The organism is Kitasatospora sp. NPDC056446 (assembly GCF_042796115.1).
In the GTDB taxonomy this organism is placed as follows: Bacteria; Actinomycetota; Actinomycetes; order Streptomycetales; family Streptomycetaceae; genus Kitasatospora.
This window is the reverse complement of the sequence record NZ_JBHTRF010000002.1, coordinates 1-56031: the sequence shown is the minus strand read 5'-3', so window position 1 is coordinate 56031 and position 56031 is coordinate 1. Positions and strand designations below refer to the sequence as shown.

Annotated in this window: 51 protein-coding genes and 1 pseudogene (1 of these 52 only partly in view); 24 read left to right on the top strand and 28 right to left on the bottom strand. The window is 74.3% G+C overall.

Annotation, left to right across the window (positions count from 1 at the left end; genetic code table 11):
• The 3 genes in view from ACFQ6N_RS01880 to ACFQ6N_RS01870 are tightly spaced (at most 16 nt apart) and all read right to left on the bottom strand, a layout consistent with a single transcriptional unit that may run on beyond the window.
• Positions 1-151, bottom strand: the start of a protein-coding gene (locus ACFQ6N_RS01880) for a hypothetical protein (RefSeq protein WP_380646209.1). Its footprint begins 350 nt before the window's first position; only the first 151 of its 501 coding nucleotides appear in the window; it begins with the start codon at positions 149-151; its stop codon lies beyond the left edge, outside the window.
• Positions 148-591, bottom strand: coding sequence for a hypothetical protein (locus ACFQ6N_RS01875; RefSeq protein ID WP_380646208.1), 444 nt, complete (start codon positions 589-591; stop codon positions 148-150). The genes ACFQ6N_RS01880 and ACFQ6N_RS01875 overlap by 4 nt, the downstream gene beginning before the upstream one ends.
• A gap of 16 nt (positions 592-607) precedes the next feature.
• Positions 608-877, bottom strand: a complete 270-nt coding sequence (locus ACFQ6N_RS01870) for a hypothetical protein (protein ID WP_380646207.1) — start codon at positions 875-877, stop codon at positions 608-610.
• A gap of 149 nt (positions 878-1026) precedes the next feature.
• Between ACFQ6N_RS01870 and ACFQ6N_RS01865 the strand changes: the two genes are divergently transcribed.
• Both ACFQ6N_RS01865 and ACFQ6N_RS01860 read left to right on the top strand, forming a co-directional pair.
• On the top strand, positions 1027-1560 hold the full coding sequence (locus ACFQ6N_RS01865; RefSeq protein ID WP_380646206.1) for a helix-turn-helix domain-containing protein: 534 nt from the start codon (positions 1027-1029) through the stop codon (positions 1558-1560).
• Positions 1557-2108, top strand: a complete 552-nt coding sequence (locus ACFQ6N_RS01860) for an ImmA/IrrE family metallo-endopeptidase (RefSeq protein ID WP_380646205.1) — start codon at positions 1557-1559, stop codon at positions 2106-2108. The genes ACFQ6N_RS01865 and ACFQ6N_RS01860 overlap by 4 nt, the downstream gene beginning before the upstream one ends.
• Positions 2109-2343: 235 nt before the next feature.
• On the opposite strand, the pseudogene ACFQ6N_RS01855 reads toward ACFQ6N_RS01860, so the two are convergent.
• Both ACFQ6N_RS01855 and ACFQ6N_RS01850 read right to left on the bottom strand, forming a co-directional pair.
• Positions 2344-2886 (bottom strand): annotated as a pseudogene (locus ACFQ6N_RS01855) (site-specific integrase); the annotation flags it as partial.
• Between the two features lie 486 nt (positions 2887-3372).
• Positions 3373-3759 (bottom strand): hypothetical protein, encoded by a 387-nt coding sequence (locus ACFQ6N_RS01850; RefSeq protein WP_380646204.1) that lies wholly within the window; start codon positions 3757-3759, stop codon positions 3373-3375.
• A gap of 854 nt (positions 3760-4613) precedes the next feature.
• Between ACFQ6N_RS01850 and ACFQ6N_RS01845 the strand changes: the two genes are divergently transcribed.
• Both ACFQ6N_RS01845 and ACFQ6N_RS01840 read left to right on the top strand, forming a co-directional pair.
• Positions 4614-5609 carry a hypothetical protein gene (locus ACFQ6N_RS01845; protein ID WP_380646203.1) on the top strand — a complete coding sequence of 332 codons (996 nt, stop codon included), beginning with the start codon at positions 4614-4616 and terminating at the stop codon, positions 5607-5609.
• A 308-nt stretch (positions 5610-5917) separates the two neighbouring features.
• On the top strand, positions 5918-6040 hold the full coding sequence (locus tag ACFQ6N_RS01840; RefSeq protein WP_380646202.1) for a hypothetical protein: 123 nt from the start codon (positions 5918-5920) through the stop codon (positions 6038-6040).
• A gap of 66 nt (positions 6041-6106) precedes the next feature.
• On the opposite strand, the gene ACFQ6N_RS01835 is transcribed toward ACFQ6N_RS01840, so the two are convergent.
• Positions 6107-7126 carry a ketoacyl-ACP synthase III family protein gene (locus ACFQ6N_RS01835; protein WP_380646201.1) on the bottom strand — a complete coding sequence of 340 codons (1020 nt, stop codon included), beginning with the start codon at positions 7124-7126 and terminating at the stop codon, positions 6107-6109.
• Between the two features lie 181 nt (positions 7127-7307).
• On the opposite strand from ACFQ6N_RS01835, the gene ACFQ6N_RS01830 reads away from it, so the two are divergent.
• From ACFQ6N_RS01830 to ACFQ6N_RS01810, 5 genes are all read left to right on the top strand, one after another.
• The gene (locus ACFQ6N_RS01830; protein WP_380646200.1) at positions 7308-8606 is read left to right on the top strand and encodes a nucleotide disphospho-sugar-binding domain-containing protein; all 1299 of its coding nucleotides are present in this window, start codon (positions 7308-7310) and stop codon (positions 8604-8606) included.
• A gap of 314 nt (positions 8607-8920) precedes the next feature.
• On the top strand, positions 8921-10012 hold the full coding sequence (locus ACFQ6N_RS01825) for a glucose-1-phosphate thymidylyltransferase (protein WP_380646198.1): 1092 nt from the start codon (positions 8921-8923) through the stop codon (positions 10010-10012).
• Positions 10009-11010 (top strand): dTDP-glucose 4,6-dehydratase, encoded by a 1002-nt coding sequence (rfbB, locus tag ACFQ6N_RS01820; RefSeq protein ID WP_380646197.1) that lies wholly within the window; start codon positions 10009-10011, stop codon positions 11008-11010. The genes ACFQ6N_RS01825 and rfbB overlap by 4 nt, the downstream gene beginning before the upstream one ends.
• Entirely contained in the window at positions 11007-11408 is a 402-nt protein-coding gene (locus ACFQ6N_RS01815) for a cupin domain-containing protein (RefSeq protein WP_380646195.1), read from the top strand. Before rfbB ends, ACFQ6N_RS01815 begins: the two co-directional genes overlap by 4 nt.
• Entirely contained in the window at positions 11405-13522 is a 2118-nt protein-coding gene (locus ACFQ6N_RS01810; protein WP_380646194.1) for an aminotransferase class I/II-fold pyridoxal phosphate-dependent enzyme, read from the top strand. Before ACFQ6N_RS01815 ends, ACFQ6N_RS01810 begins: the two co-directional genes overlap by 4 nt.
• Positions 13523-13607: 85 nt before the next feature.
• Here ACFQ6N_RS01810 and ACFQ6N_RS01805 read toward each other — a convergent pair whose 3' ends face one another.
• The 4 genes from ACFQ6N_RS01805 to ACFQ6N_RS01790 form a co-directional block, all read right to left on the bottom strand.
• Positions 13608-16682 carry an amino acid adenylation domain-containing protein gene (locus ACFQ6N_RS01805; RefSeq protein WP_380646193.1) on the bottom strand — a complete coding sequence of 1025 codons (3075 nt, stop codon included), beginning with the start codon at positions 16680-16682 and terminating at the stop codon, positions 13608-13610.
• A 36-nt stretch (positions 16683-16718) separates the two neighbouring features.
• Positions 16719-17450, bottom strand: coding sequence for an ABC transporter permease (locus ACFQ6N_RS01800; protein WP_380646191.1), 732 nt, complete (start codon positions 17448-17450; stop codon positions 16719-16721).
• Positions 17447-18439: a hypothetical protein gene (locus tag ACFQ6N_RS01795; RefSeq protein ID WP_380646190.1), complete on the bottom strand. Its 993-nt coding sequence runs from the start codon at positions 18437-18439 to the stop codon at positions 17447-17449. Before ACFQ6N_RS01795 ends, ACFQ6N_RS01800 begins: the two co-directional genes overlap by 4 nt.
• An 83-nt stretch (positions 18440-18522) precedes the next feature.
• The gene (locus tag ACFQ6N_RS01790) at positions 18523-19458 is read right to left on the bottom strand and encodes an aldo/keto reductase (RefSeq protein WP_380646189.1); all 936 of its coding nucleotides are present in this window, start codon (positions 19456-19458) and stop codon (positions 18523-18525) included.
• Between the two features lie 244 nt (positions 19459-19702).
• On the opposite strand from ACFQ6N_RS01790, the gene ACFQ6N_RS01785 reads away from it, so the two are divergent.
• The 11 genes from ACFQ6N_RS01785 (at position 19703) to ACFQ6N_RS01735 (ending at position 30686) form a co-directional block, all read left to right on the top strand.
• The gene (locus ACFQ6N_RS01785) at positions 19703-20656 is read left to right on the top strand and encodes an aromatase/cyclase (RefSeq protein WP_380646188.1); all 954 of its coding nucleotides are present in this window, start codon (positions 19703-19705) and stop codon (positions 20654-20656) included.
• On the top strand, positions 20649-22226 hold the full coding sequence (locus ACFQ6N_RS01780) for a class I adenylate-forming enzyme family protein (protein WP_380646187.1): 1578 nt from the start codon (positions 20649-20651) through the stop codon (positions 22224-22226). Before ACFQ6N_RS01785 ends, ACFQ6N_RS01780 begins: the two co-directional genes overlap by 8 nt.
• An 82-nt stretch (positions 22227-22308) precedes the next feature.
• Complete coding sequence (locus tag ACFQ6N_RS01775) at positions 22309-22602, top strand: antibiotic biosynthesis monooxygenase family protein (protein ID WP_380646186.1); 294 nt, start codon at positions 22309-22311, stop codon at positions 22600-22602.
• 29 nt (positions 22603-22631) lie between these two features.
• Positions 22632-24335 (top strand): FAD-dependent oxidoreductase, encoded by a 1704-nt coding sequence (locus ACFQ6N_RS01770; RefSeq protein ID WP_380646185.1) that lies wholly within the window; start codon positions 22632-22634, stop codon positions 24333-24335.
• Positions 24332-25600: a beta-ketoacyl-[acyl-carrier-protein] synthase family protein gene (locus tag ACFQ6N_RS01765; RefSeq protein ID WP_380646184.1), complete on the top strand. Its 1269-nt coding sequence runs from the start codon at positions 24332-24334 to the stop codon at positions 25598-25600. The genes ACFQ6N_RS01770 and ACFQ6N_RS01765 overlap by 4 nt, the downstream gene beginning before the upstream one ends.
• Positions 25597-26814 (top strand): ketosynthase chain-length factor, encoded by a 1218-nt coding sequence (locus ACFQ6N_RS01760; RefSeq protein ID WP_380646183.1) that lies wholly within the window; start codon positions 25597-25599, stop codon positions 26812-26814. The genes ACFQ6N_RS01765 and ACFQ6N_RS01760 overlap by 4 nt, the downstream gene beginning before the upstream one ends.
• A gap of 143 nt (positions 26815-26957) precedes the next feature.
• The gene (locus tag ACFQ6N_RS01755) at positions 26958-27215 is read left to right on the top strand and encodes an acyl carrier protein (protein WP_380646182.1); all 258 of its coding nucleotides are present in this window, start codon (positions 26958-26960) and stop codon (positions 27213-27215) included.
• Between the two features lie 147 nt (positions 27216-27362).
• Positions 27363-28121 (top strand): SDR family oxidoreductase, encoded by a 759-nt coding sequence (locus ACFQ6N_RS01750; protein WP_380646181.1) that lies wholly within the window; start codon positions 27363-27365, stop codon positions 28119-28121.
• Positions 28122-28158: 37 nt separating this feature from the next.
• Positions 28159-29406, top strand: coding sequence for an FAD-dependent monooxygenase (locus ACFQ6N_RS01745; RefSeq protein ID WP_380646180.1), 1248 nt, complete (start codon positions 28159-28161; stop codon positions 29404-29406).
• Between the two features lie 54 nt (positions 29407-29460).
• Complete coding sequence (locus tag ACFQ6N_RS01740; RefSeq protein WP_380646179.1) at positions 29461-30243, top strand: cyclase family protein; 783 nt, start codon at positions 29461-29463, stop codon at positions 30241-30243.
• Positions 30244-30245: 2 nt separating this feature from the next.
• On the top strand, positions 30246-30686 hold the full coding sequence (locus tag ACFQ6N_RS01735; protein WP_380646178.1) for a nuclear transport factor 2 family protein: 441 nt from the start codon (positions 30246-30248) through the stop codon (positions 30684-30686).
• 109 nt (positions 30687-30795) lie between these two features.
• Here the strand turns inward: ACFQ6N_RS01735 and ACFQ6N_RS01730 are convergent, their stop codons facing one another.
• From ACFQ6N_RS01730 to ACFQ6N_RS01715, 4 genes are all read right to left on the bottom strand, one after another.
• Entirely contained in the window at positions 30796-32028 is a 1233-nt protein-coding gene (locus ACFQ6N_RS01730; protein ID WP_380646177.1) for a nucleotide disphospho-sugar-binding domain-containing protein, read from the bottom strand.
• Between the two features lie 17 nt (positions 32029-32045).
• Positions 32046-33284, bottom strand: a complete 1239-nt coding sequence (locus ACFQ6N_RS01725) for a glycosyltransferase (protein WP_380646176.1) — start codon at positions 33282-33284, stop codon at positions 32046-32048.
• Positions 33281-34522 (bottom strand): nucleotide disphospho-sugar-binding domain-containing protein, encoded by a 1242-nt coding sequence (locus ACFQ6N_RS01720; protein WP_380646175.1) that lies wholly within the window; start codon positions 34520-34522, stop codon positions 33281-33283. The genes ACFQ6N_RS01725 and ACFQ6N_RS01720 overlap by 4 nt, the downstream gene beginning before the upstream one ends.
• 100 nt (positions 34523-34622) lie before the next feature.
• Positions 34623-35864 carry a nucleotide disphospho-sugar-binding domain-containing protein gene (locus tag ACFQ6N_RS01715; protein WP_380646174.1) on the bottom strand — a complete coding sequence of 414 codons (1242 nt, stop codon included), beginning with the start codon at positions 35862-35864 and terminating at the stop codon, positions 34623-34625.
• A 239-nt stretch (positions 35865-36103) separates the two neighbouring features.
• On the opposite strand from ACFQ6N_RS01715, the gene ACFQ6N_RS01710 reads away from it, so the two are divergent.
• Positions 36104-36859 carry an NAD-dependent epimerase/dehydratase family protein gene (locus ACFQ6N_RS01710; protein WP_380646173.1) on the top strand — a complete coding sequence of 252 codons (756 nt, stop codon included), beginning with the start codon at positions 36104-36106 and terminating at the stop codon, positions 36857-36859.
• A gap of 49 nt (positions 36860-36908) precedes the next feature.
• Here the strand turns inward: ACFQ6N_RS01710 and ACFQ6N_RS01705 are convergent, their stop codons facing one another.
• The 4 genes from ACFQ6N_RS01705 to ACFQ6N_RS01690 all read right to left on the bottom strand — a co-directional run bounded on the left by ACFQ6N_RS01705 (position 36909) and on the right by ACFQ6N_RS01690 (position 41799).
• Entirely contained in the window at positions 36909-38063 is a 1155-nt protein-coding gene (locus tag ACFQ6N_RS01705) for a nucleotide disphospho-sugar-binding domain-containing protein (protein WP_380646172.1), read from the bottom strand.
• 30 nt (positions 38064-38093) lie between these two features.
• Positions 38094-39077, bottom strand: coding sequence for a Gfo/Idh/MocA family protein (locus tag ACFQ6N_RS01700; protein ID WP_380646171.1), 984 nt, complete (start codon positions 39075-39077; stop codon positions 38094-38096).
• Positions 39074-40492 (bottom strand): NDP-hexose 2,3-dehydratase family protein, encoded by a 1419-nt coding sequence (locus ACFQ6N_RS01695; RefSeq protein WP_380646169.1) that lies wholly within the window; start codon positions 40490-40492, stop codon positions 39074-39076. Before ACFQ6N_RS01695 ends, ACFQ6N_RS01700 begins: the two co-directional genes overlap by 4 nt.
• Before the next feature lie 155 nt (positions 40493-40647).
• On the bottom strand, positions 40648-41799 hold the full coding sequence (locus ACFQ6N_RS01690; RefSeq protein ID WP_380646168.1) for a nucleotide disphospho-sugar-binding domain-containing protein: 1152 nt from the start codon (positions 41797-41799) through the stop codon (positions 40648-40650).
• Between the two features lie 237 nt (positions 41800-42036).
• Here ACFQ6N_RS01690 and ACFQ6N_RS01685 point away from each other — a divergent pair, with 237 nt between their 5' ends.
• On the top strand, positions 42037-42783 hold the full coding sequence (locus ACFQ6N_RS01685; protein ID WP_380646167.1) for an SDR family NAD(P)-dependent oxidoreductase: 747 nt from the start codon (positions 42037-42039) through the stop codon (positions 42781-42783).
• A gap of 100 nt (positions 42784-42883) precedes the next feature.
• On the opposite strand, the gene ACFQ6N_RS01680 is transcribed toward ACFQ6N_RS01685, so the two are convergent.
• The 8 genes from ACFQ6N_RS01680 to ACFQ6N_RS01645 all read right to left on the bottom strand — a co-directional run bounded on the left by ACFQ6N_RS01680 (position 42884) and on the right by ACFQ6N_RS01645 (position 51821).
• On the bottom strand, positions 42884-43612 hold the full coding sequence (locus tag ACFQ6N_RS01680) for an ABC transporter permease (protein ID WP_380646166.1): 729 nt from the start codon (positions 43610-43612) through the stop codon (positions 42884-42886).
• Position 43613: 1 nt separating this feature from the next.
• Entirely contained in the window at positions 43614-44531 is a 918-nt protein-coding gene (locus ACFQ6N_RS01675) for an ATP-binding cassette domain-containing protein (protein WP_380646165.1), read from the bottom strand.
• 119 nt (positions 44532-44650) lie between these two features.
• Positions 44651-45865 (bottom strand): hypothetical protein, encoded by a 1215-nt coding sequence (locus tag ACFQ6N_RS01670; RefSeq protein ID WP_380646164.1) that lies wholly within the window; start codon positions 45863-45865, stop codon positions 44651-44653.
• Between the two features lie 232 nt (positions 45866-46097).
• Complete coding sequence (locus ACFQ6N_RS01665) at positions 46098-47708, bottom strand: PH domain-containing protein (protein WP_380646163.1); 1611 nt, start codon at positions 47706-47708, stop codon at positions 46098-46100.
• Positions 47705-48196, bottom strand: coding sequence for a PH domain-containing protein (locus ACFQ6N_RS01660; RefSeq protein WP_380646162.1), 492 nt, complete (start codon positions 48194-48196; stop codon positions 47705-47707). The genes ACFQ6N_RS01665 and ACFQ6N_RS01660 overlap by 4 nt, the downstream gene beginning before the upstream one ends.
• Before the next feature lie 50 nt (positions 48197-48246).
• Positions 48247-49554, bottom strand: coding sequence for a lipopolysaccharide biosynthesis protein RfbH (gene rfbH, locus ACFQ6N_RS01655; protein ID WP_380646161.1), 1308 nt, complete (start codon positions 49552-49554; stop codon positions 48247-48249).
• A gap of 60 nt (positions 49555-49614) precedes the next feature.
• On the bottom strand, positions 49615-50586 hold the full coding sequence (locus tag ACFQ6N_RS01650) for an NAD-dependent epimerase/dehydratase family protein (protein WP_380646160.1): 972 nt from the start codon (positions 50584-50586) through the stop codon (positions 49615-49617).
• Positions 50583-51821: a nucleotide disphospho-sugar-binding domain-containing protein gene (locus ACFQ6N_RS01645; RefSeq protein ID WP_380646159.1), complete on the bottom strand. Its 1239-nt coding sequence runs from the start codon at positions 51819-51821 to the stop codon at positions 50583-50585. Before ACFQ6N_RS01645 ends, ACFQ6N_RS01650 begins: the two co-directional genes overlap by 4 nt.
• Positions 51822-51980: 159 nt before the next feature.
• On the opposite strand from ACFQ6N_RS01645, the gene ACFQ6N_RS01640 reads away from it, so the two are divergent.
• Entirely contained in the window at positions 51981-53030 is a 1050-nt protein-coding gene (locus ACFQ6N_RS01640) for a methyltransferase (RefSeq protein WP_380646158.1), read from the top strand.
• Between the two features lie 130 nt (positions 53031-53160).
• Here the strand turns inward: ACFQ6N_RS01640 and ACFQ6N_RS01635 are convergent, their stop codons facing one another.
• Entirely contained in the window at positions 53161-53766 is a 606-nt protein-coding gene (locus ACFQ6N_RS01635; RefSeq protein ID WP_380646157.1) for a response regulator, read from the bottom strand.
• Positions 53763-54977 carry a sensor histidine kinase gene (locus ACFQ6N_RS01630; RefSeq protein ID WP_380646156.1) on the bottom strand — a complete coding sequence of 405 codons (1215 nt, stop codon included), beginning with the start codon at positions 54975-54977 and terminating at the stop codon, positions 53763-53765. Before ACFQ6N_RS01630 ends, ACFQ6N_RS01635 begins: the two co-directional genes overlap by 4 nt.
• 203 nt (positions 54978-55180) lie before the next feature.
• On the opposite strand from ACFQ6N_RS01630, the gene ACFQ6N_RS01625 reads away from it, so the two are divergent.
• A complete protein-coding gene (locus tag ACFQ6N_RS01625) occupies positions 55181-55948 on the top strand; it encodes an NAD-dependent epimerase/dehydratase family protein (RefSeq protein ID WP_380646155.1) in 768 nt (255 codons plus the stop codon).
• Positions 55949-56031 lie beyond the last annotated feature (83 nt).

Here is a 56031-nt window from a genome sequence, read left to right as displayed (position 1 = left end):
CCACCGCCACGACCAGGACGTCCATCTCCGACGGCCCGGTCAGCAGCAGTGCACCGGTCTCTTGGTCGGCCAGTCCGTGGCGCCGGATCTCCCGGAGCACCGGGTCGACCGCGCCGGTCGGCAGGACCAGGCTCCTCGCATCGGCGCTCATCCGGCACGCCTCCCGTCAACGCGGTCGATGTCGCCCTGCACGTTCTCCATCACGTACAGGAAGGGGTTGCCGGTGCTGCGCCAAGCGTGCGGTCCGGTGCCCCACTCGGGGTGGAGCTGCTGTCCCTCGGCGGTGAACGGCTTGCACACGTCGTTGGCGCCGCAGCGGTAGCCGTTCGCCCCCGGCCAGACGCTGGGCTCCCCGGGGGCGTAGGCGCCGACCGACTCGACGAAGACGAGGGAGGGCGGCCGGTGCGGGTAGACCGTCCACTCGATCCGGGCGACGAACGCCGCACGCTCGCTGTTGCTCGGCTGAATCTCGGCCCAGAACAGGCTGTCAGGGTCCTGGTCGCGGTGGTGGAGGCGGCCGGCGGCCGAGGCGAGGAACTCCTCGACCGCCTGGACATCGTCTGCCAGCCGCAGACTGCTTTCGAGATCCACGACTGACTCCCGGGCCTCAGCCGTTGGTGGTCTCGGTGCGCAGGCCCAGGTGCAGGGCCTTGGCGTGCCCGGCCAGCTCGCCCACCGTCGTCTCGGGCGGGACCTCGTGCCCGTCGTGGAACAGGTAGTAGCGGGTGGTGCCGTCGCTGGTGAAGCCGAAGGAGGCCATGGCGTCGGACAGGACACTCGCGGCGGTCGCCCGCGGGGCGTAGTCGTGCTGGTACGGGTGCCCGGCGAGGGAGGAGGTCACCGTGGTCTTGATCTCGTGCGGCTGGGGCTGGGGCATGCCGGTCTCCTTGGACGTTCGAGGGTTGTCGGAGAAGCGCTCTGCTGATTCAGTAAAGCGTCACTGTTGCTGTAGTGATTTCAGTAGTAGCACCCCGGACTGATGCAGTCAAGCTTCAATGCCGTACCGCTGCGCGCTACGCTGCCCGTATGAGCCCCGACCGGAGCCAGCTCCCTCTTCCAGACCTTGAAACAAGCGGGCCGGACGCCGTCGAACAGTTCGACATCGCCGAACTCGGGCGTCTCCTTAAGGAGCGCCGCGGTCCCCTGTCCCTTCGGCAGGCCGCCGCCGAGGCGGGCGTCAGCTTCAGCACCCTCACCCGGGTCGAAGCCGGAGCCCAGCCCGACCTCGCCACCTTCACCCGCCTCTGCGCCTGGCTCGGCGTCCCCCCGAGCCGCTTCTTCACCCCAACCGTGACCCGCCAGATCTCACCCCTCGACCAGGCCATCACTCACCTCCACGCCGACCCCCGCCTCACCGGCGACGCGGCGAACAAGATCAGCTCCGTCCTGCGAGACCTCTACGACGCCCTCGCCAAAGAAGCGGTCCCCGCCACCCCCGCCCTCGCCTGCCACCTCCGCGCCGCCTCGGTACTGCGCCCCGGCGTCCCTCGGCGGCTCGCCGGCCTGCTCACCGACATGAACACCGAACTCGAACGACTCGTCGAGGCGGGAGAACTGTGACCCTCCCCCGAGGCTTCAAGGCCAACGCCGAACGAGAAGCCCTCCGGCTGCGCCGCGAACTCCACCTCGGCGACACCGACGCACTGAACGTCGACGACCTCGCCGACCACCTCAAGGTCAAGATCGTCAGCGCCGAGAAGCTCGTCACCCGCGACCGCCTCGAAGACCTCGAACGAGTCCAGGCCTACGCCTTCTCCGCCGCGACCTTCCAGATCGCCGACAGGAACATCGTCGTCACCAACCCGCTCCGCACCCCGGGCCGCAGAGCCAGCGATGTGGCCCACGAACTTTCCCACCTCGTCCTCAAGCACGACCTCACCGAGATCCGCGAAGTCAGCGGCATGCCCTTCAGGACCTGCCGCCCCGACGAGGAGGAACAGGCCACCGCCTTCGGCGGAACCCTGATGCTGCCCCGCCCCCTGCTGCTCAGTGCGGTCCGGCGCCAATGGGGGCCGGCACAGATCGCCGAGCACTACGGGGTGACCGAGGAGATGGCCCGCTACCGGTACAACACCACCGGCGTGGCCAAGCAGATTCGAGCCCGCTGACAGCATCGACGTGGGTCGTGCGGACGCTGTGTACTGGGCCTTGTCGTCGGGATGGCGATCTTCCTGCTGTGTTGCAGATTGCGCCTGCAGCGATGACGACTAATGCGTGGAGATCTGCCGAGCCACGCTCTGTGCCCGGTGCGGTGTGTGAGAGGCATAGCCGAGACCTGCTGGGAACGAGGCTCACGACGGCTTCTGCTGCTTCGCGTGCGAGGTCATCAAGCACGGTCTGGTAGATGTCGCGGGTGATGGAGGAGTCGCGGTGGCCGAGCATCTCCGACACGACGCGGATGTCCACGCCGGCAAGCAGTGCGAGGGTGGCGGCGAGGTGGCGTAGGTCGTGCAGCCGGACAGGAGGAAGGCCGGCCTCTTCGACCAGGCGGGCCAACAGGCTGCTGACCTTGGCGGGGTGCAGCCAGGTCCCGTCCTCCTCTACGAAGATCCGTCCGGTGGCGACCCAGCCGGGTCCGAAGCGGAGGCGCTCTGCCTTCTGCAGCGCCTCGTGACGGAGTAGGGCGTCGGTGGTGTCGAGGTCGAGCGCGACCAGCCGAACGCCGCTCGCCGTCTTTGGCTCCCCTTCGAGGACGTCCCAGCCGAGCTGGACGAGCTGGGTCTCCACCGTCAGGGAGTGGGCGTCCCTGTCGAAGTCCATCCATCGGACACCCAGGCCCTCGCCACGGCGGGGGCCGCGGAAGCAGTACAGGTGCCACAGGGCGTAGAGCCGGTGCTCGGCGACGTGGTCGAGGAAGAGACCGGTTTGGGTGGGGGTCCAGACCATGACTGGCGAGGGCTTTTTGCCGGTGTGCTTCCACTCGGCGATGCGGGCCGCGGTCCACACCAGGGCCGTCGGTTTCGGAGCGGTCTCCAGTTCGACGTAGGCGGCGGGGTTGAACGTGATCAACTGCCGGGCGATGGCCGTGTTGAGAGCGGCACGTAGTGTGGCCTTGATGTGGTGCTGGGTAGCCAGGCCGGTGACGCGACGGAAGGGCGGCATCGCGGCGATGGCCGCACGTGCGGTGCGCCGAGCGGCCCGTCCGCGAATCGATCGGAGATCCTCCAGGGACTGCCGCCGCTGGTAGTTCTGCTCAAGGATCTCGACGTTGGTTGCCGCGATTTCCTCGAACATCGCATCAAGGTTATCCACGCGCAGTCGGTCGAGGCGGATCTGACCGATGTGTGGCCGGAGATGACAGCGGATGTCTACTTCGTAGCGTGCGGCTCCGGTCGCCCGCAGCGCCTTCTTGCCCTTGAGCCAGGTGTCCAGCTACTCGTTGACCGTTGTCCGGGTGGTCAGGCTGTGGCCGGCCTTGAGAAGGCGGGACGTGGTTTCGACGTCGGGGAGGGCGGAGCGCTCCTTAGCGCAGAGCATGATCATGTCACTGATGCGCCGGCAGTCTTTCGGGTCATCTTCGTCCGCGGATGCGAGCAGTGTTTGGACAAGAAGCAGCTCCCGCCGGGCGTCTTGCGCGTTGGTGAAGCCGGTGCGTCGGAACTGGCGACGCCTGCCGTTGGTGTCCGCAACGAGTTCCTGACGCACCGACCACTGGCCGTGCTTCGGGTTGCGCAGCCTCGGGCATGGCGAGGCGGCTGGGTAGGGGATGCCGGTTCGCGAGTTCCGGCAATGGCAGGTATGGAAAATCGAGCCCTTCATGACGCCCTCGCCTCGGCCAACGGAAGGTACAACTTCAGCCAGCGGGCAGCCGGCCTGGGCCTGGAGGTGCACGTTCGTCCGTTGGGCTTCGCGGGGGGACGGTCCTGACAAGGGGGTCGGCATGTCGCCGGAGATAGTCGCTGAGAGTGACAATCGTAGTCCGGCCTCGTCGAAGCTGGAGTGGATGACTCTCATCGGGCCAGGGGTGCCCACAAAGTGCCCGGGACGTTCGGGTGCCCGTGGGACGGGTGGCACCGCTTGGGACTCACTGGCACGCTCAGAGGCGCTCTGATCAGGCAAAACTGGGACTGTGGGCCGCTCGCTGGGACGGATGGGCACGTCACTGATCCCACTCGTAATGCGTAGGTCGCGGGTTCGAATCCCGCAGGCGGCTCTGTGGAAGCCCCAGGACTCACTCGCCGTGACCTGGGGCTTTTGCTGTTACTGCACCCGTCGCCGCCGTCGCGCGCGGGCTCCGTTGGGGTCAGAGCGCGTTGCTCATCCGCCGGGTCGCTTCCAGGCTGCTCTCGGTGCTCACCAGGTAAGGATGCCAAGACGGCCGCTGCCGGGGCCGTGATGGTCGTGGGCTCGATGCGGCTCATCGCGGACGCCCTGGTCTGAGGTTTCAGTGCCTCGGCGGTCTCGGTTCTGCTTTCATACGCCACTGTTCGCCGAGAATCAGCGCACCCCTTGGGTCCGGCAGAGCGTCTCAGTCACCCGGATTTACAGGTTCCACGGCTTTCTGTCACGCCTTGGCCGTAGGCTTCTCTCCGCCTGTGACACAAGGGGGGATTTTGCTCACCAGCGCGACGCCGGCTTGGCGGAACCCGATGCTTAACCTGCACCAGCGCCACGTGGAGAAGAAGCTCGCTCGTGCTGCGACGGCCGCAGCCGAGCTGGGTGCTCCGTTCGATGCCCAGATGATTCGCGAGGCTCTCCGCTACGAGAGATGGACATTCCTTCGTCGGATTCGTCGTATCGGGTACCTGTTCGGCGCGATGGCCATTTTTGGTGCAGTACTCCACAAGCCCGCGTGCACCCCTGGCGGTCGCCTTTCCCTCTCTCCGGCCGAGTGCTCGTCTGTGTTTGCCTACTACGACCTGGGCACCCCATTCGCATTTTTCACGTTGATGGGCTCTACGCTTCTGTTCATCTGGATCAGCTCCGCGTGGAAAGGTGATTACATCGCCAAGGGCCACGAGCTGCTGTATCCCCTCCTCGACCTTCTGGCCATGGCCGCCGCCGTGGCAGCCAGGCAGGGGAGTGGCTACGTCGACGCAGCGAAGCTCGCCGGCAAGACCACCGGCCTTCGCCAGGGGTTCTGGCAACTGCCGGGCGACGTAGCCAAGGAGTTCGGGCATGTAGGCGATATCCGGGAACAGCTGGGTGACCATGCTGCGCGTGTATTCGCAGTGCTGGAGACGGATGCGGCCGGCCTGGCCACTGAGCGGCGAGGGGCGGCCCGAACCCTTGGACTTCACGTTGCGCAGGTCATCAGTAATCTGGCGGCCGGCAGCTTCACGCGGCTTCTTGATGACCAAGAGCTTCCTGACTTCGAGCCCGATCCTGATCGACTCGCGGGGCGGTACCTCGTGCGAGCTTGCGTGAAGTCGGCGCTGCTTGTCATAGCTCTTTGCTTCGCTGGAACCAGTATTGACCTGTCGACCGTCGGCGTGCTCGTGGGTAGTCTGCCAACGTTCTTTCTCGTAACGTACTTAATGCTGGTCCATAAGCATGGACTTGCAGAAGCTTCCCGACTGCTCAGCATGATGAAGCAGTCTGTCAGTGGCCCCAGCGAGGTCACTCCAGCGGCTGAGGCTCCGCCCTCCACCGATGCCGAGCACCCCTGAACCTCGGAGAGCGGTCGGATCAGATGGCCGGCGCGCTGCTCCGGATCGAAGGCCAGGGGGCCGGTAGCTCTGTTGCCGGCGGGCCCCGACTCATCCCCAACACGCACCCCATCCCCTGAGGCAGCCCTATGCTTCGCCGCATGCCTGCTGTCCCACGTCGCGTCATAGCCAGGATGACCCCCGCCCAGCGAATAGCCGCTGCCGTGGCCGGAGCGTTCCTCATCGCCGGTGGGATCACTGCCGGGGTCTTCGCCACCAGTGATCACCCACCTGCTTGTGCACAGACTGATGTGCAGAACACGCTCGGCATGACAGCCCAGAGTGAGTGCCTGGGCGAGGTCGCCAAGTGGTGCGAGGACAACTACCCAGAGGACGGGGCCTGCAAGAACAAGGTCTATGGGTACGACCCGAGGCCGCTCGGCCGGGACTAGCTTCAGGGGATGGGGTGAAGGCCCGGGGCGGGCGGTGTCCGGCTCGGGCCTTCGGGGTGGGTGGGGTCAGGTGGGGAGGATCCGGATGACGAAGGCGGTGCAGGTGTAGCCGGCGCCGCCGCCCCAGAGGAGGACGTGGTCGCCGGGGGTGAGGGCGCCGGTGTGGAGCAGGTGGTCGAGGCCGGCGAACTGGTCGCCGCTGGTGAGGTGGCCGACGGTGGCGCCGTAGGCCCAGGTGGTGGCTTCCTCGGGGACGCCGAGGAGGTCGTGGAGTTCGTGGCGGCCGGAGCCCTGGCGGGTGTGGGGGATGACGACCCGGGCGATGTCGGCCATGCCGAGGCCGGATTCCGCGAGGATGCCGTCGAGGGTGTCGTTGAGGGCGGTGGCGAGGCGGCGGCCGGCGTCGGGGAGGTCGAGGGAGACCCGGGTGCGGGCGCGGTCCTCCAGGTCGACGCGGGGGCCGGGGGCGGGGGGTTGGGTGGTGAGTTCCTCGGTGCCGCGGCCGAGGGCTTCGAGGGAGTTGTCCGCGACGGTGTAGGAGGCGACCAGGCGGGCGAAGCCCCCGGTGCGGGAGAGCACCACGGCGGTGCCCGCGTCGCCGTAGAAGGAGATGCCGAGGGTGTTCCAGCGGTCGATCCGGGGGGCGGCCATCCGGTCGCCGGTGGTCACCACGGCGGCGGTTGCGGAGCCGGGGGCGGCGGTGAGCCGGTTGGCGGCGAGTTCCAGGGCGCCGAGCCCGGCGTTGCAGCGCTGGACGACCTCGAAGGCGGGGGTGTGGCGCAGGCCGGCCTCCTGGGCGACGTGGCTCGCGGAGGCCCAGACGTCGAGCCCCTGCCACCAGTTGGTGCAGTGCAGCAGGACGGCGACGTCCTCCGGGGCGGTGCCGGCCCGGTCGAGGGCGGTCCGGGCGGCCCGGGCGGCCATCCACGGGGGTGCGTGCTCCTCGCCGGCCACCGCGACGGAGAGGAACTCCCGGTCCCTGGCCCGTTCGGCGTCGAGCAGGCCGTCCGCGACCGCCTGCCCGACGGGCATCAGGTCTGGCAGCCAGACGCCCGTTCCGGCGAGGTACAAGTCGTCGTAGCGCATCGGGTGGGGGTCCTTCCTCGGCGTGGCTCGGTCACTGGAGTTGTCCCCGACGGCGTTGGAAGACAGGTGGAGAACGGCTGGTCCGCCCCGCTCCAACAGGACTTGAGCCGCGTTCGAGGGACTCTGCCCGCGCGTGCGGTGGAGTGGCGGGGCCAACTGCCCTGCCTTGGAGGCCATCACGATGAAGGTTCTGTTCACGATCTCGCCCTGGGCCGGGCACTTCTACCCCATGGTGCCGCTGGGGTGGGCCCTGCAAGCGGCGGGTCATGAGGTGCGGGTGATGTGCACCCCGGCCTCGGCGGACTGGGTCCGCGGCGCGGGCCTGGTGCCCGCTCCGATCCTCGACGACCACGACAACCCGCTGTTCTGGGCCCGGCTGTTCCACCAGCAGCGGGTGATCCGGGGTGTCGCGCGGGACAACGGCCTGCCGCTGCTGCACCCGGTGACCGGCGAGCGGATGGCCTCCCCGGACGAGTTCGACTGGCCCACGTACAAGAAGAAGTACGAGAACGAGTGGGGCCAGGCCTGGCTGCGCAAGATGGAGCGGGTGATCATCTACACCACCACGTTCGCGCCCGACCTGGTGGTCCACGACATGATGAGCGCCGAGGGCCCGTTCACCGCGGTGGTCCACCGGCTGCCGTCGGTGCTCCACCTGTGGGGCCCGGTGGGCACCGCGGAGACGGACCCGCGGGTGGACATCGTGCCGGAGTACAACAACGGCATCCTGCGGGCGCTGGGCGTCAAGGGCAAGGGCCGTGAGCTGGTCACCCACGTCATCGACCCCTGCCCGGAGTCCATCGCCCCGCCCACCACCGCCGAGCGGCTGCCGATGCGCTACGTGCCGTACAACGGGCCGGGCGAGGCGCCGGTGTGGGTGTACGAGAAGCCGGAGAAGCGGCGGATCTGCGTGGTCTGGGGGCACACGCTCAGCCGGTTCGGGCCGGAGGCCTTCCTGGTGCCCAAGGTCCTGGAGGCGCTCGCCGACCTCGACGCCGAGGTGGTCGTCGCGATCAACCCCAAGGACCGGGAGTACGTCGGCGAACTGCCCGCCAACGCCCGGATCCTGGAGCAGTTCCCGATCAACATGCTGCTGCCCACCTGCGACGCGGTGGTCCACCACGGCGGCGCCGGCTCGGTGATGAGCGCCGTGGTGGCGGGGGTGCCGCAGCTGGCGATCCCGTTCGAGGAGGAGCAGCACGCCAACGGGCAGCGGGTGGCGGCGGCCGGCGCGGGCATCCACATGCTCGGGAAGAAGGCCACCGTGGAGCTGATCCGGGAGCACGTGGACGCGCTTTTGGGCGACGAGTCCTACCGGCGCGGCGCCGAGAAGTTGGCGGCGGAGCTCGCCGAGCGGCCGACCCCGGCCCGACTGGTCCCGGTGCTGGAGGAGATCGCCGCCGCGAAGACCCCCGCGGTCGCCATCGACTGGGACTCGATCGACGCGACCGGCTACGAGCACGGCCTGATCAAGCGGTAGTGGCCATGTTCCGCTCGGCAAGCGGTAGTTGCCGTATGGCAGGCGGCAAGCCGTAGCCGGTGGAAGGAAGTCGGCGTGCCCGGCCCGGGGAACCGGTGCCGGGGTGCGGTGCGAGGGCGGTCCCGCCGGTGCGGCGGGGCCGCCCTCGCGCGTGTCCGCGCCCCGTGGCGCCACCGTGCCGGCTGCTCCAGCCGGATTCCACCAGGACTCCCCGGGGGGCCCGACAAGCCCTGCCTAGCCTGCAGTCGCAGGTAAAGACACCGCGCAGGGCCGAGCCGCGACCGCACCGGCTCCCGACCACGCAGGGGAACAGATTGAAAGCGCTTGTACTGTCGGGCGGGATGGGGACACGGCTGCGTCCGCTGACCCACTCCATGCCGAAGCAGCTCGTCCCGATCGCCGGAAAGCCGGTGTTGGTCCACTGCCTCGACCGGATCCGGGACGCGGGGATCACCGACATCGGCATCGTCGTCGGTGAGCGGGCCAAGGAGATCGAGGCCGCCCTGGGCGACGGCTCGCAGCTCGGGGTCCGTCTCACCTACATCCAGCAGGAGGCCCCGTTCGGACTGGCCCACTGCGTGCTGATCGCCCGCGAGTTCCTGGCCGAGGACGACTTCGTGATGTACCTCGGCGACAACGTGCTGGACGCCGACCTCGGCGCGTTGATGGAGCCGTTCCTGACCCACCGGCCGGCCGCCCAGCTGGTGGTGACCAAGGTGCCCAACCCGAGCGAGTCGGGGGTCGCCGAGGTCGACGCCGGGGGCGTGGTGCTGCGGGTGGAGGAGAAGCCCGCGCGGCCGCGCAGCGACCTGGCGATGGTCGGGGTCTACTTCTTCACCCCGGCGGTGCACCGGGCCGTCCGGGAGATCCCGCTCAGCTGGCGCAACGAGTGGGAGATCACCGACGCGATCCAGTGGCTGCTCGACGACGGTCAGGAGGTGCGGGCCAGCGTGCACGACGGCTTCTGGAAGGACACCGGCCGGGTCGAGGGCATCCTCGACTCCAACCGGGTCCTGCTCGACGAACTCGCCGGTGAACTCGCCGAAGAACCGAGTGAGTTGGAGGCCGGGGTGCTGGACGGCGAGAGCACCGTCACGGGACCGGTCCGGATCGGGCCGGGCGTGCGGCTGATCCGCTCGCACGTGGTCGGCCCGGCGGTGATCGGTGCCGGGACGGTGATCGAGGACAGCCGGGTCGGGCCGTACACCGCCCTCGGCGAGCGCTGTGTGCTCCGCCGGGCGGGCATCGAGGACTCCATCACGCTCGACGGGGTCGAGGTGGACGGGGTCACCGGGATCCGCGAGTCGCTGATCGGCAAGGCCGCGCAGATCACCCAGCGGCCCAGCGAGCCGGGCGTCAACCGCCTGGTCGTCGGCGACCACACCCGGATGGAGGTCGGCGCATGAGGATCCTGGTCACCGGTGCGGCCGGCTTCATCGGCTCCCACTACGTGCGCTCGCTGCTCGCCGACGAGTACCCGGGCCACGAGGGCGCGCGGGTCACCGCGCTGGACAAGCTCACCTACGCGGGCAACCTCGCCAACCTGCCGGTCGGGGACCCCCGGCTGACGGTGGTCACCGCCGACGTCTGCGACCGGGACGCGCTCGCCGAGGTGCTCCCCGGGCACGACGCGGTGGTGCACTTCGCCGCCGAGTCGCACGTGGACCGCTCGGTCGCCGGCGCCGAGCCCTTCTTCCGCACCAATGTGATGGGCACCCAGAACCTGCTGGACCGCTGCGTCGAGGCGCGGGTCCCGCGAGTGGTGCACGTCTCCACCGACGAGGTGTACGGCTCCATCGCCGAGGGCTCCTGGGACGAGGACCAGCCGCTGCTGCCCAACTCGCCCTACGCGGCGTCCAAGGCCGCCTCGGACCTGGTCGCCCGCAGCTACTGGCGCACCCACGGGCTCGACCTGAGCATCACCCGCTGCGCCAACAATTACGGCCCGTACCAGTACGCCGAGAAGGTCATCCCGCGGTTCGTGACCAGCCTGATCGACGGTGGCACGGTGCCGCTGTACGGCGACGGCGGAAACGTCCGCGAGTGGCTGCACGTCTCGGACCACTGCCGGGCCCTGCACGCGGTGCTGGCCGGCGGCCGGGCGGGCCGGATCTACAACATCGGCGGCGGCACCGCGCTGACCAACCGCGAGCTCACCGAACGGCTCCTGGAGCTGTGCGGCGCCGGCCCGGAGCGGATCCGGCAGGTGCCCGACCGCAAGGCCCACGACCTGCGCTACTCGGTGGACGACAGCCGGATCCGCGAGGAGCTCGGCTACCGGCCGCGGGTCGACTTCGAGCAGGGCCTCGAGGAGGTCGTCGCGTGGTACCGCGAGAACCGCGACTGGTGGGAGCCCACGACGACCGCGAACCGTACGGAAACGGAAACGGAGACGAACCGATGACCGCTCCCCTGACCGTCGAGGTCCAGGACCGGCTGCCGCTGCTGCGCGAGGTGGTGGGCCACCACCGGCCGGTGCCGTTCATCCTCACCCGGGAGATGTTCGGCGGCCTGCCCGTCGAGCTGGCCGGCGCCGAGATCAGCTCCCTGGTGGACCAGCCCGTCGCCGAGACCCATGTCCACGGCGTCCCGGAGGTCTACCTGCTGTTCGCGCCCAACCCGGGCGACGCGGAGATCTCCGTCGAGGTCGAGGACGAGGAGTTCCTGCTGACCGCCCCGGCCGCGCTGTACGTGCCGGCCGGCAAGCGGCACCGCTTCGTCACCCGCAGGGCCGTGCCCGGCAGCTTCTGCTTCGGCCTCTTCGTCCACAGCCCCGAGCCGGGCGAGAAGGAGGAACGATGACCGCCCAGCCGTCCACCCCGGTGATCCGGTCGTACAACAGCGACGCGCCGGCATCGGCGGACCTGCTGCGCCTGCACCTCAACGAGACCCCGTACGGCGGGCCGCCCGGGGCGGTCGCGGCGGCCCGGGCCGAGCTGGACGAGCGCTGCTCCGTCTACCCGGAGAGCGAGTGCGCCGAGCTGCGGGCCCGGATCGCCCGGCACGTCGGGCTGACGCCGGCCGAGGTCGCGGTGGGCAACGGCACCGACGAACTGGTGCTGCTCGCCGCGCTGACCTTCCTCGGGCCGGAGCGCGGCGCCGTGGTCACCGCCACGAGTTTCCCGGGCTACCGCAGCGCCGCCGCGGTCGCCGGGGCCCCGGTCACCGAGGTGCCGCTGGAGGCCTACCGGGCCCCGGCCGGGGCCGTCGCCGCCGCGATCGACGAGCGGACCGGCGCGGCCTTCGTCTGCAACCCGCTCAACCCCACCGGCACCCTGCTGGACCGGGACGGGGTCGAGCGGATCATCGCCGCGGCCGAGGCGGCCGGTACCGTCGCCGTGTTCGACGAGGCCTACCTGGACTTCGCCGGCCCGGAGCACGGCCACGCGCTGGACGCGGTCCGCGCGGGCCGACCGGTCGTGGTGCTGCGGACCTTCTCCAAGGCCTGGGGGCTGGCGGCGCTGCGGGTCGGCTACGCGGTCGGCCGGGCGGACCTGATCGCCCGGCTCTGGCGGACCCGGCAGGCGCTGCCCTTCGCCGTCAACCGGCTCGCCCAGCGGGCGGCCGTCGCCGCGCTGGACGACCCGGACTTCCTCGCCTCCGTGCGCGACCGCACCCGGGAGGCCCGGCAGCGGTTCTACGCGGGGCTGGACGCGCTGGGCATCCGGTACGTCCCCTCGGTCACCAACTTCGTCCTGGTCGAGGTCGGCGAGGACTCCGGCACGGTCGCGGCGCGGCTGGCGGACGAGCACGGGATCCTGGTCCGCGACCTGGCGGCCTTCGGGCTGCCCGGGCGGCTGCGGGTGACCGTCGGCACCCCCGAGCAGGTCGACCGCTGCTGCGCCGCGCTGGCGGCCGTCCTGGCGGTGCCGGCCGGGAGGGAGCACGCGCCGGGCCCGCACTGGGAGAAGGCGGCGCCGACCTTCGCGCCGATGGAGTTCCCGAGCCTGTTCAACGGCTACATCGGCGCCCAGGCCGCCTTCGCCCTGGCCGAGTTGGGGGTGTGGACGGCGCTCGACGAGGAGCCCCGCACGGTCGCCGACCTGGCGGTGGCCGCCGACGCCGCCGAGTCGCGGATCCGCGCCCTGCTGAACACCGTCGCGCTGCTCGGCTACGTCGAACTGCGCGACGGGGCGGTCTTCCTGACCACCGCCGGGCGCGAACTGATCCGCCACCGCGGGTTCCTGATGTGGGGCGTCGGCGGCTACGGGTCGATGATGTCCTCGCTGGCGGACCTGGCGACCGGCCGGGCGCTGTACGGGCGGGACGTCCGCCGGGACGAGGGGCGGATCGCCCGGGGCGCCGGCGAGGTCGGCTCCGAGCTGATGCTGCCGGTCGAGCGGCGGATGCTGGAGGGGCTCGACTACGGCGACGTCGCCGACCTGGGCTGCGGGGACGGCACCCGGCTGATCCGGCTGGCCGGCGACCGGCCCGAGCCGCGGCGCGGGGTCGGCATCGACATCAGCGAGGCGGCCTGCGCGATAGCCGGGAAGCGGGTCGCCGAGGCCGGGCTGGCCGGCTCCCTGGAGGTCGTCTGCGGGGACGTGCTGTTCGGCGCGGAGCGGCCGGTCTTCCCGGGGATCGACCTGGTCGGCAGCTTCCTGCTGCTGCACGACCTGTTCGCCGCCGCCGGGGAGCCGGCCGGGATGGTGCGCGCGCTGCGCCGGGCCTTCCCGGACGCGCGCTACTTCCTGCTCGCGGACACCAACGCGCAGTCCTGGGAGCGGCACGAGGGGCCGCTGCCGGCCTTCTCGCTGGAGTTCGAGCTGATGCACGCGTTCATGGACACGCCGCTGCTCAGCCGGGACGCGTACGAGGCGGCCTTCGCGGCGGGGGGCCTGCGGGTCCGGCGGCGCGAGCGGTTCGGCGCCCCGTCGACCTGGATCTGGCTGCTGGAGGTCGAACCGGGCGCGTGAGCGGGCGGAACGGCAGACGGGGCGGCCCGGACCGAGATGGTCCGGGCCGCCCCGTCGTTGTCCGCCCGGTGCGGGCGGCTTCCGGTCAACCGCCGAGGAGGGCTTCCGGGCCGGCCGCGAGGGTGGCGAGGTAGAGCTCGGCGACGGTGTCGGCGAAGGCGGCGGGCAGGACGTCGGTCCGTACCGTCACCCGGAGCCGCCCGGCCGGGTGGCGGAAGGCCTCCACCGCCAGCGGGGTGCCCTGGTCCTGGGCGAGGCGGTCCTCGGCGAGCTCGACCGAGCAGCCGGCGAGCGCGAGGGCCGCGCGCTCGAAGTCCTGGAGGAGGAAGAGCGGCAGGGTGATCAGGTTGTGGACGTCGGGCCGGGCCCGGCCGAGTTCGCCGATGGTCTCGGTGAAGGGGAGGTCCTGGTGGGCGAGGGCCTCGTTGATGACGGGGGCCGGGTCCCGGCGGGGGGCGGTGCGCAGGACGAGGGGGTTGATCCGGCTGGTGACGGCGCGGTCGAGGTGGTGCAGTCCGCGCTTGGCGACGGGGGTGACGATGCCGATGTCGGTCTGGCCGGTGAGGCGGTGGAGGACCTCGGTGTAGACGGCGATGTGCTGGGCGAACGCGGTGCGGCCGGAGGTGTCCCAGGCGTGGAGGAGGCGCTCGGGCATGGCGTGCTCGGTGCCGTGGGTGGGGCCGGTCGGGGCGAGCGGGGCGGCGGGGACGCCGGGGAGCCGGAGCTTGGGGAGGGTGCGGAGCCGGTCGCGCCAGTAGCTCCGCTGGGGGGCGAGGTCGGGGGTGTGGGCGGTCTGTTCGCGGTGGATCAGGTCGAGGGTGGGGGCGGGCCCCGGCCAGGCGGGCGGGGTGCCGTCGAGGCGGGCCCGGTAGGCGGTGCCGAGGTCGTCGACGAGGACGGTCTCGGACCATCCGTCGAAGGCGATGTGGTGGATGCCGAGGCCGAGGAGGTGGGTGTCGGGGCCGGTCCGGGTGAGGGCGGCGCGCCAGTTGCGGCCGGTGGCGGGGGCGAGGGGCCGGCGGAGGTGGCGGTCGGTGGCGGCGAGGGCCTCGTCGGGGCCGGTGGCCGGGAGGTGCCGGAGGTCGGGGGCGGCGGGGTGGTCGGGGACGGTGGCGGTGGGCGGCTCGGTGGGGTGGTACCGGGCGTGGAGGGTCTGGTGGCGGTGGTGGACGTCGGTGAGGGCCAGGGTGAGGGCAGCGGTGTCGAGGGGGCCGGTGATCCGCCAGGTGAGGAGGCAGACGGTGGTGGGGGTGGCGTGGGCGAAGGTGGCCTGGCCGGTGGCGAGCGGGATGCCGGCCGGGGACGCGTCGGCCGGGGGCTGCTCCGGGGGAGCGGCGGGGCTCCGGGTGCCGAGCCAGTGGTGGAGGCCGGCGGGGGTGGGGGTGCGGTAGATCTGGGACACCGGGACGGGGTGGTCGAGGAGCCGGGTGAGGCGGTTGGCGAGCCGGGCGGCGTCGAGGCTGTTCCCGCCGAGGGCGAAGAAGTCCGCGTCGCTGTTCCCGGCGGCGTCGGGGGTGAGCCGGGCGAAGGCGTGGGTGATCCGGTCGAGGGTGGTGCGGGGGGTGTCCGCCGGGTCCTCGGCGGGGGTGTCCCCCGGGGCGGCGGCGCCACCCGAAGTGGCGCCCCCCGAACCGGCGCCGCCCGAGGCAGGGTTCCCGGGCGCGGGGTGGTGGGCGGCGAGGGCCCGGTGGTCGACCTTCCCGTTGCGGGTGAGCGGGAGGGTGGGGAGGCGCCGGATGTGGCGGGGGACGAGGTAGCCGGGGAGCCGGTCGGTGAGGGCGGCCCTGACGGTGTCGGGGCCGACCGGCAGGTCGGGGTCGGTGACGTAGTGCAGGACGAGGTCGGCGGGCCGGCCCTGGGCGTCGGTGACCGGGGTGACGGCGGCGCGGTGGATGCCCGGGATCCGGTGGGTGGCCTGTTCGATCTCGCCGGGTTCGATCCGGTGTCCGCGGATCTTGACCTGGCGGTCGTTGCGGCCGCCGTAGTGGAGGGTCCCGTCGGGGCCGCGGTGGCCGAGGTCGCCGGTGCGGTAGACCCGGGTGGGCCGGCCGTCGAGGGTGAGGGTGGTGAACTTCTCCTCGGTGAGGTCGGGGTTGTCGAGGTAGCCGTGGGCGAGGCCGTGCCCGGAGAGGCAGATCTCGCCGGTGGTGCCGGGTGGGACGGGGCGGTCGCCGTCGAGGATGTGGACGGCGCTGTTGGTGAGGGGCACGCCGATCGGGATGCCGGTCGGGTCGTCGAGGTCCGCCGGGGTGATCCGGTGCGCCGAGACCAGGGCGGTCGACTCCACCGGCCCGTAGCCGTTGGACACCTCGATGTCCGGGAACCGGTCGAGCAGGCGGCGGATGTGTTCGACCGAGACGGTCTCGCTCCCGGTGAGCACCCAGCGGATCCCCTCGAACGCGTCGACGTCCTCGTCCACCACCACGTTGAAGACGGCGGTGGGCAGCACCGCCATGTTGACGCCGTGGTCCGCGACCAGGGTGCGCAGCAGCTGCGGCTGCATGATGTCGTCGGTCAGCACCGAGGTGCCGCCGCAGAGCAGCGGGCCCCACAGGTCGAGGATCGGCCCGTCCCACTGGAGCGGGAACAGCTGGGGGATCACCGTGGTGCTGTCGTACGGGGCGAAGGCGCAGTGGTCGTAGAGGCGGGCGGTGCCGTGGTGGGGGAGGACGACGCCCTTGGGGGTGCCGGTGGAACCCGAGGTGAAGCAGACGGCGGCGGGCGCGTCGCCGGGGACGGCGGGGGCGGTGTGGGTGTGCAGGCGGCCCCGGGGCGGCAGGGGCGCCCAGGTGGGGACGGGCCAGGGGTGGGTGTCGTCCGGGGTGGTGAGGTGGAGCCGGGCGTCCAGGCGGTCGAGCAGCTCGCCGCGCCGCCGGTGGGGCCACGCGGGGTCGAAGGCGGCGTAGGCGGCGCCGCGTTTGAGGACGGCCAGGAGTAGCGCGACGGTGGTCGGGGTGCGGGGCAGGCTGAGGCCGACGTGGTCGCCGGGGCCGATGCCGCGGGCCTCCAGCTCGTGCGCGTAGTGGTCGGACAGCCGGTCGAGCCGGGCGTAGCCGATGTGCCGGCCGGCGTGGATCAGGGCGGTGCGGTCGGGGTGGTGGCGCACGCTCCACGCGAACAGTCCGTGGATGGTGTCGGCGCGCTGGTAGGGCTCGGTCACGTCGGGTGCCTCCTCGGCGGGTGATGCGGTGCGGGGTCAGATCCGGGCGCGCGAACGCCGGTGGGCGAGCACGAGCAGGACCGTGCCGAGCGCCGTGTAGCCGGTGAGGGCGGCGAGGTGGACGGCCCCCGGGGTCTCGCCGAGCTGGGCCTGGTGGGCCAGCTCGCCGAGGTGGTAGGTGGGCGTCAGCTCGGCGGGGAGCCGCAGCCAGCCGGGGAAGGTGTCGACCGGCCAGAGCAGCCCGCCGAGGATGTTGAAGCCCCAGACGCCGACCAGCACCGGCAGGCCGACGGTCTTCTCGGTCAGCAGGAGGCCGCAGGCGCAGCCGAACAGGCAGTAGACGGCCGAGCCGGCCCAGAGCACGAGCACGGTGGCGGCCAGGTGCGCGCCGCTGATGGTGACGGAGTCCAGCCGGCTGCCGACGAGCAGTACGCCGGTGGCCGAGAGCAGGCAGAGCGGGACGACGGTGAGCAGCCGCATGGCGAGGTAGCCGCGCGCGCCGGACGGGCCGGCGGCCAACTGGCGGTACCAGCCGCTGCCGCGGTCCTTGGCGATGGCGGTGGCGGTGCCGGACAGTCCGGCGAAGACCACGCCGGTGGCGGCCATCGACACCAGCACGTAGGCCCTGGAGCCGAGGCCGTCGGGCGGCTGCCGGACCAGTTCGTCGGCGAGCAGGGCGCAGGTGACCACCGGCGAGACCAGGATGGAGATCAGCATCGTCGGGTCGCGGAGCAGCCGCAGGAGCTCCAGCCGGTACAGCAGCGTCATCGGGGGGTCTCCTCGGGGTCGGCGGGCAGCAGCGGGGCGAGCGCCTCGGCCAGGCCGGGGGCGGCGATCCGCAGCCGGGCGGGCCGGAGGCCGGCGGTGTGCAGGGCGGCCACGGTGCTGTCGGAGTCGGTGCTGAGCAGCCGGAACTCCTGCCCGGCGGTGCCGGTGGCGGCGGCCACGCCGGGGAGCTCCCGCAGCGCGGCGAGCGCGGCGTCCGGGGACTCGAAGGCGACGAGCCGGCCCTCGACCCGGGCGGCGAGCTCGCCGGGGGCGGCGTCGGCGAGGACGGCGTCCGGGCCGAGCACCAGGACCCGGTCGGCGACGCGTTCGGCCTCGGTCGGGTCGTCGACGGCGAGCAGGACGGTGCGGTCCTCGCCCCGGTGGGCGCGGACGACGTCCCAGAACGCGGCCGCGTCGTCGGCGTGGAGCCCTTCGGTCGGGTGGTCGAGCACCAGCAGCTCGGGCGTGTGGGCGAGGGCGACGGCGAGCCGGACCAGGGCCCTGCCGCCCGCCGGGAGCCCTTCGGTGCGTACGCGCGACAGTTCGCCGATGCCGCAGCGGGTGGCCAGGTCGGTGCGGTCGGCGGGGCGGGGGCCGAGCCGGCCGGCCACCGCCAGCACCTGGGCGACGGTGTGGCCCGCGGGCAGTCCGCCGCCGGCCGGCAGCCCGGCGGCGGCCGCGGTGCGGACGGCCTCGGCGGGCGGCAGGCCGAGGACGCTCAGGCCGGCGGCCGGGCGCAGTCCGAGCAGCCGGTCGAACAGGGCGGTGACGTCGGCGCGGGGGCCGAACAGGGCCACGGTGGTGCCGGGTTCGACGGTGAGGTCCCAGGGCGGGCCGGCGAGCCGCACCGCGGCGGGGGCGGTCGGGATGTCCGGGGTGGCCGGGATGTCCGGGGCGTCCGGGGCACCCGGGGTATCCGGGGTGTCCGGTGCCGCCTCCCGCGAGGCCTGGGCGGCCGGGCCGGGGGCCGGGGACGGAGACAGGGGCATGGGGCGCTCCCAGGGGTCGGGCGGGTCCGGCCTCGTCCGGGCCGGTGCGTGCCGGCCGTCCTGGCCGGGCCGGAACCCTCGGGTCAGGACGCGTTCGGTCGAACCGTCAGAACAGCTGCGAGCGTGTCGAGTTCGGTGCGGTCCAGGCTCAGGTCGCACGCGGTGGCGTTCTGCCGCAGGTGCTCGTCGCTGCGGCTGCCGGGGATCGGGACGAGGTGCGGGTCCTGGGCGAGCAGCCAGGCCAGGGCGAGGGTGGCGAGCGGGACGCCGTGGCGCCGCGCGATCGCGCGGGCCGGTTCGAGCCGGGCGTGGTCGCGGGCCAGGTTGCCGGTGGCGAAGCGCTCCTGGCGGCGGCGGTAGTCGGCCGGTCCGAGCTGGTCGGCGGAGGAGAGCGTGCCGGCCAGGAAGCCGCGGCCGAGCGGGCTGTGGGCGACCAGGCCGACGCCCAGTTCGCGGGCGGTGGGCAGGACGTCGTCCTCCAGGCCGCGCGACCAGAGGGAGTACTCGCTCTCCAGCGCGGTCACCGGGTGGACGGCGTGCGCGCGGCGGAGCAGGCCGGCGGGGACCTCGGAGAGCCCGATGTGCCGGACCTTCCCGGCCTCGACCAGGGCGGCCAGGCCGCCGACGGTCTCCTCGACCGGGACGGACGGGTCGGGCCGGGCGAGGTAGTAGAGGTCGATGACGTCGGTGCCGAGCCGGGCGAGCGAGGCGTCGCAGGCGCGGCGCAGGAACGCGGGGCTGCCGTCGAAGGCGGTGGGGCGGGCGCCGTCGGTGAAGACCGCGCCGCCGCGGGTGGCGATCACCGCCTCGTCCCGGCGGCCGGCGACGGCGCGGCCGACCAGGCGCTCGACCTCGCCGCCGCCGTAGAAGTCGGCGGTGTCGATCAGGGTGGTGCCGAGGTCCAGGGCGGTGCGGACGGCGCGTACCGCCTCGTCGGCGTCCACCCCGCCGTAGCCGCCGGCCAGGCCGAGCGTCCCCAGGCCGATCGCGCCGGTGGCCAGGCCCTGACCGGTGCCCAAGGTCCGCTTCCTCAACGCCGTTCCCCCGTTCGGTTCGTACAGTCGGCCGGAACGCTAGGAGCGCCGCCTAGAGATCGGCTGGATCCCGGGAGGAAGAGGACGGGGGGATCCGGCGACGGGGTGTTCGACCGCGACTCCAGTGGGTGTGTAGAGCCGGTGACCAGAGTCCTGGGGAGAAACGTCGGGGTCGGCCGTCCGGGGCCGGAAGCCGCGAACCCCGCCGCACCCGAGACGGAGGATCCTCGTGACGGAGAAGAGCGGGCCCATGGTGGCCGAGTACAGCATCGTGGTGGACGGGCCGGCCCGGCGGGCCTTCGCGCTCATCGAGGACGCGGTCCGCTGGCCGCAGTACTTCACCCCGGTCGTGCACACCGAGCGGACCCAGGAGTCCCCGGAGCGCGACGAGTTGAGGATCTGGGGGCTGCGCGGTGAGAACGCGGTCCGGGTCTGGACCGCCCGCCGGGTGTTCGACCGGGCCGGTCTGAGCATCTCGTTCACCAACGAGCCGGCGGTGGCCCCGCTGGCGTCCAGCGGCGGTGTCTGGTCGTTCGCCGACCAGGGCGACGGCACCAGCACGGCGACCGTCCGCCACGAGTTCACCATGCTGCCGGACGCGGACGTGCCCGCCGAGCGGGTCGCCGAGGAGCTCGGCAAGCACTCCCGCAAGCAGCTGGAGGAGCTGCGCGCCGCCGCCGAGCTGGGTGACGAACTCGACCGCCTGGTGGTCGACTTCGAGGACCCGCTGTTCATCGGCGGCGCGGTGGAGGACTCCTGGGCGATCCTCTACGAGGCCGACAAGTGGCCCGAGCGGCTGGCGCACGTGCACAAGCTGACGATGACCGAGGACGTCCCGAACATCCAGTTCTTCGACATGGACACCACGACGCCGGACGGTCGCGGGCACTTCACCCGCTCGGTCCGGGTCTGCCTGCCGCAGAACAGGATCGTCTACAAGCAGGTCACCCCGCCGCCGCTGCTGACCGCGCACACCGGCCACTGGGCCTGGGTGGAGACACCGGAGGGCCACCTGCTCAGCTCCCGCCACACCGTGACCATCAACCCGGCCAAGCTCGCGCTGCTCGGCGAGGGCACCACGGTCGAGGGCGCCCGCAGGTACCTGCGCCGGGTGCTCAGCACCAACAGCATGACCAACCTGCGGCTGGCCAAGGCCCACGCCGAGGAGCGCGCCGGTGTCTGAGCCGGTCGGCCGCGGGGCCGTCCCGCGGGTCTTCGGCACGCCCGCGGAGCCGGTCGTCCTCGACCGGCTCCCGCGCCGGGCCGCCGCGAACTGGCCGGACCGCACCGCCCTGGTCTGCGGCGAACGCGGTCTGACGTTCCGTCAACTCGACGCAGAGGTGGACAGGTTCGCCCGGGCCATCGCGGCGGCGCTGCCCGGCGACGGGTCGGTGGTCGGCGCGACCACGGTGCTCAGCCCGGAGTTCGCGGCGCTGTACTACGGCATCGCCCGGGCCGGCCAGGTGATCGTCAGCGTCAACCCGTACCTGCCGGCGCCCGGGCTGCGGCACGTGCTGGCCGCCTCCCGGACCCGGCTGCTCTTCGCGCCCGCCGCACTGCTCGGCCGGCTGGCCGAGGTGCGCGGGCAACTGCCGGACCTGGAACGGGTGGTGGTGCTGGACGGGCCCGGCGGCGCGGCCGGCGCCGAGACGCTGGCCGAGTTCCTCGCCTCGGGCGAGGGGGCCGCGGACCCGGCGCCCGCGACCGGGGTGGAGGACCCCGGGGGCCTGCACTTCACCAGCGGCACCACCGGCGCGCCCAAGGCCGTGGTGCTCTCGCACCGCAACCTGACCGTGAACGCCGCCCAGATCGCCCACGCCCACCGGATCGACCACACCTCCGTGGTGGCCAACCACCTGCCGCTGTACCACCTGATGCACCTCAACTCGGCGGTGCACGCGGGCGCCACCCAGGTGCTCTGCCCCGGCGAGGACCCGGTGGAGGCCCTCGCCGCCGCCGAACGGCACCGCGCCGTACGGCTGTTCAGCCTCCCGGTGCGGCTGGCCCGGCTGGCCGCCGACCCCCGGCTGCCGCAGCTGGGGGCCGGGTCGCTGGAAGCGGTCCTGTCCGGCGGCAGCGCGCTGCCGCAGGCCGCCGCCGAGACGCTGGCGGACCACTTCGGCATCCCGGTGCTCCAGGGCTACGGCCTGGCGGAGACCTCGCCGGTGACCCACACGGGCGTCATCGACGACCCTCGGGCGGGCTCGGTGGGCCCGGTGGTGGCCGGCACCGAGTGCCGGATCGTCGAGGTGGACACCCGGGCGGTGCTCGGCCCCGGTGAGCGCGGCGAGGTGCAGGTGCGCGGCCCGCAGGTGATGACGGGCTACCTGGACCCGGCGCTGCCCACCGGCATCGACGCCGACGGCTGGTTCTCCACCGGCGACGTCGGCAGGGTCGACGAGGACGGCTTCCTGTACCTGGTGGACCGGCTCAAGGACGTGTTCAAGCACGACAACTGGCTGGTCTCACCGGTGCGGATCGAGGAGGAGCTGGCCCGCCACCCCGCCGTCGCGGACTGCGCGGTGGTCGACCGGCCGGACGGCCTCGGCAACGGCGTGGCCCACGCCTTCGTGGTGGTCCGCCCGGACGGCGGGCCCGACGTCCTCGACCGGATCGCCGACTTCGTCAACGGCCGGGTCGCCTACTACGAGCGGATCCGGCACATCACCGCGCTCGACACCGTGCCCCGCTCGCCGAACGGCAAGATCCTGCGCGCCGAACTGCGGTCCCGCTCGGCGGCCGGCACCGACTGACCGTCCGGAGCCGAGCCGGCCGTCCGGAGCCGAGCGGCCGTCCGGACCTGAACCGACCACCCAGAGACGAGAAGAGGAAACCATGATCACCCTGATCAACCAGCTGACCGTGACCGGCAGCGAGGAGGAGTTCCGGAGCATCTCCGCCGAGCTCAACGCCTTCATGTCGCAGTGGCCCGGCTACCGCAGCCACACCCTGCTGCGCTCGGTGCGCGAGGCCGGCTCGTACGCCGAGGTCGCGCAGTGGGACGACGCCGCGTCGCACCAGGCGGCCGTCCGCACCGAGGAGTTCCAGGCGCTGATCAAGCGGCTGGCCCAGGTCATCGCCAAGCCCGCGCCCGGCCTCTACGAGACCGTCACCGCGCACCAGGCCTGAGCGGCCCCGGCCCCAACGCAGGAGGATCGATGAGGAATCAGGGACAGGTGCTCGTCGTCGGGGCCGGACCGGTCGGCCTGACGGCCGCGCACGAGCTGGCCCGGCACGGCCTCGCCGTGCGGCTGGTGGACGCGGCCGCCGGGCCGGCCACCACCAGCCGGGCGATCGCGACCCACCCCCGCACGCTGGAGACCTACCGGCAGATGGGCGTGGTGGACGAGGTGCTCGGCCTCGGCCGCCGGATCGAGGGCTTCACCATGTTCAAGGGCGGGCGGCGGCTGGTGCGGCTGGACGCCGACTACAGTCGCAACCCGACCGCCTACCCGTTCACCCTGAGCATCGACCAGGTCCGCACCGAACAGGTGCTGCGGGCCGCCGTCGAGCGGGCCGGGGTCGAGGTCGAGTGGGGCGTCCGGCTGGAGGAGCTGCGCCAGGACGCCGACGGGGTCGAGGTCGTCCTCGCCCACGACGGCGGCCGGCGGGAGACCGTCCGCACCCCGTGGCTGGTCGGCTGCGACGGCGGCCGCTCCACCGTCCGCAAGTCGCTCGGGCTGCGGCTGGTCGGCGACTCCAACGACACCTGGCTGCTGGCCGACGCCAAGGTCACCGTGGACCTGCCGGCCGACAGCATCTACTGGATGCACGCCGGGGCCGGCACCCTGATGCTGGTCCCCCTGCCCGGCGACCGCTGGCGGATGCTGGACACCGCCGAGACCGCGTACGACGGCGACGGCTCGGTGATCGCCGCCCGCTTCGCCCGCAAGCTGTCGGCCGCGCTCGGCCGGCCGGTGCGGGTGGACGAGCCCGAGTGGGTCTCGGTGTTCACCGCGCAGCAGCGGATGGTCGAGCGGATGCGGGTCGACCGGGTGCTGCTCGCCGGAGACGCCGCGCACGTGCACAGCCCGGCCTCCGGGCAGGGCATGAACACCGGCGTCCAGGAGGCGTACAACCTCGCCTGGAAGCTGGCGATGGTGGTCAAGGGCCACAGCGGGGACGCCCTGCTGGACAGCTACCAGGCCGAGCGGCTGCCGATCGGCGCCGAACTGCTGAAGTCCACCCGCAACGCGACCCGGCTGGTGGCGCTGCGCGCGGCGCTGGCCGGGGTGTTCCTGCCGGTGTTCTTCGTGGTGGTGCGGACCGTCACGCCGCTGCGCGAGAAGATCCAGCACTCGGTGCTCAGCGCCATGTCCGGCCTCGCGCTGGGCTACCCCGAGTCGCCGCTGACCACGCCCGACGCCACCGCCACCGCCACCGCCGCAGGGTCCGAGCCGGCCGGGCCCCGGCCCGGGTACCGGATCACCTCGGCCCTGGCGGCCGTGGAGCCGGGGGAGGCGTCGGCCGAGCTGGCCGCGGAACTGCGCGACCCGCGGTGGACCCTGCTGCACGTCCCGGCCCACGGCGCGGACGGCGACGGCGACGGCGAGGGCCATGGGGACGCCGGCTTCGGCCGGGAGGCGCGGGAACGGTACGGCGCCTGGCTGTCGGTACGGACGGTCGGCGGCGGCGCGGACGACGTCGTCCCGCTGCCCGACCCGGACGGACGGCTGCGCCGGGCCCTGGCCGCGCGGCCGGGCGGCTGGCTGCTGGTCCGGCCGGACGGGTACCTGGCCGCCCGGGGCGGCCGGAGCGAACAGCGGGAACTGGACCGGGCGCTCGACGGCGCGCACCTGGTCGGCCGCGGAGGGCGGCGGACGCCGGGCGCCCCGGCAGGGGCAGGGGAGAGGAAGGCATGAACACGCAGGTAGTCGTCACCGGGATCGGAGTGGTCGCGCCCGGCGGCACGGGGACCAAGGCGTTCTGGGAGATGATCACGGCGGGCCGCACCGCGACCCGGGGGATCTCGCTCTTCGACCCCGACGGGTTCCGGTCCCGGATCGCCGCCGAGTGCGACTTCGACCCGGTCGCGAGCGGCCTCGGCCCGCAGGAGCTCCGCCGGCTCGACCGTGCCGCGCAGTTCGCCCTGGTGGCGGGCGCCGAGGCGGTCGCCGAGTCCGGGCTGGACCTCGACCGGATGGACCCGGGCCGGATCGGCGTGATGCTGGGCAGCGCGGTCGGCTGCAGCACCAGCCTGGAGCGCGAGTACGTCGTCACCAGCAACAGCGGGGCGAACTGGCTGGTGGACCACGGCTACACCGTGCCGCACCTGTACGACCAGTTCATCCCCAGCTCGATGGCGGCCGAACTGGCCTGGTCGGTCGGCGCGGAGGGCCCGGTGAGCATGGTCTCCACCGGCTGCACCTCGGGCATCGACGCGATCGGCCACGCCGCCCAGCTGATCCGCGAGGGCGTGGTGGACGTGGTGGTCGCGGGGGCGACCGACGCGCCGATCACCCCGATCACCGTCGCCTGCTTCGACGCGATCCGGGCCACCTCGCCGCGCAACGACGACCCGGCGCACGCCTCCCGGCCGTTCGACAACACCCGCAACGGCTTCGTCCTCGGCGAGGGCAGCGCGGTGGTGGTGCTGGAGAGTGCCGAGCACGCCCGGCGCCGCGGCGCCCGCCCGTACGCCGAGCTCGGCGGCTACGCCACCCGCAGCAACGCGTACCACATGACCGGCCTCCACCCCGAGGGGCGGGAGATGGCCGCGGCCGTCGACGAGGCCCTGGCGCAGGCCCGGCTGGACCCGACCGCGATCGACTACGTCAACGCGCACGGCTCCGGCACCCGGCAGAACGACCGGCACGAGACCGCCGCGTTCAAGCGCAGCCTCGGCGACCACGCGTACCGGACGCCGGTGAGCTCGATCAAGTCGATGGTCGGCCACTCCCTGGGGGCGATCGGCGCGATCGAGATCGCCGCCTGCGCGCTGGCGATCGCCCACTCGGTGGTGCCGCCGACGGCCAACCTGCACGAACGCGACCCCGAGTGCGACCTGGACTACGTGCCGCTGACCGCCCGGGACGCCCGGCTGGACGCGGTGCTGACCGTGGGCAGCGGCTTCGGCGGCTTCCAGAGCGCCATGGTGCTGCGCCGGCCGACGGCGGTGGCGGCATGACCGTGCGCACCGTGGTCACCGGGCTGGGCGTGCTGGCGCCGAACGGCGTCGGCCTGGACGAGTACTGGGCGGCGGTCCTGAGCGGCCGCAGCGGCCTCGGCCGGGTGGAACGCTTCGACCCGTCCGGCTACCCGTCCCAAGTGGCCGGTGAGATCAAGGGTTTCGAGGCCGCCGAGCACCTGCCGGCCAAGCTGCTGCCGCAGACCGACCGGGTCACCCAGCTGTCCCTGACCGCCGCCGACTGGGCGATCGCCGACGCCGGCATCGACCCGGCCGGACTCCCGGAGTACGGGGCCGGCGTGGTGACGGCCAGCAGCTCGGGCGGCTTCGAGTTCGGCCAGCGGGAGCTGGAGGCGCTCTGGGCCCGGGGGCCCAAGTACGTCAGCGCCTACCAGTCCTTCGCGTGGTTCTGCGCGGTGAACACCGGTCAGATCTCCATCCGGCACGGCCTGCGCGGCCCGAGCGGCGCGGTGGTCTCCGACCAGGCCGGCGGCCTGGACGCGGTGGCCGGGGCCCGCCGGGCGGTCCGCCAGGGCACCGGACTGATGGTCACCGGCGGGGTGGACAGCTCGCTCTGCCCGTGGGCCTGGATCGCCCACCTGGCCGGCGGCGGGATCAGCACCCGCCGGGCCCCGGAGCGCGCCTACCTGCCGTTCGACCACGAGGCCGACGGCTACGTCCCCGGCGAGGGCGGGGCGATCCTCGTGGTCGAGGACGCCGCGCACGCCGCGGCCCGCGGCGCGGCCCGGGTGTACGGCGAGGTCGCCGGGTACGCCTCGGGCTTCGACCCGCGGCCCGGCTCCGGCCGGCCGCCGGCCCTGCGGCGGGTGATCGGGGCCGCGCTGGCCGACGCCGGGCTCGAACCCGGCGACGTCGACGTGGTGTTCGCGGACGCCGCCGGGCTCCCGGACGCGGACGCCGCGGAGGCGGCGGCGCTGGCCGGGGTCTTCGGCGAGCGCGGCGTCCCGGTGACCGCGCCGAAGACGATGACCGGACGGCTGTACGCGGGCGGCGCCCCGCTGGACCTCGCGGCAGCCCTGCTGTCCATCCGGGACGGGGTCATCCCGCCCACCGTCCACGTCGGGCGGCCCGTCGACGAGTACGGGCTCGACCTCGTCCTGGGCGAGCCGCGGGCGGCCGAGGTCCGCACCGCCCTGGTGCTGTCGCGGGGCCGGGGCGGGCACACCTCCGCGATGTGCCTGACCGCCGCCTGAAGCCACGGCCCGGCCGGCCCTCCGGCCGGAACCCACAGCCCGTCCGCACCACAGCCCGACCGACACCACCACAGCCCGGCCGATGCGGCACCACGCCGACACGGCAGCCCGGCCCACCGGCCGGGCGCAGCGAAAGGAACACCATGAGCGAATTCACCGTCGACGACCTGCGCCGGATCATGCGCGAGGGCGTCGGGGAGCGGGACGGCCTCCTCGACGGCGACATCCTCGGCCTCGGCTTCGCCGACCTGGACATCGACTCGCTGGCGCTGCTGGAGACCGCCACCCGGATCGAGCGCGAGTACGACGTCAGCCTGCCGGACAGCGTGGTCACCGAGGCCGCGACGATCGGCCGGCTGCTGGAGATGGTCAACGAGGCGCTGGCGGCCCGGGTCGGCTGACAGCCGTCCGCCACGGATCTTCGAGCCGGCTTCGAGGCGGCGCTGACAGCCTCCTGTCCGGCCCGGGAAACACCGGCCCGCGCGGTGGCATCCGTGCGGTGGCCTCCGCGCGGCGACCGCCGTGCGGTGACGGGAGGAGCGAGCACAGTGCACAGCGAACCGAGCCCAGGCCGGCTCGACGGCCGGGTGGCGCTGGTCACCGGCGCCACCCGGGGCCTCGGCCTGGCGGTCGCCCGCCGGCTGGCGGCGGCCGGGGCCACGGTCCACCTCAACTACGCGCACCGGGAGCAGGACGCGGCGGCGGCCGTGGCCGCACTGGCCGGGCTGCCCGGCCGGGTGGTCGCGGCGCGGGCCGACGTCACCGACCCGGCCGGGCCGGCCGCCCTGCTGGAGCGGATCGGCGAGCGGGACGGGCGGCTGGACATCCTGGTCCACAACGTCTCCTCGCTGCACCCGATGGCGCCCGGCGAGCCCGACCCGGCGGGGGTGCACGCGGACCTGGCGACCGCGCTGGACCCGCTGCTCCACACCGCCGGGACGCTGGCCGCGCTGATGCCCGCGGGCGGCCGGATCATCGCGGTCTCCAGCATCGGGGCCCGCGCGGTCGTCCCCCGCTACCTGGCCGGCGGCGTGGCCAAGGCCGCGCTGGAGAGCCTGGTGCGGTACCTGGCGGTCGGCTTCGCCGCCCGGGACATCGCGGTCAACGCGGTGTCCACGGCGAAGCTCGCCAAGGGCGGCGAACCCACCCCGCAGGAGCGGGCGATGGCCGAGCGCTCGCCGTCCGGCCGGCTCACCGTGCCGGACGACGTGGCCGGGGTGGTGGAGCTGCTCTGCCGCCCGGAGGCCGGCTGGATCCGGGGCCAGACGATCACGGTGGACGGCGGGCAGGGCCTGCTCGCGCCATGAACCCCGGGCCGGAACCTTTGACGGAGGGCGGAGACAGGTGAACGGGATCGATACGGACGTCTGCGTGGTGGGCGGCGGCCCGGCGGGGCTGGCACTGGCCCTGCTGCTGCTCCGCTCCGGCGCGCGGGTGGCCGTGGTGGAGCGCGCCACCTCCCTGGAACGCGAGTACCGCGGCGAGATCCTGCAGCCGGGCGGGCTGGCGGTGCTCGACGAGCTGGGTGTGCTCGACGCGGTCCGCCGGCGCGGCGGCTGCGAGCTCACCGGCTTCCAACTGTGCGACGGGAAGCGGGTGTTGATGGATATCGACTACACCCGGCTGCCCGGCCCGCACAACCGGCTGCTGAGCCTGCCGCAGCACCATCTGCTGGCCGGACTGCTCGCGGCCTGCGAGGAGTTCGACACCTTCCGGCACCTGGCCGGGCACCGCCTGCGGGAGCTGGTCCGGGACGGTGACGGCGCGGTGGCCGGGGTGCTGGCCGCGGCGGTGGCCGGGGCGGCCGACGGCGGTGAACCGGTCCGGGTGGACGCCGGGTTGGTGGTCGCCGCCGACGGCCGCCACTCCAAGGCGCGCCGGCTCGCCGGGATCGACGCCGGCCGGCTGGACGTCTTCGAACAGGACGTGCTCTGGTTCAAACTGCACGCCCCCGGCGCGGCCACCGGCAAGGTCCGGATCTTCCGCACCGGCGGCAGCGCGGCGATCGTCCACGACTCCCACCCGGACCGGCTGCAGATCGGCTGGTGCCTGCCGCACGGCGGCTACGGCGAGCTGGCCCGGGAGGGCCTGCCGGCCGTGCGGGCCCGGCTGTGCGCCGCGCTGCCCGAGCTGGCCGAGCCGATCGGGGAGCAGCTCGACTCCGTCAAGCGGCTGAGCCTGCTGGACGTCTTCGCGGGCTCGGCCGAACGCTGGGCCGCCGACGGGCTGCTGCTGATCGGCGACGCGGCCCACACCCTGGGCCCGCTCGGCGCCCAGGGCATCAACCTGGCCCTCCAGGACGCGGTGCTCGCCCACCCGGTGGTGCTGCGCGCCCTGGACAGCGGCGACGCCGGCGCCGAGGCCCTGTCCGCCTTCGAACGCGTCCGGCGGCCCGACATCGAGCGCGTCCTGAAGATGCAGAAGATGCAGGCCAAGGGCATGTTCGCGGAGCCCAACCCGGTGGCCGACCTGATCCGCCCGGCGGTGGCCGGCCTGATCGGGCGCACCCCGGTCGGGGCCCGGATCACCCGCCGGATCGCCTTCGGCAATCCGGGCATCCGGGTCCGCACCGACCTCTTCGCGGCGGCCTGATCCCGGGCCGCCGGACCACGACCGAACCCATCCGACCGCTCAGGAGCACTCAGCATGAAGATCATTGACATCTCGGTGGCCGTCGACGCCCAGGCCTGGGAGCCGGACCCGGTGATCCACGAGATCATGACCCCGGCCCAGGGCGCCGCCCACATGGCCGAGGAGATGAAGGAGTTCGGCCTGGAGATCTCGCCGGACGACCTGCCGAACGGCGAGCTCCTCTCGATCGACACCCTGAAGCTGACCTCGCACACCGGCACCCACGTGGACGCGCCCTCGCACTACGGCTCCACCGTGGCGTACGGGGACGGCGTCCCGCGCACCATCGACCAGCTCCCGCTGGACTGGTTCCACCGCCCCGGCTTCGTGCTCGACCTCACCGGGGTCGAGGAGCAGGTCGCCGACGCGGCCTACGTGAAGGCCGAGCTGGACCGCATCGGCTACACCCCGCAGCCGATGGACATCGCCCTGCTGCGCACCCGCGCCTCCGAGTGGGTCGGCACCCCGATGTACTTCTCGGAGTTCGTCGGCCTGGACCGCTCGGCCACCGAGCTGCTGCTCGACTACGGCGTCAAGGTGATCGGCACCGACGCGTTCAGCGTGGACGCCCCGTTCGGCGACATGATCACCCGCTACCACCAGACCCAGGACCAGGGCGTGCTGTGGCCGGCCCACTTCCTCGGCCGCGAGCGCGAGTACTGCCACATCGAGCGCCTGGCCAACCTGGACACCCTGCCCAAGCCGTTCGGCTTCACCGTGGTCTGCTACCCGTTCAAGGTGGCCGGCGCCGGTGCCGGCTGGACCCGCGCCGTCGCCATCTTCGAGGACGAGGACTGATCATGGGACAGACCTACAGCGCACCGGCCGGGCTCGTCGAACTGCGGGCCGGGGTCGAGCAGTTCTACGCCCGGCACTTCCACCTGCTGGACGAGGGCAAGGCGGCCGAGTGGGCCGCCGACTTCACCGAGGACGGCGCCTTCTTCCCGCCGAACGCCCCCGAGCCGCTGCGCGGCCGGGCGACGCTGGTGGCCGGCGTCGAGCGGGCGCACGGCGAGTACCGGGAGAAGGGCGAGCAGCGCCGGCACTGGCACGGCATGGTCGCGGTGCACCCGCGGGAGGACGGCACCGTCTTCGTGCGGTGCTACGCGCAGATCATCGTCACGCCGCGCGGGGGCCAGGCCCGGCTGCACCTCAGCTGCGTCTGCGAGGACGTGTTCGTCGTCGAGGACGGCGTGCTGCTGATCCGTGAGCGCCGGGTCTCCCGCGACGACCTGGGCTGACCCGGCCCCGGCCCCGGCCCCGGCCGACCGGCCGACTGCCGGGCGGGGCAACCGAAAGGCCCCGGACCACCGCGAGAGCGGATGGTCCGGGGCCTTCGCGGCGCCCGGGTCAGCCGGCGGCGGCCAGCAGGTCGCGGACCAGCCGGGCGGGGCTCGGGCGCTCGGCGATCGCGGCGGCCAGCGCGCCGGCCGCCGTACGGTACCCGGAGTCGTCCAGCAGCGATTCGACCGCGGCCCGGACGGCCGCCTCGTCGGCGGTCCGGCCGTCCAGTGCCAGCGCGGCGCCGCTGCGCGCCATCCGGCGCGCGTTGACCGACTGCTCGACGGTGAACGGCAGCGCCAGCTGCGGGACGCCGGCGGCGGCCGCGGTCATGCCGCCGCCGGCGCCGCCGTGGTGGACCACCGCGTCGCAGGTCGGCAGCAGCGGGCCGAGCGGGGCGTAGCCGAGCACCCGGACGTTGCCGGGCAGCGCCGCCCGGTGCTCGTCGGTCAGTGCCGCCGGGTCGCAGGCCAGCAGGACTTCGGCGTCCAGGCCGCCGAGCGCGGCGGCGATCCTGGGGGCGAGGAAGGAGCGCGGGCCGAGCAGCCCGGCCAGCGAGTTGCCCCAGACCACGCAGATCCGCGGCCGTCCGCCCCGGCGGCCCGGGGCGGTGACGCCCCCGGTGCCGGTGCCGTTGTACGGGACGTGGCGGACCGGCAGCCGCTCGCCCGCGAAGGGCGCGGCGATCGACGGCGGGCAGGGGTCGACGATCCGGCCGATGAGCTCGGGGCCCATCGGGCCGACGCCGTGCCGCGCGAAGCTCTCGGTGTGGTCCTGCGGGACGAGGGTGGCGCCGGGCTCGGTCTCCTCCGGGCCGACCGGCCCCCACAGGTGGCACAGCGCCGGTCGGCCCAGCACCCGGGCGGCCAGCACGCCCTCCAGGCTCATCAGGTCGTGCACCACGAGGTCCGGCCGCCACTGGCGGGCGAACCCGACGGTGTCGTCGAGGCTGCGGCGGATCGCGGCGAGGTTGGGCTGCTGGTTCTCCCGCTTGTAGCGGGGCCAGTCGAAGTCGGACGGCTTCTCCAGCACCCGGCCGGTGACCGGGTGCAGCGGCATGCCCAGGGAGCGGTCGGCCCCCTCGCCGAGGGCGGCGAAGTAGTGGAAGATCCGGCCGCGGACGAGCATGTCCGGGCCGTCCAGGACGGGCACCGGGACGAGGCCGGCCCGGCCGACCGCGCCGGCCTGGGCGGGGCCGCACGCCACGCGGACCTCGTGGCCGGCGGACTGCAGGGCCCAGCCCAGCGGGACCATCGGGAAGTAGTGCGCCGGGTAGTCGGACACGGTGAACAGGACGCGCACGCGGGTACTCCAGTCGGTTATCGCGGGGACACCCGGTCGGCGGCCAACTCGGCCAGCACCGGGACCAGTTCGTCGGGCGTGGGGCGCTCGCCGTGGGCCGCGGCGAGCGCGGCGGCGGCCTGCCGGAAGGACGGCGCGGTGAGCAGTGCGTCGACGGCGGCGGCGATCGCCGCACCGTCCGCCGTGCTGCCGTGCAGGGCCAGGCCCGCGCCGGAGCCGGCGATCCGCTCGGCGACCAGCGCCTGCTCCCGGCCGAACGGCAGCGCCAGCTGCGGCACCCCGGCGGCCAGCGCGGTCATCGCGCAGCCCGCGCCGCCGTGGTGGACCACCGCCGCGCTGCCCGGCAGCAGCCGGCTGAGCCGGTGCCCGGGCAGCACCCGGACGTCGTCGGGCACCGGGCCGAGCGACGCGGCGTCCTCGTCGGACAGGGCCGCGACCACGTCGAGCCCGCGCCCGGACAGCGCCCGCAGGATCCTCGGGACGACGAAGGAGCCGCGGCCGAAGATCCGGGTCAGCGAGTTGCTCCAGACCACGCAGACCCGGGGCCGGCCGTCCGGCGCGGGCGGCGGGCCGTCCGGCCGGGGGCCCTCGTACGGGACGTAGCGGACGGCGAGCCGTTCGGCGCGGGTGCGCGGGGCGACCTGCGGCGGGCACGGGTCCACCACGTACCGCAGCAGGTCGGCGTCGGCGGGGATGCCGAGCCGTTCGCGGGCCGGGGCGGGCAGGTCGGGGGAGAGCGCCGCCAGGCCGTGCGCGGTCTCGTCGGTGCCGGTGGGGCCCCAGAGGTGGCAGACGGCGGGGGCCCGCGCGAGGTGGGCCGCGAGCATGCCCTCCGGGGACAGCGGGTCGTGCAGGACGAGGTCGGGGCGTTCGGCGCGGGCGAAGCCGGCCACGGCCTGGGCGCGGGTGCGGCCCCGGTCGGCCTCGGCGGCGGCGTGCGCGGGGGCGTGGGCGGGCCAGTCGAAGCCGTCGGGGCCGTCGAGTTCGGCGCCGGTGAGCGGGTGGAGCAGCGGCAGGCCCGGGTGGTGGACCCGCCCGGCCAGCGCGTCGAGGTAGACGCCGAGCCGGGCCTGGACCACGGTGTCGACGTCGGTGCCGCAGCCCACGGCGGGCAGGCCCGAGGCCGCCACCTGGCGGGCGTGCCCTTCGCCGCACAGCACGGTGACCTGGTGGCCGGCCCGGCGCAGCGCCCGTGCCAGCGGGATCATCGGGTAGTAGTGCCCGGCGTAGTCCGAGACGGTGAGGGCGACCTTCATCGGGCCGCGCCCTCGGCGGCGATCCGCTCCAGGGTCTCCGTGAAGTCGGCCGGGCTGGGCCGGTCGAGGTTCTGCTCGCGCAGCTTCCCGGCGCCCCCGCGGTGGGACGGGTCCTCCAGCAGGTCCCGGACGCTCCGGCGCAGCTCCTCGACACCGGTGTGCGGGCCGGACAGCAGCCGGCCGCCGCCCGCGGCCTCGATCCGATCGCCGTTGGCCCGGTACTCCGCCCCGAAGGCGACCACGAGCTGGGGGACGCCGTGCGCGGTGGCGGTGAGCAGCCCGCCGGCGCCGCCGCTGTGCACCAGCAGGTCGGCGGTGGGCATCAGCAGGTGGAGCGGGCAGTGCTCGACCACGGTGACGCCGGACGGCAGCGGGCCGGCCTTGGCGATGCCGGCGGCGTTCGTGGTGAGCACCACCTCGACGTCGAGCCCGGCGAGCGCTTCGAGGATCGTCGGGACGGCGAAGGAGCGGTCGCCGTACAGGTGCGGCAGGGTGTTGCTCCACATCACCACCACCCGGGGGCGGGCGGCGGGCCGGGCCATCCACGGCTCCATCCCGCCGGAGCCGTTGTACGGCACGTAGCGCAGCGGCAGCCGTTCGGCGCGGGTCGGCGGGGCCAGGTCGGCCGGGCAGATGTCGATCACCCGGTCGATCAGCGCGCGCCCGGTCGCGGTGACGCCGTGCCGCTCGAACTCGCGGCTGTAGTGCCGCGGCACGAAGTCCAGCCCCCAGCCGGTCTCCTCGGTGCCGATCGGGCCGGTCAGGTGGCAGATCGCGGGCACGCCCAGCACCCGGGCGGGCACCACGCCGTCCAGGTGCAGCAGGTCGTGCAGCACCAGGTCGGGGCGCCACTCCCGGGCGAAGTCGACCATGGCGTTGATCCGGCGCCCGGCCTTGCCGGCCTCGGGGCCGCGGATCGAGCGGACGAACCCGTCGACGTCGAACTCGTCCGGGTGCCCGAGCTCCGCGCCGGTCTCCGGGTGGACCAGCGGGAGGTCGAGCTCGGCCGGCGCGGTGCCGGCCCGGACGGCCTGGTGCAGGCCGAGACGGGCCCACATCAGCATGTCGACGTCCTCCAGGACCGGGACCGGCGAGAGGCCGGCCCCCTCGACGTACTGCTGCTGGGCGGCGCCGCAGACCACCCGGACCTCGTGGCCGGCCGCCTGCAGCGCCCAGCCCAGCGGGACCATCGGGAAGTAGTGCGGCAGGTAGTCGGAGACGGCGAACATCACACGCATGTACTGGGGCTCCTGTGTCGTGACGGGGGTTCCGGGTTCCGCGCGGGGCGGGGGACCGGCCGGAGGGTCCGGGCCGGGACCGGCCGGATCGGGGCCGGGATCAGGGGGTGCCGGCGGCCAGCGCCTCCAGCCGGGGCACCAGGGCGGCGGGGGCCGGGCGGGCCGCGTTCTCCCGGCCGATCCGGTCGGCGGTCGCGGCGAGCCCCGGGTCGTCGACGAGCCGGCGGAGGGCGTCGCGCAGCTCCTGCGGGGTGCTTCCCGGGCCGTCCAGGACCAGGCCGGCGCCCGCGGCGGCGATCCGGGCGCCGTTGCCGTACTGCTCGTCGGAGACCGCGACGGCGAGCTGCGGCACCCCGGCCGCCAGCGCGGTCATCGCCGACCCGGCGGCGCCGTTGTGGACCACCGCGTGACAGGCGGGCAGCAGGAGGTGCAGCGGGGTCTGCTCCAACAGCCGTACGTTCTCCGGGAGTCCGCCGATCCGGGCGGCGTCCTCGGCGGTCACGGCGAGCACGGCCTCGACGTCCGGGAGGCCGCGCAGGGCCTCGACCAGCCGGGGCACCAGGAAGGAGTCGGGGCCGTACACCCTGGTCACCGAGGTGCCCCAGACCACGCAGATCCGGCGCCGGCCGGCGGGCGGCAGCGGGTCGCGGAGCAGCCGGGCCGGCAGCCCGCCGGGCCCGTTGTACGGGACGAAGCGGGTCGCCAGCCGGGCGGCCCTGGTGGGCGGCGCGAGGGCGTCCGGGGTCGGGTCGACCAGGTGGCGGACCTCGGCGCCGGTGCCGCGCAGCTCGAAGCGGGCGAAGTCGGCGTCGATCCGTTCGGGCCGGTAGTCCATCCGGTCGTCGGTCTCGGCGTCGGCCACCAGGCCCCACAGGTGGGCCACCGCCGGGACACCGACCCGGTCGGCGACGACCCGCCCGTCCAGGCTCGCCAGGTCGTGCACCACCAGGTCCGGCCGCCAGCCGGTGGCCAGGTCCTCCAGCAGCCGCCTGCGGCGCTCCAGCCAGCGGGAGTTGAGCGCGGCGGCGCCGCGCAGGAAGCCGTCCAGGTCGAACTCGTCGAGGCTCCCCATCGGCCGGCCGGTCAGCGGGTGCACCGGCGGGAGGCCGCCGGCCCGGCTGAGGCCCTCGCGGGCGCGCAGGTGGTTGTTCATCCGCGCCTGCACCACGCCGGTGTTCTCCAGCAGCGGCAGCGGGACGAGCCCGGCCTGTTCGGCGGCCCTGGCCACCCCGGACGAGCAGAGCACCCGGACCTGGTGCCCGGCGGCCTGCAGCGCCCACCCGAGCGGCACCATCGGGTAGAGGTGTCCGGTCCAGTCCACCGTGGTGAACAGCACCCGCATCGGTCGGCTCCCCTTCCGTCGTGAGCGGGCCGCACCGGCCCCGTCCCACCTTCGGGGCGCCGGCTCGAACACCACTGGAGGGGCGGCTGCGGTGGGGACCGGGGGCCGAGGGGCTCGGGGGGAGGGGCCCTACCTCCAACCGGATTGCAGCAGGCTTCGAGGGCGGCTTCCTAGCGTCGGCCGCGGGTCCGGGCGTCCCCGCGTGGACCCGTCCGGGACGCATCACGAGGAGCTGTCACATGGAGATCATCGGACGGGGATTCATCGCCCAGCACGTGGCCGCGATCGCCGACCGGCACCCCGGCGTCCGGCTGCTCGCCGCCGGCGTCTCCCGGACCACCACGGCCGGGGAGGCCGACTTCCGGCGCGAACGGGAGCTGCTGGAGCGGGCGATCGAGGCCGGCCGCAGGGACGGCCGGCAGGTGGTGTTCCTCTCCACGGCGTCCTCCGGGGTGTACGCGGCCGAGGGCTGCGCGGGCCGCGAGGAGGAGGCCGTCCCGGCCACCCGCTACGCCCGGCACAAGCTGAGCCTGGAGCGGCTGCTGACCGGCTCCGGCGTGGACCACCTGGTGCTGCGGCTGTCCCACCTGGTCGGCGCGCACCAGCAGCCCTGGCAGCTGGTCCCCTCGCTGGTCGCGCAGCTGCGCACCGGGCGGGTGCGGCTGTGGCGGGAGGCGCGGCGGGACCTGCTGGACGTCCGCCACATGGTGTGGATCACCGACGCGCTGCTCACGGCCGGCGTGCGCGGCGAGGTGGTCAACGTGGCCTCGGGGCACCCGGTGCCGGTCGAGGAGATCGTCGCCCACCTGGCGCACCGGCTGGGGCTGTCCGCCGAGCCGGAGTGGGTGGACCGGGCCGACCCCGGGGTGATCAGCGTGGCGAAGCTGCACCGGCTGGCCCCCGGGGTGCGCGGGCTCGGCTTCGGCCCGGACTACTTCCGGGGTGTACTGGACGCCCGGCTGGCGGCGGACCACGGGGTGGCGAGCGGGCGCTGAGCGCTCCGCGCGGGCCGGCGCCGGTGCGGCGCGGACCCGCGCGGTCCGTTCAGCGCCGGGCCGCCGCCGCCAGCCGCAGGGTCGGCAGCAGGGCCGCCGGGGACGGCGCCCCGAGCATGTCGCGGCGCAGCCCGGCGGCCGCCTCGCGCGCCCCGGGGGTCAGCAGCTCGGCGAAGTGGGCGCCGAGCGACTCCGCGGTGGCGGTGGCCGCGTCGTCCCGGCGCACCGACGGGTAGCAGCCGAACTGCTCGGCGGAGAACCGCTGTTCGGGCGAACCGGGCAGCACCAGCTGCGGCACCCCGGCGAAGGAGGCGTGCAGCAGGGTGCCGTTCCCGCCGTGGTGGACCACCGCCGACGCGCCGCGCAGCACCGCCGACAGCGGCGCGCCGGCCACCGGCCGCACCTGCCCGGGCAGGCCGGTGAACTGCTGCTCCTCGCCCGGCCGGACGACCAGCAGCAGCTCCGCGTCCAGGTCCAGGGCGGCCCGCATCAGCGGGGAGCGGGTGAACTCCGAACCGCCCGCGAAGTGCTCCGAGCTGGTGGTGGTCCCGAAGGTCACCACCACCCGGGGCCGCTCCGGGGCGGCGTACAGCCACTCGGGCACCCGCCCGTACGGGCTGTGCGGGACGTAGCGGACGGCCGAGCGCCGCCGTCCGCGGACCGGCCAGGTGGCCGGCGGCGTCGGGTCGAGGGTCCACCAGTCAGGGTCGGCCGGGCGCTCCAGGCCGTACCGGGCGTAGAGCTCCCCGAAGGACTCCGGGAGGCGCTCGGTGAGGGTGGTGCCGCGCCCGACGATGTCCACGCCCCACAGGTAGCGGACCGCGAGGGCGCCCGTCACGGCCGCGGCGACCGGTGCGGCGAAGCAGGCCGGGTCCCACACCACGACGTCCGGACGCCACCGCCGGGTGAGCGCCACCAGGTCGTCCAGCATGGCCGCGGCGACCTCGCAGTAGGCCTGCTTGGGGTCGTAGCGCACCGCGCCGCCGCTGCCGCGGGCGCGGTCCAGCAGCTCCTGGTTGCGGCGGTCGAACCCGCCGGGCGGGCCGACCGGCACCACCGGCAGGCCGGAGCGGGCGGCGGTGGCGGCCAGCTCCGGCCCGGTGGCGACGCACACCTCGTGCCCGGCCGCCAGCGCGGCCCAGGCGAACGGCAGCATGGTGAAGTGGTGCGTGGGCACCGCCGAGGTGGCGAACAGCAGGCGCATGGCGGGGTTGTCCCTTCGGTGGGTGGCGGGTCAGTCCTGCGCCGCGACGCGTACGGCGTCCACCAGGTCGGCCTGGCGCAGCAGGTCCCGGTCGGAGGCGTCCCAGGCGGCGGGCCGCAGCGGGCCGCCGGCCGCGGCGAGGTCGTGGACGAAGGCGGCGGCGGTGTTGCGGAACTGGTGGTCCGCGGCGAGCCGTACGGTCTCCACGCCGTCCGGGCGTTCGATCCGGATGTCGACCTCCTGGTCGGCCGGCGGGGTGAACGCCCGGTCGACCACCATCCGGCCGGTGCTGCCCCAGAGTTCGTAGGCGTTGCGGTAGTGGTGCTCGAAGCCGAACGCGAGCTGCGCGGTGACCCCGTCGGGGGTGCCGAGCAGCGCGGCACCGGCCACGTCGACGCCGTCGGGGGCGGCGGTGCGCAGGTGGGCGCCGAGGACGCGCAGGTCGTCGCCGAGCAGGAGCCGGGCGGCCCGCACCGGGTAGACCCCGACGTCCAGCAGCGCGCCGCCGCCGAGCTCGGGGCGGTAGCGGACGTCCGTCGCCGGGAGCGGCGGGATGCCGAACACGGCGGTGAGGGAGCGGAGTTCGCCGATGGCGCCGTCGGCGACCAGTCGGCGGACCCGCTCGTGCCGGTGGTGGTGGGTGAACATCAGGTTCTCCCGGAGCAGCAGCCCGCGCTCGCGGGCCAGCGCGACCAGCTCGCGGGTGTGCCCGGCCGAGCCGGTGAGCGGCTTCTCGGCCAGCACGTGCTTGCCGGCCCGCAGCGCCCGGGCGACCCACTCGTGGTGCAGGCCGGTCGGCAGCGGCACGTACACCGCGTCCACGTCCGGACGCTCCAGCAGTTGCCGGTAGCCCTCGACGGGGGTGCCGCCGAAGCGCTCGGTGAACCGCTCGGCCGAGGCGCGCTCCCGGCTCGCCACCGCGGCCAGCTCCAGGCCCGGCACCTCCGCGAAGGCCGGCAGGGTGCGCCGCCAGGCGATGGAGGCGGTGCCGAGCACGCCGATCCGTACCGTCATCGCCGCACCGCCCACAGGCTGTGCAGCGAGGCGACCAGGCTGCGGGCCTGGACGTTGACGTAGTGGCTGTGCCGCAGCAGCTCGGTGAGCAGGCCGACCGGCACCCAGCGGAAGTCCGTGGACGCGGGAGGTTCGAAGGACTCGTCGACCTCGATCACCCGGTAGCGGTTCAGCGCGTGGTGGAAGCGCCCGCCCTCCTCGGAGAGCAGGGTGTCGTAGCGGATCGTCGCCGGGTCGGCGTTCACCGCCGCGGCCAGCAGCGGCGGCCAGGCCTCCGGCGGCAGCCCGGTGTAGTTGCCCGGCGTGGCCTGGACGGTCGGGGCCAGTTCGATGGTGTCGCGGTAGCCGGGCTCGACCCGGACGTGCAGCAGCGCCTGGAGCTCCCCGGCGACCCGCCGGACGTACATCGCGACCAGGCCGTCCTCGCACGGGGCGATCAGCGGCTGGGTCCAGGAGGCGACCTCGCGGCCGGTGGCGGCCACCGACACGGCGATCACCCGGAAGTACCGGCCCTCGTCGTGGGCGATCTCGGTGGCCGTCCGGTGCCAGCCCCGGATGTCGTCCAGCGGCACCCGGTGGGCCTCCAGGAAGTACCGGGTGCGGGCCTCGGTGAACCAGCTGAGCAGGTCGGCGTGGACCAGCGGCTCCGTCCCGGAGGGGTTCAGCGGGTCGGTGCCGGGCGGGGCGAACGGGACGCAGGCGAGCACCGTGCGGGCGTCCATGTTGACCAGGTTGTCGTGCGAGAGCAGTTCGAAGAGCTGGTGGAAGGTCATCCAGCAGTAGTCGGGCCCGATCTCGATGTCGTGCTCGACCTCCACGACCATGTTGCGGTTGCGCTTGCCGTGGAACCACGAGCCCTGCTCGGACTGCAGGACGTCCACCAGGACGCGGCTGCCGGGCACCCGGTCGAGGAAGTACTCCAGGTACGCGGTCGCCGAACCCCGGTGCGCCCGCGTGTAGTTGGAGCGGGTCGCCTGCACGGTCGGGGAGACCTGGAGCAGGTTGACGTTGCCCGGCTCCATCTTGGCGGACATCAGGCAGTGCAGGACGCCGTCGAACTCCTTGACCAGGATCCCGAGGATCCCGATCTCGGGCTGGTTGACGATGGGCTGCGACCACTCCTGCACGGGCCCGTAGTCGGTCTTCACCCGCAGGCCCTCGACGGTGAAGAACCGGCCGCTGGCGTGCGCCAGGTTCCCGGTCTCCGGCTGCGAGGTCCACTGGTCCAGGTCGGCGAAGGGGATCGGGGTGACGGCGAAGGTGTGCACGGCCATCCGGTCGGCCAGCCACGCGTGCACCTCCTCCGTCCGGTGCAGGCCGTGTCCGGCGGCGAGGGCCGAGGCGGTGAAGCGGGCGGTCGGGCCCCACGGTCCGGCCTGGGCGGGCGGCGGGGCCATACCTGCGATGGGTGTCACGGGACGTCCTCCCTGGTGCGCGCCGTTGCACGCGGGCGATGGTGAGTCGATGCTGCGGGCGGGGGATCGAGGACCGGTCGAGTGCGGGCGGGTGAACGGGTCGGCCGCCGGCCCGGTCGGACCGGCGGCCGACCGGGGCTCGGGACGGGCTCCGGTCACCGGCGCAGCGCGAACCGCTCCAGTTCGCCGGCCAGGTCGGCCGGGGTGGGCTGGTCGGCGTTGCCCGCGGCGATCTCCCGGGCGCGGGCCGCGAAGCCGCCGTCGGCCAGCAGCTCCCGGCACCGGTCGAGGACGTTCGCGGTGCTCAACTCGTCCGGCTGGAGCGAGAGTCCGGCCTTGGCCTCGACGATCCGGCGGGCGTTCTCGAACTGGTCGACCAGCTGCGGGGTGATCAGCTGCGGCAGGCCCGCCAGCGCCGTGGTCACGGTGGAACCGACCCCGCCGTGGTGCACCACCAGGTCGCAGCCGGGCAGCACCCCGCCCAGCGGGAGCCAGCCGGCCGCCCGGACGCCGTCCGGCAGCGGCCGCCACGCCTCGCTGAGGTCGTCGGCGACGCCGACCACCACCTCGACCCCGAGCGAGGGCAGCGCCTCGGTCCACTCGCGGAGCATGCCGCGGAAGTCCCGGCGCCCGTGGCGCGGCAGCACCCCGCCCAGCGTGACGAACACCCGGGGCTTGGAACGCTCGGCGTACACCCAGTCCGGCGCGCTGCCGGTGCCGTTGTACGGCACGTACCGCATCGGCAGGCCCTCGGGCTCCGGGCCGGTGCGCAGCCCCGGCGGGCAGGTGTCGATCCGCAGGTCCGGCAGGGGCAGCGCGGGCAGGCCCAGCCGGGCCAGCTCGGGGGCCAGCTCCAGTTCCACGAACGGCCGGAACTCGGGCATGCCCATGATGCCCCAGCCGTGCTCGACCCACGGGACCCCGTACCGGGCGGCCGCGAGCGGGCCGGCGAAGTCGTTCGGCTCGCAGATGACGAGGTCCGGCCGGAACGCCTCGACCAGGTCGAGCGTGCGGTCCAGCAGCAGGGCCGCCAGCCGGCCCCAGGCCCGACCGCCGTGCTCCTTGCGGTCGCGCGGGTCGCGCGGCGGGGCGACCGGGCGGCCCTCGCGGTCGTGCAGCATGAACCGGTCGAACTCCACCGGCGGGGCGAACCCGGCCGCGGACAGGCCGGTGCGGGCGATCGCGTCCGAGAACCCCTCGGGCGCGCTGACCAGCACCTCGTGGCCGAACGAACGCAGTGCCCAGGCCAGCGGCACCATCGGGAAGTAGTGCCCTTCCAGGGCCGAAGTGGTCACCAGTACACGCATGTCAGAACTCCTCGGGACGACGACCCGTCCTGACTATCAGCGGCCCTCATGGCCTCGGCCCGAGCGCGGCTGGAGAACCCGTGGAGCCTCGCTCTCGGCTGCCTGGCGCGGCCTTGACGGACCTTCTCCGGGCGTCGGCGACTGGCTAGATTCGCCGGGAAGGCCCCCGGCCGAACGGCGGGGGCGGGGTTCGCCGGCCCGGTCCGGGCCGGGCCAGGGGGAAGGACGGACGCGGCCATGGGGCGTCTCACCGGCAAGGTCGTACTCATCTCGGGCGCCGCCCGCGGCCAGGGGGCCGCCGAGGCGCGGCTGTTCGTGCGCGAGGGCGCCAAGGTCGTGCTCGCGGACATCCGGCACGAGGAGGGCCGGGCGCTGGCCGAGGAGCTCGGCCCGGACGCCCGCTACGGCGAACTGGACGTCCGCGACGAGGACGCCTGGCGCTCGGTGGTCACCCTGGCCAGGGACACCTATGGACGCCTCGACGCGCTGGTCAACAACGCCGGCATCGTCCGCCACCAGCCCCTGGAGCGAACCTCGTTGGCCGAGTACCGCGAGGTCGTGGAGGTCAACCAGATCGGCGTCTTCCTCGGCATCCGGTCGGTGGTCCCCGCGATGCGGGCGGCCGGCGGCGGCTCGATCGTCAACATCGCCTCGATCGGCGGCCTCTCCGGGATGCCCGCGATGTCGGCGTACTGCGCCACCAAGTTCGCGGTGGTCGGGATGTCCCGCTCGGCCGCGATGGAGCTCGGCCCGTCCGGCATCCGGGTCAACTCGATCTGCCCGGGGCACATCGACACCCCGATGAACGACCTGCCGATGCTGGACACCAAGTGGCTGACCCGCGGCCTGCCGCTGCGCCGCACCGGGACCGCCGAGGAGGTCGCCGCGCTGGCGCTGTTCCTGGCCGGTGACGAGTCCTCGTACTGCACCGGCTCGGAGTTCGTGGCCGACGGCGGCCGGCTGGCCGGCACCCCGCTGGTCTGACGCCGTCCGCGTGGACGCGGCCCACGGGCCCGCCGTCCGCGCCGGCGCAGCACTGAGGGCCCGCCCCCCGGTCAGGGGGCGGGCCCTCCGGCGCACCGGCTCAGGCGGGGGTCCCGCGCCGGTAGCAGAGGCGGGCCAGCAGGACGAAGCCCGCGGTCCAGGCCAGCAGGACCACCACGTCACTCGGGTGGAAGTCGCCACCCAGCGCGATGTTCTGGCTCAGGGAGGCCCAGCGGTTGGTCGGCAGCGCCTTCGCGACGTCCTTCAGCACGTCGGGGAACTGGTCGACCGGGATCCAGAGCCCGCCGAGGGCGGACAGCCCCAGCACGGTCGACATCACGGTCGGCCCGGCGGACTGCGGCGAGCTGGCGTAGCCGAGCGAGAGCGCCAGGACGGCGAAGGGCAGGCTGCCGATCCAGGTCAGCGCGCCGATGCTCAGCCAGGTGCCGAGGCTGAAGTCCAGGTGCTGGGTGTACGCGCCGACCGCGTACACCAGCACCGTCGAGGGCAGGCAGAGCAGCAGCCCGCCGGCCATCTTGGCGAGCACCACGCCGCGCGCCCCCAGCGGGGTGGTGCGCAGCAGGGCGGTCCAGCCGAGCGCCCGGTCGGCGGCGATGTTGCCGCCGTTGGTCACGGTGACCATGAGGGCCGCGTAGCAGGCCATCCCGATCATCGACAGGGTGTGCGCGCGGTCCGCCTCCGGACCGGGCGGCTGGCCGCCGATGGTGCCGAACAGCAGGTACAGCGCGACCGGCAGCAGGAGGGTCAGCACCAGGAAGCGCGGGTCGCGCTTGAGCCGCTGGAGCTCGAAGAGGAAGTAGTACGTCATGTCAGGCCTCCGGGTTCTCGGCGGCCGCGCCGGTGAGGGAGAGGAAGGCGTCCTCCAGGCTGCCGCCGGAGAGCTCCAGCTCGCGGACCGGGCCGCGGGTGGCGAGCAGCTCGTTGACGGTGGCGTCGGAGTCGGAGGTGCGCAGGTGGACGCGTTCGCCGTGGATCTCGACGCTCAGCACGCCGGGCAACCGGTCGAGGCCTTCCGAACTGTCCTCGCCGATCCGGAAACTGACGGTCCGGGTGGTGAACCGGTGCTTGATCTCCTCGCCGGTGGAGTCGGCGGCGAGCTTGCCCCGGGTCATCACGACGATCCGGTCGGCCGCGGCATCGGCCTCCTCCAGGTAGTGGGTGGAGAAGAGCACCGTGCGGCCGGAGGCGGCGAAGCGCCGGACGCCGCGCCAGAACAGCTGCCGGGCGTCGACGTCCAGGCCGACCGTCGGCTCGTCCATGACCAGCAGCTTCGGGTTGCCGGCCAGCGCGAAGGCGAAGCGGACCCGCTGCACCTGGCCGCCCGACAGGTTGTTGACCTTGCGGTCGAGCAGGTCGGTGAGGTCGGCCGTCTCGGCCAGTTCGGCCAGCGGCACCGGCGCGGGGTACAGGTTGCGGGCGAGGTTCAGCACCTCCCTGACCTTGGCGCTGTTCGGGTAGGCGCCCTGCTGGAGCATCGCCCCGATCAGGCCCTTGGACACCGCGACCGCGGGCTCGTGGCCGTACACGCGGACCGAGCCGGAGTCGGGGGTGAGCAGCCCGAGCAGGGTGTTCACGGTGGTGGACTTCCCGGACCCGTTCGGCCCGAGCAGGGCCACCGCGGTTCCGTGGGCGAGTTCGAGGTCCAGCCCGTCCACCGCCCGGACCTTGCCGTAGCTCTTGTGGAGTGCGGTGATGGTCACCGCTGCCTCGGTCTGTTGTGTCGGCATGTCAATCACCGTAGGTTTCCGGGCAGGCCGGGTAGTAGGGGTATCGGTCACCGATCGGCCGGGACAAATGTCCCGCCGCGCCGCTGTCGCCGGAGGCGGCGGAGGCGCCGTGCGCGGGATCAGGACTCCTGGCTCGGGTAGAAGTAGCTGAGCGGGGTCCGCTTCACCCAGGCCGGGACGGTGCCCTCGGCGTTCACGCCCTTCTGGACGAAGGCCAGGTTGTGGTAGCAGTGCAGGCCCACCACGTGCCGGTCGGTGTACGAAGGCCGGTGGCCGCGCGGCTGGTTGGCCTCCTGGTGCTCCAGCCCGTCCAGCAGCTCCTTGAGCAGCCCGATGCTGGTGCCGGCGCCGGCCCGGGTGCCGCTGGTGCCGCCGTACTGCGGCCAGTACGAGGTCTGGACGTCCTCGATCGCGTACCAGCCGCCGGGGCGCACGTACGGGAACAGCACCTGGAAGGAGGCCAGGATGTGCGCGTTCACGTGGCTGCCGTCGTCGATCACGATGTCGAACGGGCCGTGCTCCTCGGCGAAGCGGCGCAGGTACTCGGCGTCGTCCTGGCTGCCGACGTGGGTGCGGATCCGCGGCTCGTCCGAACCGGACTTGTCGTAGATGTCCAGGCCGTGGACGACCGCGCGCGGGAAGTAGCCGCGCCACATCCGCAGCGAGCCCCCGCCGGCGGCCGGGTCGGAGTAGCCGCCGATGCCGATCTCCAGGATCCGCAGGGGCTCGTGCCGCAGCGGGCCGAAGTGCCGGTCGTAGTGCTGGGCGTACCAGTGCCAGACGCCCCACTTGTCGCTGCCGTAGCGCAGCGCGAGGTCCCCGAGGTCGCGGTCGCGGGCGGCCATCGCGGTGTTCACCGCCTGGGCGGCCAGCGCGACCGGGTTGGGCCGGTCGGCCCGGCGCAGCGCCGAGGAGCCGATCCCGAACTCGCTCGGCTTCCCCTCGTCCTCCCCGGCCGCCTCGGCGCGGACGGTGACCGTCCGGGTGGCGATGCCGTCGAAGGAGGGCGGCCCGTAGACGCTGCGGGCCAGCGGGAGCGCCTCGGTCTCGATCACGGCGCAGCCCTCGGCGGCGTTGCCGCGCTCGTGGTGGGCGCCCTGGGCGGAGACGGTGATCAGGAACTCCGCGGCCTCCTCGCCGTGGACCACCCGCACGCCGACCGGGATCGCCCGGTCCAGCGGCAGCAGGTCGCACCGGCCGGCCGTCTCGGCGACCAGGGCCTCGGCGAAGGCGGCCAGCCCGTGCTCGTGGATCAGGCGGAGCAGATCCGCCTCCCGGGCGGTCGCGGCGAGGATCAGCGACTCCACGGGGAATGCGGTCGGTTCGGTGGTCATGCGCGCCTCTCCAGGTGTGGGCTCGGGGACAGGGACAGCGTTTCGGGCCGTCTTCGGGTCCGGGTTGAGGCCTGCTGGAGATCCGGCGGGATCCCGCCGGGGGGCGCACGGGGTCCGTACGGGGTCCGTACGGGGTTCACGCGGGGCGGAACGGGGGTTCGCAGGGGCCGTACGACGCGCGCCGCCGTGCCCGGGGGGCAAGGCGGCGCGGGGCGGACGGGCGGCTGCCCGGTCAGGCCGGGTCCGGAGCCGGTCCCGGACGGCCGGCGGCCGGCTCGGGGGCGTCCGGGCGGACCAGGAAGGGTTCGAGCAGCTCGGGGCTCAGCCCGAGCACCACCGCCATCGCCTGCCGGTCGGTCAGGTCCTGGGCGGACAGCTTCTGGTGGCCCGCCGCGGTGGTCGCGGTGAGGGTGACCAGCCCGGCCCGGCGCTGGAAGGGCGAGCGGCGCAGGTTCCAGCCGATGACGCCCGCGCCGTCCAGCGCGTGCCGGCGGCGCACCAGCGAGCCGCGCCGGACCACCAGGGTCCGCCCGGCCAGGGCGTGGCCGAGCCCGCGGACCCGGTCCGCCGCGAGCAGCAGCGCGAGCGGCAGCAGCACCGCGGGCAGCGGTCGGGCCCACTCCGGGGCGAGCCACAGCACGAGTGCGGACAGCACCGCCCAGCCGCCCAGCGCCCGGGTGTACCGGCGCCGTCGGGCCGCCGGGGCCGGGCGCTCCAGCGGCCCGTCCGCGGCGGTCGGTTCGGAGAGCAGCGCCCGGGCGGCGGCCAGCACCTCGGCCACCGGTGCCGGGGGCACCAGCAGCGAGCCGCCGCGTTCCGCGCCCCGGCCGACCCGCAGGCCGGTGGTGATGCCGATGCACCGGGCGCCGCCGGCCAGCCGCAGCAGCAGTGGTTCGCTGATCTCGACGCCCCGCAGCCGGGCCTCGTCGATCGCGATGACCCGGCGGCTGACCAGCCCCCGGGAGACCTGGAGCACCCCGGTCGGCGTCCGGACCAGCCGGAACCGCCAGAACACCAGGAGGTGGCCGACCGTGGACAGCGCGGCGACCGCCAGCAGGCAGGCGAGCGCCAGGACGGCGACCCGGACCGGCACCGCGAGCCCGTCGACGGCGTCGACCACGGCGGAGACGGCCGGCAGGCGGCCCGGGTCGATCCGCGAGTCGGTGAGCGTGCGCAGTGCCAGGGTCAGCAGGGTGCCGGCGATCAGCACCCCGGACAGGCCGTACGGGCCCATCCGCAGCCAGCCCGGCCGCCAGTCGGCCAGCACCGTGCCCTCGGGGTCGGCGGCCCGTGCCGGTGCGGCCGGTGCGGTGGCCGGCGCACCGGCGGGATCGGTGACGGGTGCGGTGGCAGGGGCCGCGGGCGCTTCCCGTGCGCGGCCGAGGAGTTCGTCCCGCAGCCCGGCGGCGGCGGTGTGCGAGAGCGAGTCCAGCCGCAGCCCCTCGCCCTTGCGGTCGGACTGCCCGGTGCCGATGGTGATCCTGGTCAGGCCGAGCAGCCGGTGCACCGGCGGGGCGCTGAGGTCCACCGAGCGCACCCGGTCCCGGGGGACGCTCACCACGCTGCGGCGCAGCACCCCGCGCCGGACCATGATCCGGCGGGGCGTCACCCGGTACCCGGTGGTGGCCCAGCGCGCGATGCCGAGCAGCAGCACCAGGGCGGTCGCCCCGAACGCCCACAGTGGCCGGTGCTCGCCGTCCCGGTTGAGGAGGAGCACCATGAGCAGTCCCGGGAGCGCGCGGACCAGCTCCTGCACCGGGTGGATGACGAGCATCCGGCGGTCGAGCCGCTGCCAGTGCTCGGGGTCGGCCGCCGCGGCCGGGCGGGTGGTCTCCCCGGTCACGTGGCGTCGTCCTCGCCGCGCTGCGCCGCCTCGGTCAGCCGGTCGACCAGCCGCTGGGCCTCGGTCCGGTCCAGGCCGTGGACGCGCAGCGGTCCGGCCGCCGACGCCGTGGTGACGGTGACGTTGGCCAGGTCGAACAGCGCCTCCAGCGGGCCCCGGTGGGAGTCCACGGTCTGGATCCGGGACAGCGGGGCGATCCGCTGCTCCTGGCTGAACCAGCCGTACTGGAGGTACATCGCCTCGGGCGTGGCCTCCCAGCGGTGCACGCGGTACCGCCAGCGCGGCATCACCGCGAGGTGGGCCGCCGCGAGCACCGCGACGGCCGCCGGGACCCAGCCGGGCACCGGGCCGGCCAGGGCCGCGGCCGTCGCGCCGGCGAGCGGGAGCAGCCAGGCCAGGGCCGCCTTGGCCGTCCAGTAGCGGACGGCCCGTGGGCTGACCAGGTGGCGCGGCGGTCGCAGCACCGGCTCGGCGTGGGTGGGGCTCATCGGGTCTCCTCGGTCCGCCGGTGCCGGGAAGCCGGACGCACCGGCATCGATCAGGCGTGCTTCAGGGCGAACTCACGGACGGAATCCGCGACGTAGTCAAGCATTTCAGAGGTGAGCCCCGGGTACACCCCGACCCAGAACGTGTGCTCGGTGACGATGTCGCTGTTGCGCAGGTCGCCGACGACGCGGAACTCCCGGTCCTGGTAGGCCGGGTGGCGGGTCAGGTTGCCGCCGAACAGCTGGCGGGTGCCGATCCGCCGGGACTCCAGGAAGTCGACCAGGCCGGACTTGGTGAACCCGGCCCCGGGGTCGACGGTGATGACGAAGCCGAACCAGCTCGGGTCGGAGCCCGGGGTGGGCTCGGGCAGCAGCAGGCCGGGGACGCCGTCCAGGGCGGTGCGCAGGTGCTGCCAGTTGCGCCGGCGCGCCTCGCTGAACTCGGGCAGTTTGCGCAGCTGGCTGAGCCCGAGCGCGGCCTGGAGGTCGGTCGACTTCAGGTTGTACCCGACGTGCGAGAACGTGTACTTGTGGTCGTAGCCCTTGGGCAGCGTGCCCAGCTGGTACTCGAAGCGCTTCAGGCAGCGGTTGTCCTCGCCGGGCTCGCACCAGCAGTCCCGGCCCCAGTCGCGGAACGACTCGATGATCCGGGCGAGCGGCAGGTTGTTGGTCAGCACGCAGCCGCCCTCGCCCATGGTGAGGTGGTGCGCCGGGTAGAAGCTGACCGTCGACACGTCGCCGAAGCTGCCGCAGGGCTTGCCCTGGTAGAGCGAGCCGACCGCGTCGCAGTTGTCCTCGATGAGGAAGAGGTCGCGCTGCTTGGCCAGTTCGGCGACCTCGGCCACCGGGAACGGGTTGCCCAGCGAGTGGGCGATCATGATGGCCCGGGTGCGGGGGCCGATGGCTTCCTCGATCTGCGCCAACGAGGCGTTGTAGGTGCCGAGTTCGACATCCACGAAGACCGGGACGAGCTGGTTCTGCAGGATCGGGTTGACGGTCGTCGGGAAGCCGGCGGCGACGGTGATCACCTCGTCGCCGGGCTTCAGCCGCATGTCGCCCAGCTGCGGTGAGGTCAGCGCGCTGAGGGCCAGCAGGTTGGCGGACGAACCGGAGTTGGTGAGGTGCGCCTTGCGCATGCCCATGGTGCGGGCGAAGGCCGACTCGAACCGGCGCGAGTGCACCCCGGCGGCGATCCGCATGTCCAGGGCGGCCTCGACGAGCGCGACCCGGTCGTCCTCGTCCAGCACGGCACCCGAGGACAGGACCGGGGTCACTCCCGGGACGAACTCCTTCTCCTGCGAGTGCTCCTGGTGGTACTTGCGCACTTCCTCCAGCAGCAGGTCCTTCGAACGGGCGGTCATGCCTGCCTCCATCAAGTGGGAAGTTCCGGTCGGGTGGGCGACCTCGCGGTACCGCACCGGTCAGAGCGTGCTGCCCGGACCTTGAGAAACCGTCGAGTGTGGGCCGAAAACGACGGAGTGCCAGAGGTCGGCGAGCGACGCGGTCACGGACCTGCGGGGATGCCAGCCGAGCAGCCGCGCGGCGAGCGCGACGTCGAGCTGCTGCCAGTCCATCGAGCGGCTGCGGGTGCCCTCCTGCTCGCCCCGTTCCACCACCCGGGCCGGCACCCCGCTGATCCGCACCAGCTCGGCGACCAGCTCCCGGACCCCGGTGGCGGCGCCGCTGCCGATGTTGACGATCCGGCCGACGGCCCCGTCGGCCCCGGCCGCGCACAGCACCGCCGCGCCCACGTCCCGGGCGTCGACGAAGTCCCGTCTGGCGATCAGCGGGCTGAGCTCCAGGACGGCCTCGGTGCCGTCCCGCCGCGCCTGCGCCAGCCGGGCCGCGACCAGGCCGGGCAGGCTCCCGGTGGGCGCCCCCGGGCCCAGCACGTTGGAGACGCGCAGCACCACGGCCGGGACGCCGCGGGCCGCCAGGACCGTCCGGGTGCCCTGCAGCTTGGTCCGGCCGTACGGGGTCTCCGGGCGCTCGGGGCGGTCCTCGGCGATCGGCTCCCCGTCCGGGGTCGGCCCGTACTCGTGCACCGAGCCGAGCTGGACCAGCCGGGGCGGGGCCGGCCGGGCGGCCGCGGCGGTGACCAGGGAGGTCACCAGCCCGGCGTTGTCCCGGGCCATCCGTTCGGGGTCGGGCTGCCAGACCGTGCCGGCCGCGTTGACCACCAGGTCGGGCCGCTCGGTGTCGAACAGCGCGCCCAGGGCGGCGGGGGTGGACCCGGCCAGGACCCGGTAGCCGGTGTCCGGCGGGGGAGCGGCGGCCCCGGCGGGCCGGCGGCCCACCGCGAGGGTGCGGTAGCCGTCCCCGGCGAGGGCGGCGCAGACGTGCCGTCCGACGAAGCCCGTCCCGCCGAGGACGAGCGCGGTGCGGGCGCTCACCGGGCGGCGGCCAGGTCGAGCAGGCGCGGCACCAGGTCGGCGGGGGCCGGCCGGGCCAGCGCCTCCTCCCGCAGGGCCCGGGCCCGTTCCCGGTGCGCCGGCTCGACCAGCAGCCGGGCGACCCGGTCGGCGACCGCCGCCGGGTCGGCGTCGAAGCCGTCCAGCCGGAAGCCGGCCCCCGCGGCGGTCAGCCGGGCGCTGTTCATCCGCTGCTCGGCGGAGAACGGCAGGGCGAGCTGCGGCACCCCGGCGGCCATCGCCGTCATCCCGGTGCCGCCGCTGCCGTAGTGGACGACGGCGTCACAGGTCGGCAGCAGCAGCTTCAGCGGGCACCAGCGGTCGAGGACCCGCACCCCCGGGCGCCCGGCCGCCAGGCCGGTCCGGTCGGCGTCGGCCGCGGTGATCACCACCTCGGTGTCCGCTCCGGCCAGGGCGCGCAGCAGGTCCGGCACCAGGAAGGCCCGGCTGCCGTAGATCCCCGACACCGAGGTGCCCCAGGCGATCAGCACCCGGGGCCGGCCGCCGTCCGGCCGCGCACCGGCCCACGGCGGTGCGTCGCCGGGCCCGTTGTACGGCACGTAGCGGACCGGCAGGGCGGGCCGCAGGGTCCGGGGCGCGGCGCTCGGCGGGCACGGGTCCAGCACCGCGTCGATCAGCCCGGCGCCCATCGGCGGCAGGCCGTACCGGGCGAAGGAGTCGCTGTGGTCCTCCAGCACGATGTCCAGGCCGGGCTCGGTCTCGTCGGTGCCGACCAGGCCGAAGAGCTGGCAGACCACCGGGACGTCCAGCAGCCGCCCGGCCAGCACGCCCTCCACGTTCTGCGGCTCGGTCACCACGAGGCCGGGCCGCCAGTCCCGGGCGAACTCCGCGATCCGGTCGCAACTGTCGCGCATCGTCCGCAGGTTGGCGTCGCGGTGGACGGCGCGGTAGGCGGCGAAGTCGAAGTCCTCCAGCCGGTCCATCGGCGCCGCGGTGACCGGGTGGAGCAGTTCGCCGGGCTCGACCGGCCGCTGCCGGGCGGCGAACTCCCAGTACCGGGCCAGCCGGGTCTTGAACGCGGGGTCGGGGCCGCCGAGCAGCGGCACCGGGACCAGGCCCGACCGCCGGACCACCGGCACCAGGGAGGGCGCGCACGCCACCCGGACCTCGTGGCCGGCGGACTGCAGGGCCCACCCGAGCGGGACCATCGGGAAGAAGTGCGTCGGCCACTCCGACGTCGTGAACAGTACGCGCATGGCGGCCGAGCCTTCCGGTGGCCGCTGGAGTCCCGCTCCAGCCCGGATCGAGGTCGCCCGCCCGGCCGGGTCCTACCCAGGCTCCAGCGGGACTGCACCGGCCCCGGCGAGGGTGTCGCCGGAATCGGAGCGGTGCCGTCGGACAGGAAGCGGTGGGACGTGAACGGGAAGCAGGGGCCCGCGGGGCCGGGCGGCGAGGGCCTGAGCCGCGAGCGGCTCTTCGGCATGATGGCCGGGTTCAAGGCCACCGCCGCGCTGCGGGCCGCCATCGACCTGCGGATCTTCGACGAACTCGACGACGGGCCGCTGGACGCGGCGGGCGTCGCGGCCCGGCTGGGCGCGGACGGGCGGGGCGTCCGGCTGATGCTGCGCGCGCTCACCGGGCTCGGCCTGCTGACCGCGCTCGGGGACGGCCGGTACGCGCTCGCGCCGGGGACGGCGGAACTGCTGGTCACCACGTCGCCCGGGTACTGCGGCGGCATCGTCGACGTGGCGGCCGGGGACGTCGAGTGGCGGGCGCTCGGCGACCTCGCCGGCACCGTCCGTACCGGCGGGCCGGTGCCCGGGGCCGACGCGCTGGCACCCGGCTTCCCGTTCTGGGTCGACTTCGCCCGGCACACCACCTTCGTCACCGAGCGGGTCGCCGACGTCGTCGCCGAGGAACTCGCGGGCTTCGCCGCCGACCGCCCCGGACTGCGCGTCCTGGAGGTCGGCTGCGGGCACGGCGTCACCGGCTTCGAACTGGCCGCCCGGCACCCGGGGGCCCGCGTCTGGGCCCAGGACTGGCCGGAGGTGCTGGCCGCCGCCCGCGGGCACGCCGAGCGCCGGGGCGTCGCCGACCGGGTGGCCTACCTGCCGGGGGACGCCTTCACCGTGCCGCTCGGCGGCCCGTACGACGTCGTGGTGGCGGCCAACCTGCTGTTCCACTTCGACCGGGCGCGGTCCGCGCGGCTGCTGGAGCGGCTCACCGGGGTGCTCGCCCCGGGCGGCCGGCTGGTGGTCGCCGGGTTCGCCCCGGAGGACGGCCGGGAGCGGGAGCAGGTCCAGGCCCACCTGCTCGGGCTGCTGCTGCTCTCCACCACCCCGGGCGGCGAGCCCTACTCGCCGGACGACTACCGCGAACTGCTCACCGGGGCGGGGCTGGTGGACGTCGAGCTGCACACCCGGCCCGGGCTGCTCCCGGTCGCGCTGACCGCCCGGCGGCCCTGACGGCCCGTGCCGCTCCGCGCCGCCCGGCGGGCTCCGGCCCGCCGGGCGTCGTCGTCGTTGCGTGGCGTCGTCGTTGCGTGGCCGCGTCGTTGCGCGGGCCGGCCGCTCGCGTGGGCCGGCCGCTCCCGGTTCAGAGCCAGCCGTTCGCCATCGCCGCCCGGGCCGCCTCGTAGCGGTTGGCCGTGCCGGTCTTCTGGATCGCCGAGGACAGGTAGTTGCGCACCGTCTTCTCGGAGAGGTGCACCTTGGCCGAGATGGCGGCCACCGGGGCGCCCTGCGCGGCGGCCAGCAGCACGCCGCGTTCGCGCTCGGTCAGCGGGTTGGGCCGGGCCCGCATCGCCGAGGCGGCCAGCTCCGGGTCGATCACGGTCTCGCCCGCGTGCACCCGGCGGATCGTCTCGGCGAGTTCGTCCACCGGGCGGTCCTTGCCGACGAAGCCGCTGGCTCCCGCCTCCATCGCCCGCTGGAGGTAGCCGGGCCGCCCGTAGATCGTCACGATCACGGTCCGGCACTCCGGCCGGGCCCGCGCCAGCTCGGCGGCCGCGTCCAGTCCGCTGCGGCCGGGCATCTCGATGTCGAGCAGCGCGACGTCCGCCCGGCTCTCCACGGCGGCGGTCACCACCTCGGTGCCGTTGCCGACCTGCCCGACGACCTCCAGGTCGGGTTCGAGGTCCAGCAGCCGGGCGATGGCGTTGCGGACCATCACCTGGTCCTCCGCCAGCAGGACGCGGATCACGACGCCTCCTGACCGACGCCGGCCAGCGGCAGGACGACCCGCAGCCGGAACCCGCCGGCCGGGCCGGGCCCCGCGCTGAGCCGCCCGCCGAGCAGGGCGATCCGCTCGGAGAGCCCGGCCAGGCCGTTGCCGCCGGCGCCCTGGGGCGGGCGGACCGGCCCGGTCCCGTTGTCCCGGACCTCCAGCTCCGCCGCGCCGTCCACCAGGCCCACCGTGATGTCGCAGTGGTCCGCGCCGCTGTGCCGCACGATGTTGGTCACGCCCTCTCTGATCACCCAGCTGAACGCGGACTCCACCGCGCTCGGCAGCGGGTTGGCCTCCGACCGGATCCGTACCGCGACGCCGACGTCGGCCAGGTAGCTCCGGGCGCTGTCGATCGCCGCCGTCAGGGTGTGCTCACGGTAGCCGGTGACCGCCTGACGGACCTGCTCGATGGCCTCCCGGCCGATCCGTTCGATCTCCTCCGCCTCGGCCAGCACGTCCGCGGCGCGCCGGTCCCACGGTTCGGGGGCCCCGCGCTGGACCCGCCGGATGTACTCGGCCTTGAGCACGATGTTCAGCAGCGTGTGCCCGAGCAGGTCGTGCAGGTCGCGGGAGATCCGCAGCCGCTCCTCGACCACCGCCTGCCCGGCCAGCCGCAGCCGGGTCGAGCGCAGGTCGGCGATCAGCGTCAGCATCCTGCGGTAGGTGGCCACGGCCAGGCCCGCAGCCAGCGTCATCACGACGGCCGAGGTGGTCTCGGCGGGCTCCACCCGCCGGGCCACCACGGTGGCGAGCAGCACCGGCGCCGCGACCGAGCCGAACAGCAGCCGTTCCGGGACGGCGAGGCTCACGGCCGCGGCCAGGTACGGCATCGCGACGATCCACTTGTCGTCCAGCAGCAGCGGCAGCGCCGTGGCGCCCGCCGCGAGGAAGCCGCACAGCCAGCACCGCAGCGTCCGGCTCAGCCGGTCGGTGTGGAACGACCAGGTGACCAGCGTGTGGGCGGCGCCGAAGCCGAGCACGCCCAGCACGGCCAGCAGGTCCTGGCCGCGCGACGGGTACGAGCTGACCGGCGGCGCCAGGCCGATCAGCGGGACGAGCCAGCCGAGCGAGCCCAGCAGCAGGCCCCACCGGCTGCGCGGCCCGCCCGGGTCGGGCCCGAACACGCCCAGCAGCCCGGCGCCCGGCACCGTCAGGACCGGTTCGTCACCGGTCGTCCTCCACCCCATGGAAGTCCCCCTCCTCCGTCGCCCCGCGGCTCCGTCACCCCGTCCGCCCGTCCGCCTGCCCGTTCGGACCCGGTCCGTCGGGGTGCTCCGCGATCTTCGAACCGCCCTGGACCCACATTCGAGGTGCCCGCCATAGCGTGCACTTGCCCGACGGTGAACGTCCGCCGCCCAGGGGCGTGGGCTGGAAGACAAGGAGCTGTCTGATGGAGATTATCGGCCGGGGATTCATCGCCCGTAACCTTGAGCCGCTTGCCGCCTCCCACCCCGACGCGCTGATCCTGGCCGCCGGCGTGTCCAGTACCGCGGGTACCTCGGAGGTGGAGTTCCGGCGCGAGGCGGAGCTGCTGGAGTCCGCGCTCGCCAAGGCCACCGCCGACGGACGCCGGCTGGTGTTCTTCTCGACGGCGTCCTCGGGCGTCTACGGCGCACCCGGGTGCGGCGGCCGCGAGGACGAGCCGGTGGTGGCGAGCACGCCCTACGCGGCGCACAAGCTCGGCCTGGAGGAGACCGTCCGGGAGTCCGGCGCGGACCACCTGATCCTGCGGCTGAGCCACCTGGTGGGCGAGCACCAGCGCGGCCACCAGCTGATTCCCGCGCTGGTGGCGCAGATCCGGGGCGGCGTCGTCCAGGTGCGCAGCGGCGCCAGCCGCGACCTGCTGGACGTGGCCGACATGGTGCGGATCCTCGACGTGCTGCTGGAGACGGGGGTGAGCCGCCAGGTGGTGAACGTGGCGTCCGGCCACCCGGTGCCGATCGAGGCGGTCCTCGACCATCTCGAACTCTCCCTGGGCCTGCGCGCGAACCGCGAGGTCACCGAGTCCACCCCCGGGAACGGGTACGTCAGCACCGACCGGCTGGCCCGACTGGTGCCCGGGCTCTCCGGGTTGGGCTTCGGCCCGGACTACTACCGGCGCGTCATCGGTGCCCGGCTGCTGGCCGGCCTGGTCGGGCGCTCGGCCGACCGGGCCTGAACCAGAGGGCCCGGGACCGGACGTCGACCGCCGGTCCGGTACCCGGACGACCGCCGCCGGCGGGACCGCGCACCGCGCGGCCC

Coding starts and splice junctions, on each gene's coding strand:
- ACFQ6N_RS01725 (WP_380646176.1), bottom strand. CDS start 33,284: ATGAAGGTCGCCCTCACCGTCTCGGACTACGCCGGGCACTACTACCCG.
- ACFQ6N_RS01685 (WP_380646167.1), top strand. CDS start 42,037: ATGGGGCGTCTCACCGGCAAGGTCGTACTCATCTCGGGCGCCGCCCGC.
- ACFQ6N_RS01675 (WP_380646165.1), bottom strand. CDS start 44,531: ATGCCGACACAACAGACCGAGGCAGCGGTGACCATCACCGCACTCCAC.
- ACFQ6N_RS01870 (WP_380646207.1), bottom strand. CDS start 877: ATGCCCCAGCCCCAGCCGCACGAGATCAAGACCACGGTGACCTCCTCC.
- ACFQ6N_RS01800 (WP_380646191.1), bottom strand. CDS start 17,450: ATGACGCTGCTGTACCGGCTGGAGCTCCTGCGGCTGCTCCGCGACCCG.
- ACFQ6N_RS01720 (WP_380646175.1), bottom strand. CDS start 34,522: ATGCGTGTGATGTTCGCCGTCTCCGACTACCTGCCGCACTACTTCCCG.
- ACFQ6N_RS01840 (WP_380646202.1), top strand. CDS start 5,918: ATGACAGCCCAGAGTGAGTGCCTGGGCGAGGTCGCCAAGTGGTGCGAG.
- rfbH (WP_380646161.1), bottom strand. CDS start 49,554: ATGACCGCCCGTTCGAAGGACCTGCTGCTGGAGGAAGTGCGCAAGTAC.
- ACFQ6N_RS01795 (WP_380646190.1), bottom strand. CDS start 18,439: ATGCCCCTGTCTCCGTCCCCGGCCCCCGGCCCGGCCGCCCAGGCCTCG.
- ACFQ6N_RS01715 (WP_380646174.1), bottom strand. CDS start 35,864: ATGCGGGTGCTGTTCACCACGGTGGACTGGACCGGACACCTCTACCCG.
- ACFQ6N_RS01630 (WP_380646156.1), bottom strand. CDS start 54,977: ATGGGGTGGAGGACGACCGGTGACGAACCGGTCCTGACGGTGCCGGGC.
- ACFQ6N_RS01670 (WP_380646164.1), bottom strand. CDS start 45,865: ATGACCACCGAACCGACCGCATTCCCCGTGGAGTCGCTGATCCTCGCC.
- ACFQ6N_RS01815 (WP_380646195.1), top strand. CDS start 11,007: ATGACCGCTCCCCTGACCGTCGAGGTCCAGGACCGGCTGCCGCTGCTG.
- ACFQ6N_RS01760 (WP_380646183.1), top strand. CDS start 25,597: ATGACCGTGCGCACCGTGGTCACCGGGCTGGGCGTGCTGGCGCCGAAC.
- ACFQ6N_RS01810 (WP_380646194.1), top strand. CDS start 11,405: ATGACCGCCCAGCCGTCCACCCCGGTGATCCGGTCGTACAACAGCGAC.
- ACFQ6N_RS01690 (WP_380646168.1), bottom strand. CDS start 41,799: ATGCGTGTACTGGTGACCACTTCGGCCCTGGAAGGGCACTACTTCCCG.
- ACFQ6N_RS01660 (WP_380646162.1), bottom strand. CDS start 48,196: ATGAGCCCCACCCACGCCGAGCCGGTGCTGCGACCGCCGCGCCACCTG.
- ACFQ6N_RS01705 (WP_380646172.1), bottom strand. CDS start 38,063: ATGCGCCTGCTGTTCGCCACCTCGGCGGTGCCCACGCACCACTTCACC.
- ACFQ6N_RS01680 (WP_380646166.1), bottom strand. CDS start 43,612: ATGACGTACTACTTCCTCTTCGAGCTCCAGCGGCTCAAGCGCGACCCG.
- ACFQ6N_RS01765 (WP_380646184.1), top strand. CDS start 24,332: ATGAACACGCAGGTAGTCGTCACCGGGATCGGAGTGGTCGCGCCCGGC.
- ACFQ6N_RS01740 (WP_380646179.1), top strand. CDS start 29,461: ATGAAGATCATTGACATCTCGGTGGCCGTCGACGCCCAGGCCTGGGAG.
- ACFQ6N_RS01755 (WP_380646182.1), top strand. CDS start 26,958: ATGAGCGAATTCACCGTCGACGACCTGCGCCGGATCATGCGCGAGGGC.
- rfbB (WP_380646197.1), top strand. CDS start 10,009: ATGAGGATCCTGGTCACCGGTGCGGCCGGCTTCATCGGCTCCCACTAC.
- ACFQ6N_RS01770 (WP_380646185.1), top strand. CDS start 22,632: ATGAGGAATCAGGGACAGGTGCTCGTCGTCGGGGCCGGACCGGTCGGC.
- ACFQ6N_RS01735 (WP_380646178.1), top strand. CDS start 30,246: ATGGGACAGACCTACAGCGCACCGGCCGGGCTCGTCGAACTGCGGGCC.
- ACFQ6N_RS01700 (WP_380646171.1), bottom strand. CDS start 39,077: ATGACGGTACGGATCGGCGTGCTCGGCACCGCCTCCATCGCCTGGCGG.
- ACFQ6N_RS01775 (WP_380646186.1), top strand. CDS start 22,309: ATGATCACCCTGATCAACCAGCTGACCGTGACCGGCAGCGAGGAGGAG.
- ACFQ6N_RS01710 (WP_380646173.1), top strand. CDS start 36,104: ATGGAGATCATCGGACGGGGATTCATCGCCCAGCACGTGGCCGCGATC.
- ACFQ6N_RS01830 (WP_380646200.1), top strand. CDS start 7,308: ATGAAGGTTCTGTTCACGATCTCGCCCTGGGCCGGGCACTTCTACCCC.
- ACFQ6N_RS01645 (WP_380646159.1), bottom strand. CDS start 51,821: ATGCGCGTACTGTTCACGACGTCGGAGTGGCCGACGCACTTCTTCCCG.
- ACFQ6N_RS01865 (WP_380646206.1), top strand. CDS start 1,027: ATGAGCCCCGACCGGAGCCAGCTCCCTCTTCCAGACCTTGAAACAAGC.
- ACFQ6N_RS01625 (WP_380646155.1), top strand. CDS start 55,181: ATGGAGATTATCGGCCGGGGATTCATCGCCCGTAACCTTGAGCCGCTT.
- ACFQ6N_RS01850 (WP_380646204.1), bottom strand. CDS start 3,759: ATGAAGGGCTCGATTTTCCATACCTGCCATTGCCGGAACTCGCGAACC.
- ACFQ6N_RS01835 (WP_380646201.1), bottom strand. CDS start 7,126: ATGCGCTACGACGACTTGTACCTCGCCGGAACGGGCGTCTGGCTGCCA.